The 57,671-nt window shown below is 43.9% G+C and carries 45 protein-coding genes (2 of these 45 cut by a window edge); 24 read left to right on the top strand and 21 right to left on the bottom strand.

What is annotated here, in order from left to right:
- From glgX to AC1XUD_RS03330, 10 genes are all read left to right on the top strand, one after another.
- Nucleotides 1–1,979: the 3' portion of a glycogen debranching protein GlgX gene (glgX, locus tag AC1XUD_RS03375; protein WP_483359545.1), read on the top strand. 142 nt of this gene lie to the left of the window's left edge; 1,979 of the gene's 2,121 nt are visible here — the last part of the coding sequence; its start codon lies beyond the left edge, outside the window; it ends in the stop codon at nucleotides 1,977–1,979.
- A 281-nt stretch (nucleotides 1,980–2,260) separates the two neighbouring features.
- Nucleotides 2,261–2,581 (top strand): STAS domain-containing protein, encoded by a 321-nt coding sequence (locus tag AC1XUD_RS03370; protein ID WP_483359544.1) that lies wholly within the window; start codon nucleotides 2,261–2,263, stop codon nucleotides 2,579–2,581.
- Nucleotides 2,582–2,589: 8 nt separating this feature from the next.
- Nucleotides 2,590–3,009 carry an ATP-binding protein gene (locus AC1XUD_RS03365; RefSeq protein ID WP_483359543.1) on the top strand — a complete coding sequence of 140 codons (420 nt, stop codon included), beginning with the start codon at nucleotides 2,590–2,592 and terminating at the stop codon, nucleotides 3,007–3,009.
- Between the two features lie 74 nt (nucleotides 3,010–3,083).
- A complete protein-coding gene (locus AC1XUD_RS03360) occupies nucleotides 3,084–6,236 on the top strand; it encodes an nSTAND1 domain-containing NTPase (protein ID WP_483359542.1) in 3,153 nt (1,050 codons plus the stop codon).
- Nucleotides 6,237–6,295: 59 nt separating this feature from the next.
- The gene (locus tag AC1XUD_RS03355) at nucleotides 6,296–8,878 is read left to right on the top strand and encodes a TonB-dependent receptor plug domain-containing protein (protein ID WP_483359541.1); all 2,583 of its coding nucleotides are present in this window, start codon (nucleotides 6,296–6,298) and stop codon (nucleotides 8,876–8,878) included.
- Nucleotides 8,879–8,898: 20 nt separating this feature from the next.
- The gene (locus tag AC1XUD_RS03350; protein ID WP_483359540.1) at nucleotides 8,899–9,486 is read left to right on the top strand and encodes a GNAT family N-acetyltransferase; all 588 of its coding nucleotides are present in this window, start codon (nucleotides 8,899–8,901) and stop codon (nucleotides 9,484–9,486) included.
- A gap of 6 nt (nucleotides 9,487–9,492) precedes the next feature.
- Nucleotides 9,493–12,354: a hypothetical protein gene (locus tag AC1XUD_RS03345; RefSeq protein ID WP_483359539.1), complete on the top strand. Its 2,862-nt coding sequence runs from the start codon at nucleotides 9,493–9,495 to the stop codon at nucleotides 12,352–12,354.
- Nucleotides 12,308–16,126, top strand: coding sequence for an ATP-binding protein (locus AC1XUD_RS03340; protein WP_483359538.1), 3,819 nt, complete (start codon nucleotides 12,308–12,310; stop codon nucleotides 16,124–16,126). Before AC1XUD_RS03345 ends, AC1XUD_RS03340 begins: the two co-directional genes overlap by 47 nt.
- A 62-nt stretch (nucleotides 16,127–16,188) precedes the next feature.
- Nucleotides 16,189–17,061: a sensor histidine kinase gene (locus AC1XUD_RS03335; protein ID WP_483359537.1), complete on the top strand. Its 873-nt coding sequence runs from the start codon at nucleotides 16,189–16,191 to the stop codon at nucleotides 17,059–17,061.
- A gap of 35 nt (nucleotides 17,062–17,096) precedes the next feature.
- Entirely contained in the window at nucleotides 17,097–18,275 is a 1,179-nt protein-coding gene (locus AC1XUD_RS03330; protein WP_483359536.1) for a PP2C family protein-serine/threonine phosphatase, read from the top strand.
- Between the two features lie 96 nt (nucleotides 18,276–18,371).
- On the opposite strand, the gene AC1XUD_RS03325 is transcribed toward AC1XUD_RS03330, so the two are convergent.
- From AC1XUD_RS03325 to AC1XUD_RS03310, 4 genes are all read right to left on the bottom strand, one after another.
- A complete protein-coding gene (locus AC1XUD_RS03325) occupies nucleotides 18,372–19,190 on the bottom strand; it encodes a radical SAM protein (protein ID WP_483359535.1) in 819 nt (272 codons plus the stop codon).
- Between the two features lie 17 nt (nucleotides 19,191–19,207).
- Nucleotides 19,208–19,837, bottom strand: a complete 630-nt coding sequence (locus AC1XUD_RS03320) for a toprim domain-containing protein (RefSeq protein ID WP_483359534.1) — start codon at nucleotides 19,835–19,837, stop codon at nucleotides 19,208–19,210.
- Between the two features lie 173 nt (nucleotides 19,838–20,010).
- Nucleotides 20,011–20,526: a 3'-5' exoribonuclease domain-containing protein gene (locus AC1XUD_RS03315; protein WP_483359533.1), complete on the bottom strand. Its 516-nt coding sequence runs from the start codon at nucleotides 20,524–20,526 to the stop codon at nucleotides 20,011–20,013.
- 111 nt (nucleotides 20,527–20,637) lie between these two features.
- Complete coding sequence (locus AC1XUD_RS03310) at nucleotides 20,638–22,524, bottom strand: glycosyltransferase family protein (protein ID WP_483359532.1); 1,887 nt, start codon at nucleotides 22,522–22,524, stop codon at nucleotides 20,638–20,640.
- A gap of 383 nt (nucleotides 22,525–22,907) precedes the next feature.
- On the opposite strand from AC1XUD_RS03310, the gene AC1XUD_RS03305 reads away from it, so the two are divergent.
- Together AC1XUD_RS03305 and AC1XUD_RS03300 are read left to right on the top strand one after the other, a co-directional pair.
- On the top strand, nucleotides 22,908–23,345 hold the full coding sequence (locus AC1XUD_RS03305; RefSeq protein ID WP_483359531.1) for a VOC family protein: 438 nt from the start codon (nucleotides 22,908–22,910) through the stop codon (nucleotides 23,343–23,345).
- Nucleotides 23,346–23,457: 112 nt separating this feature from the next.
- The gene (locus AC1XUD_RS03300; protein WP_483359530.1) at nucleotides 23,458–24,048 is read left to right on the top strand and encodes a hypothetical protein; all 591 of its coding nucleotides are present in this window, start codon (nucleotides 23,458–23,460) and stop codon (nucleotides 24,046–24,048) included.
- A 139-nt stretch (nucleotides 24,049–24,187) separates the two neighbouring features.
- On the opposite strand, the gene AC1XUD_RS03295 is transcribed toward AC1XUD_RS03300, so the two are convergent.
- The 4 genes from AC1XUD_RS03295 to AC1XUD_RS03280 form a co-directional block, all read right to left on the bottom strand.
- Complete coding sequence (locus tag AC1XUD_RS03295; protein ID WP_483359529.1) at nucleotides 24,188–25,516, bottom strand: acetyl-CoA hydrolase/transferase family protein; 1,329 nt, start codon at nucleotides 25,514–25,516, stop codon at nucleotides 24,188–24,190.
- Between the two features lie 194 nt (nucleotides 25,517–25,710).
- A complete protein-coding gene (locus tag AC1XUD_RS03290; protein WP_483359528.1) occupies nucleotides 25,711–28,272 on the bottom strand; it encodes a M1 family aminopeptidase in 2,562 nt (853 codons plus the stop codon).
- Between the two features lie 485 nt (nucleotides 28,273–28,757).
- Nucleotides 28,758–28,976, bottom strand: a complete 219-nt coding sequence (locus AC1XUD_RS03285) for a hypothetical protein (RefSeq protein ID WP_483359527.1) — start codon at nucleotides 28,974–28,976, stop codon at nucleotides 28,758–28,760.
- A gap of 63 nt (nucleotides 28,977–29,039) precedes the next feature.
- The gene (locus AC1XUD_RS03280) at nucleotides 29,040–31,424 is read right to left on the bottom strand and encodes an ABC transporter permease (protein ID WP_483359526.1); all 2,385 of its coding nucleotides are present in this window, start codon (nucleotides 31,422–31,424) and stop codon (nucleotides 29,040–29,042) included.
- 84 nt (nucleotides 31,425–31,508) lie between these two features.
- On the opposite strand from AC1XUD_RS03280, the gene AC1XUD_RS03275 reads away from it, so the two are divergent.
- Nucleotides 31,509–31,670 carry a hypothetical protein gene (locus AC1XUD_RS03275; RefSeq protein ID WP_483359525.1) on the top strand — a complete coding sequence of 54 codons (162 nt, stop codon included), beginning with the start codon at nucleotides 31,509–31,511 and terminating at the stop codon, nucleotides 31,668–31,670.
- Here the strand turns inward: AC1XUD_RS03275 and AC1XUD_RS03270 are convergent.
- A complete protein-coding gene (locus AC1XUD_RS03270) occupies nucleotides 31,667–32,638 on the bottom strand; it encodes a lipid A deacylase LpxR family protein (RefSeq protein WP_483359524.1) in 972 nt (323 codons plus the stop codon). The two genes, AC1XUD_RS03275 and AC1XUD_RS03270, sit on opposite strands and share 4 nt — an antisense overlap.
- 416 nt (nucleotides 32,639–33,054) lie before the next feature.
- On the opposite strand from AC1XUD_RS03270, the gene AC1XUD_RS03265 reads away from it, so the two are divergent.
- The 6 genes from AC1XUD_RS03265 (at nucleotide 33,055) to AC1XUD_RS03240 (ending at nucleotide 40,114) form a co-directional block, all read left to right on the top strand.
- The gene (locus tag AC1XUD_RS03265) at nucleotides 33,055–33,678 is read left to right on the top strand and encodes an ABC transporter permease (protein WP_483359523.1); all 624 of its coding nucleotides are present in this window, start codon (nucleotides 33,055–33,057) and stop codon (nucleotides 33,676–33,678) included.
- A 147-nt stretch (nucleotides 33,679–33,825) separates the two neighbouring features.
- The gene (locus tag AC1XUD_RS03260; RefSeq protein WP_483359522.1) at nucleotides 33,826–34,053 is read left to right on the top strand and encodes a hypothetical protein; all 228 of its coding nucleotides are present in this window, start codon (nucleotides 33,826–33,828) and stop codon (nucleotides 34,051–34,053) included.
- 3 nt (nucleotides 34,054–34,056) lie between these two features.
- On the top strand, nucleotides 34,057–35,436 hold the full coding sequence (locus AC1XUD_RS03255; protein ID WP_483359521.1) for a hypothetical protein: 1,380 nt from the start codon (nucleotides 34,057–34,059) through the stop codon (nucleotides 35,434–35,436).
- 62 nt (nucleotides 35,437–35,498) lie between these two features.
- Nucleotides 35,499–36,782: a hypothetical protein gene (locus AC1XUD_RS03250; RefSeq protein WP_483359520.1), complete on the top strand. Its 1,284-nt coding sequence runs from the start codon at nucleotides 35,499–35,501 to the stop codon at nucleotides 36,780–36,782.
- On the top strand, nucleotides 36,779–38,122 hold the full coding sequence (locus AC1XUD_RS03245; RefSeq protein WP_483359519.1) for an alpha/beta hydrolase: 1,344 nt from the start codon (nucleotides 36,779–36,781) through the stop codon (nucleotides 38,120–38,122). Before AC1XUD_RS03250 ends, AC1XUD_RS03245 begins: the two co-directional genes overlap by 4 nt.
- A 405-nt stretch (nucleotides 38,123–38,527) precedes the next feature.
- Nucleotides 38,528–40,114 carry a Na+/H+ antiporter gene (locus AC1XUD_RS03240; protein WP_483359518.1) on the top strand — a complete coding sequence of 529 codons (1,587 nt, stop codon included), beginning with the start codon at nucleotides 38,528–38,530 and terminating at the stop codon, nucleotides 40,112–40,114.
- Between the two features lie 94 nt (nucleotides 40,115–40,208).
- Here AC1XUD_RS03240 and AC1XUD_RS03235 read toward each other — a convergent pair whose 3' ends face one another.
- The 3 genes from AC1XUD_RS03235 to AC1XUD_RS03225 form a co-directional block, all read right to left on the bottom strand.
- Complete coding sequence (locus tag AC1XUD_RS03235; RefSeq protein ID WP_483359517.1) at nucleotides 40,209–42,335, bottom strand: pyrroloquinoline quinone-dependent dehydrogenase; 2,127 nt, start codon at nucleotides 42,333–42,335, stop codon at nucleotides 40,209–40,211.
- Between the two features lie 286 nt (nucleotides 42,336–42,621).
- A complete protein-coding gene (locus AC1XUD_RS03230) occupies nucleotides 42,622–43,353 on the bottom strand; it encodes a 6-phosphogluconolactonase (RefSeq protein WP_483359516.1) in 732 nt (243 codons plus the stop codon).
- Between the two features lie 261 nt (nucleotides 43,354–43,614).
- Nucleotides 43,615–44,796 (bottom strand): Gfo/Idh/MocA family protein, encoded by a 1,182-nt coding sequence (locus tag AC1XUD_RS03225; protein ID WP_483359515.1) that lies wholly within the window; start codon nucleotides 44,794–44,796, stop codon nucleotides 43,615–43,617.
- A 281-nt stretch (nucleotides 44,797–45,077) separates the two neighbouring features.
- Here AC1XUD_RS03225 and AC1XUD_RS03220 point away from each other — a divergent pair, with 281 nt between their 5' ends.
- The 4 genes from AC1XUD_RS03220 (at nucleotide 45,078) to AC1XUD_RS03205 (ending at nucleotide 48,335) form a co-directional block, all read left to right on the top strand.
- Nucleotides 45,078–45,275 (top strand): hypothetical protein, encoded by a 198-nt coding sequence (locus tag AC1XUD_RS03220; RefSeq protein WP_483359514.1) that lies wholly within the window; start codon nucleotides 45,078–45,080, stop codon nucleotides 45,273–45,275.
- A 298-nt stretch (nucleotides 45,276–45,573) separates the two neighbouring features.
- Nucleotides 45,574–46,617, top strand: coding sequence for a sensor histidine kinase (locus AC1XUD_RS03215; RefSeq protein WP_483359513.1), 1,044 nt, complete (start codon nucleotides 45,574–45,576; stop codon nucleotides 46,615–46,617).
- Nucleotides 46,617–47,342 carry a LytR/AlgR family response regulator transcription factor gene (locus AC1XUD_RS03210; RefSeq protein WP_483359512.1) on the top strand — a complete coding sequence of 242 codons (726 nt, stop codon included), beginning with the start codon at nucleotides 46,617–46,619 and terminating at the stop codon, nucleotides 47,340–47,342. Before AC1XUD_RS03215 ends, AC1XUD_RS03210 begins: the two co-directional genes overlap by 1 nt.
- Before the next feature lie 159 nt (nucleotides 47,343–47,501).
- Nucleotides 47,502–48,335: an OmpA family protein gene (locus AC1XUD_RS03205; RefSeq protein ID WP_483359511.1), complete on the top strand. Its 834-nt coding sequence runs from the start codon at nucleotides 47,502–47,504 to the stop codon at nucleotides 48,333–48,335.
- Between the two features lie 15 nt (nucleotides 48,336–48,350).
- Here AC1XUD_RS03205 and AC1XUD_RS03200 read toward each other — a convergent pair whose 3' ends face one another.
- From AC1XUD_RS03200 to AC1XUD_RS03190, 3 genes are all read right to left on the bottom strand, one after another.
- Nucleotides 48,351–48,620 carry an SRPBCC family protein gene (locus AC1XUD_RS03200; protein WP_483359510.1) on the bottom strand — a complete coding sequence of 90 codons (270 nt, stop codon included), beginning with the start codon at nucleotides 48,618–48,620 and terminating at the stop codon, nucleotides 48,351–48,353.
- On the bottom strand, nucleotides 48,583–48,807 hold the full coding sequence (locus tag AC1XUD_RS03195; RefSeq protein ID WP_483359509.1) for a hypothetical protein: 225 nt from the start codon (nucleotides 48,805–48,807) through the stop codon (nucleotides 48,583–48,585). The genes AC1XUD_RS03200 and AC1XUD_RS03195 overlap by 38 nt, the downstream gene beginning before the upstream one ends.
- A gap of 107 nt (nucleotides 48,808–48,914) precedes the next feature.
- Complete coding sequence (locus AC1XUD_RS03190) at nucleotides 48,915–49,400, bottom strand: SRPBCC family protein (RefSeq protein WP_483359508.1); 486 nt, start codon at nucleotides 49,398–49,400, stop codon at nucleotides 48,915–48,917.
- Nucleotides 49,401–49,740: 340 nt separating this feature from the next.
- Here AC1XUD_RS03190 and AC1XUD_RS03185 point away from each other — a divergent pair, with 340 nt between their 5' ends.
- Entirely contained in the window at nucleotides 49,741–50,727 is a 987-nt protein-coding gene (locus AC1XUD_RS03185) for a GlxA family transcriptional regulator (RefSeq protein ID WP_483359507.1), read from the top strand.
- 385 nt (nucleotides 50,728–51,112) lie between these two features.
- Here the strand turns inward: AC1XUD_RS03185 and AC1XUD_RS03180 are convergent, their stop codons facing one another.
- From AC1XUD_RS03180 to AC1XUD_RS03155, 6 genes are all read right to left on the bottom strand, one after another.
- Entirely contained in the window at nucleotides 51,113–51,616 is a 504-nt protein-coding gene (locus AC1XUD_RS03180) for a hypothetical protein (protein WP_483359506.1), read from the bottom strand.
- 417 nt (nucleotides 51,617–52,033) lie between these two features.
- Complete coding sequence (locus AC1XUD_RS03175; RefSeq protein WP_483359505.1) at nucleotides 52,034–52,459, bottom strand: DoxX family protein; 426 nt, start codon at nucleotides 52,457–52,459, stop codon at nucleotides 52,034–52,036.
- Nucleotides 52,460–52,518: 59 nt separating this feature from the next.
- On the bottom strand, nucleotides 52,519–53,850 hold the full coding sequence (locus tag AC1XUD_RS03170; RefSeq protein ID WP_483359504.1) for an MFS transporter: 1,332 nt from the start codon (nucleotides 53,848–53,850) through the stop codon (nucleotides 52,519–52,521).
- A gap of 142 nt (nucleotides 53,851–53,992) precedes the next feature.
- Nucleotides 53,993–55,495, bottom strand: coding sequence for a YfcC family protein (locus AC1XUD_RS03165; protein ID WP_483359503.1), 1,503 nt, complete (start codon nucleotides 55,493–55,495; stop codon nucleotides 53,993–53,995).
- A gap of 90 nt (nucleotides 55,496–55,585) precedes the next feature.
- Nucleotides 55,586–56,995 carry a tetratricopeptide repeat protein gene (locus AC1XUD_RS03160; RefSeq protein ID WP_483359502.1) on the bottom strand — a complete coding sequence of 470 codons (1,410 nt, stop codon included), beginning with the start codon at nucleotides 56,993–56,995 and terminating at the stop codon, nucleotides 55,586–55,588.
- Nucleotides 56,996–57,086: 91 nt separating this feature from the next.
- Nucleotides 57,087–57,671: the 3' portion of an alpha/beta fold hydrolase gene (locus AC1XUD_RS03155; protein ID WP_483359501.1), read on the bottom strand. It continues 282 nt past the right edge of the window; the window shows 585 of its 867 coding nt (coding positions 283–867); the start codon falls outside the window, past its right edge — the gene reads right to left on this strand; the stop codon is at nucleotides 57,087–57,089.

Raw genomic sequence — 57,671 nt, 5'->3', positions numbered from 1 at the left:
ACTGTACCCTCGTATTGTTTGAGCGGGGAGAAGCGGAACCGTTCGCTGAAATCAAATTCCCAGACGAGTTCAGGACCGGATCGGTATATGCGATGACGGTGTTTGACCTGGACTATGAAAGGCTGGAATATGGATATCGGATGGACGGACCGTTTAAACCTGAGGAAGGCCATCGTTTCGACAAAAGTATTATTCTGAGTGATCCATATGCCAAAGCAATTGGTGGAAGGGATACCTGGTTGGGCGAGCCCAAATGGGACAATATCTATCCTTATCGTTCCAGACTGGTTTTTGAAGATTTCGACTGGGAGAACGATCACCCTTTGGAAACGCCGATTGAGGATCTGATCATTTACGAAATGCACGTACGGGGTTTTACAAAACACCACACTGCCGAAGTAAAAAATCCGGGTACTTTTGCGGCCATCCGAAGTAAGATTGCATATCTGAAAGAGCTGGGTATCAATTGCGTAGAACTCATGCCGATCTACGAGTTCGATGAATGGGAAAACAGCCGCGAAAATCCGGTAACGGGTGGCTTGATCGTCAACTTCTGGGGATATAGCACGGTTAACTTCTTCTCGCCCAAAGCCGGATATGCCGCAACAGGCAAGTTTGGTATGCAGGTCGACGAGCTGAAAACGCTGGTTAAAGAACTGCACAAGAATGGTATAGAGGTCATGCTCGACGTGGTGTTTAACCATACCGCCGAAGGTGATCACCGTGGCCATACCATTTCTTTCCGGGGGATTGACAACAAAACATATTACATGCTGACGCCGGAAGGGTATTATTTTAACTTTTCGGGAACAGGAAATACGTTGAATTGCAATAATCCGGTAGTTCGGAATATGGTGCTGGACTGTCTGCGCTATTGGGCTGCCGAATACCATATTGATGGCTTCCGTTTCGACCTCGCGGCCATTTTGGGGCGTGACCAAAATGGCGCTCCATTGAGCAATCCGCCACTTCTGGAATCACTGGCATATGATCCTGTTTTGTCAAAATGCAAACTCGTGGCCGAGGCCTGGGATGCTGGCGGGCTTTATCAGGTGGGTTCTTTTCCTGCATATGGCCGCTGGGCAGAGTGGAACGGAAAATATCGCGATGCGATCCGTAAATTCCTCAAAGGCGACGAAGGATTGGTTGGCGAAATAGCACAATGTGTCCAGGGCTGGCCCGACCTTTATTATTATCGCGGCCCCACGGCAAGTATCAACTTTATAGCCTGTCATGATGGTTTTACGTTGTATGACCTTTTTGCGTACAATCAAAAACACAATGAAGCTAACGGAGAAAACAACAACGACGGTGGCAACGACAACCATTCATGGAACTGCGGGGTGGAAGGCGAAACCGACGATGCGTTTATCAATCAGCTGAGACATAAACAGATCAAAAACGCACTGGCCATTTTAATGGTAAGCCAGGGTGTGCCGATGATCCTTTCAGGCGACGAAATGGGCGTTACCAAATATGGTAACAACAACACCTATTGCCACGATAACGAACTCAACTGGACGGACTGGAGCCTTCTGGAAAAAAATGCGGATTTGTTCAATTTCGCAAAACAGATATTCCGTTTCAGAAAGGCTCACCCGGTGTTGAGAAGCAAAACGCATTTTCAGCACAGAGACTATGTAAACAGTGGCTTCCCGGATATCAGTTTCCACGGAACGCAAGCATGGAGTCCGGATTTCGCATCATCGAGTCGATGTCTGGCGTTTATGCTGGATGGCGCCCACGCCAAAACCGGGTCAATACGTGACGACATGGTTTACGTGGCCATGAACTCTCACTGGGATGCATTATATTATGAGTTACCAACCTTGCCTGTAAGTAGAAACTGGTACCTTGTTGTAAATACCGATATGCCTTCCGGACAAGACGCATACGGCGTAGGCGCAGAACCTAAACTCGAAGATCAAACCAGATTTCTGGTAGGTGGAAGAGCTACGGTGATATTGATAGGGAAGTAAGAAAGGAGGATGGAGGAAAGGGAGGATGGGTTAAAGGTGAGAAGGTTAAGGGTTGCCCGTTTGAGAACAGTTGACCGTTCTTATTGATCGATTACCATCAACCTACCAATCGCTAACCTCTCATTGAATCTCTTTTTACCATTAAGAAATTAAGGGGCTTGTTGAGAGCTACTTAACTACTCTCAACTTCTTAATGGTTCATAAAATATCTAAACCAGCGAAAGCCGAAAGCCGACCGCCGAAGTAAAAACTAATACCTAAAAACTTAAAATCCAAAGAAAATGGCTTTAACAATAGATTCCGTCGTGAATGATCCTGTGGCTAAAATTACGCTGGCTGGTGAGCTGGACTCGCTTTCTGCGCGTACATTTCAGACAGAGATAGAAAAAATTGCTACGCACAGCATTGACACCTTGGTTCTCGACATGGAGAATCTTAACTTTATGTCATCTGCAGGGTTAAGAGTACTCATCTTTTCGAAGCAGAAGATTGGCCCGCAACTTTCAATAATAATCGTTAAGCCTCAGGAGCTTATCGTCGACACACTAGAAAAAACCGGCTTGCAGCACAGCGTGACGATTGTTGATCAATATCCAGCTTAATTTTTCCAATGATGGAATCAAAAAGTTTTCCCGGAGTTGTGGATTCTCTGGATTCCCTCCGGGATTACATGGGTGAGCTGGCCGAGCAGGCAGGGTTGGTAAAAAAAGCCACTTATAGTCTTAAGCTCGCAATTGACGAAACCGCCACAAATATCATCCTTTACGGATATCAAGCAGCTGGTATTGAGGCTGACGTGGTCGTTTTGAGCGAGATTTCAGATGAATGGCTGACTGTTATTCTGGAGGACACGGCAGCCCCTTTTAATCCACTGACGAAAAAAATGCCCGATGCAGACGACCTCACCCGCCCGCTCGATGAACGCGAAATAGGCGGGTTGGGGATCTTTCTGACCATTCAAGGTGTCGATGAATTCTTGTATGAGTATCAGGATGGCAAAAACCGCAACATATTTAAAATGAAGCGATAATACCCTTAGTGGGTATTGCTTTACAATTGATGGCTAAACGGGCTCCTCAGCGGAGTCTTTTATTTTCTCATGGTATGGTCGATAAAACTGCATTTTCTAATCCCTTTCCGGGCCTGAGGAGTTATGAGTACGAAGACCATTCACTTTTTTTTGGCAGAGATGCGCACATTACGGAGCTTAAAAACAAGCTCCTGAGGGGCAAGTTTCTAGCTTTGATTGGTTCGTCGGGTAGTGGTAAATCTTCGCTTATCAAAGCGGGGCTTATACCTTCTTTGGAAAATACAGACGGTATTCATGAGCAGTGGCAAGTCATTGTTTTCAGGCCAGGCGCGAGCCCGGTCAAGAACTTTGTGGCTGCGATGAAAGCCTATATGAGGCACAAGGACCGAAGCTGGGAAACAACAGATCTGGAAGCGTTGGAATCTGAAATCCTTTTGGATTACAACTGCATATTCCCGCTGCTCGGACCTTTCAAAGACAAAAAGATCCTCTTCGTCATCGACCAGTTCGAAGAGATTTTCAGATACGAGTTGGCCGAAAATTCGCGTAGTAAATCTGCCTCCCGCAATATACCCTTTATCAATATGCTGCTCGGGCTGATTAATCAGCTGAGGATGCCGATCCACGTGGTCATCACGATGCGCTCCGACTATCTCGATCATTGTACTGAATTTAAAGGACTTACAGAGGCGATCAACCGGGGCTATTATTTGTTGCCCAAAATGAATCAGGATGAAATCCGGGAAGTGATCACCAAGCCCGTTCAAGCCCTGGGCGCTGCCATCAGTCCCGAACTGGTGAGTACGCTGCTCCGTAAAGTGGTAGATAGTCCGGATTTCCTTCCTATCCTCCAGCACGTTCTGATGCGGATGTGGGAGCGTTGGAAAAACACACGGGCCGAAAATACATTGATCGGTTTAACAGAGTTTGAAGCGATTGGTACTCTGGACAACTCCATTACTGTCCACGCTGAAGAAATTTTCACTCAGAAACTGGATGAAAAACGACGGGCTGCCTGCGAAAAACTATTCAAAACGCTCGTCGTTCTGGGTGCAAACGATACCCCCGCTTTGCATCCAACTACGCTTAAAGAAATTGTAAAAATCACTTCAATGCCCGACTACCTTCTCATCGACGTCGTGATGGTTTTTCGGGAAAATGGCGTTTCTTTTCTAACACCAAGACCGGGCGTAAAGATTGATTCCGAGTCTATTATCGATGTATCGGTTGAGAAAATATTGATACTTTGGGAACGATGCAGGAAATGGCTCGAACAGGAACTGGAGTCTGCCAAGCTATACAAACAGCTCAGTTATTCTGCTTTGCAATATCAGGAAGGGAAGACCGGTTTATGGGTCAATCCGGAGCTACAGATGGGGCTCAACTGGCGTAAGGAAAATGAACCTACGCTTGACTGGGCACAACGATATGATCCTTTTTTTGAAAGAGCGATCAATTTTCTCGATTATAGTAAAAATCAATTCGAGATTGAAGTAAGACAAAAAGAAGACCGGCAAAAACGAGAGCTTAGAAAGGCGCGGACTTTTGCTACAGTTCTGGGAGTCAGTTCATTAGTTTCACTTCTGTTTTTGATAGTGGCTTTGGTTTTGAGAACGCAGGCCAAACAGAGCGAGAAAAATGCGCAGGACAAAGCAGCACAGGCTCAGGACGAAAGACTTCGCGCAGAAGACCAGACCAAGGAGGCGATTGCTCAGCAAAAGATCGCGGAGCAACAAGGGGTAATCGCTTTACTTCAAAGGGAAATGACTGAGAAACAGCGGCTTATTGCAGAAGTTGCTGAAAAAGAAGCACTTAAACAAAAAGCAGAAGCTGATCAGGCAAAGGTGATTGCAGAAAGACAAAAATTGAAAGCCGATACAGCAACGACACTCGCCAATCAGGCGGCGGCCTCAGCTTTTGCTGCCAAAAATGACGCGATCTTTCAGAAAAATGCAGCAGAGGAGGCGAGGAGAGAGGCAGAAGTATTGCGATTGGAAGCTTTCAGGCAACAGGCAAAAGCCATTGCGAGATTTATCGCCATTCAATCCTTTCAAACACCCAATAGCAACGACCTCGCGGCCATATTGGCCATCAAGTCATATCAATTCAATATCAACAACGGTGGCGAAGCGGAAAATCCGGAAGTGTTCAATGCCCTTTCCAAAGCTGGTGGCGCCAAAGCAACACTTCAGGGACACAACGATATCGTTCGTGTTTTGTCGGAAACCAAAAGCGCGACCGACTTGATAGCGAGCGCCGGAGATGACGGCACGGTATATTTATGGAATGCGGCAAGTCCTTCGACAAAGCCAATCTCGCTTCGATATGCCCGCCAAACTTTCAAAAGTATTCGATCGCTCACTTTCTCTCCTGATGGGAAAACGCTTTTCGTTGGAACGTCTAATGGACAGATCATCCGTTGGGATCGACTGACGGAAGGCAACAGTTTGCCGTCAAAAATCCTCATCGGCCACGACGGTGCCGTAATTCGGCTTCAGGTGAGGGTTGTAAACGGCGCTCCGCAGCTTATATCAGTGAGCACAAACGGCCAGGTCAGAGTCTGGGACATTGCGGGCAACCAGTTGGCGTTGCTCGAAAACGTCAATCTTGGTATGGAAATCAGCGCGACCGCGACATCAGCAGATAATTCGTCGATCTATTTGGGGTCAGCCGAGGGAAAGGTGTTGATATTCAATACCAGTAATATGAAGGATGAACGGCGGGAAATCAATTTCGTCGGGATGAAGGGCCGTTTATTATCGATCGGTATCCCACCTGATGAGAAGAAAATATATCTCGGGACGAGCGAAGGGATACTCTATTTTACATCCCTTGATCGATCCAAAGGGGTGGCCACTGAAGGACTTACGGGCGTTCAGGGCAGCCACGGTTCAGGCATAACGAAAATAGCCTTTACGCCGGACGGGAAACGTCTGGCTACTGCATGTTATGACTGGAAAATACGGATATGGAATAGTACCGATGATTTAACAAAACAGCAACCGGTGGTGCTCAGCGATTTTGACAACTGGGTAATGGATATCCGGTTTTCGACCGACGGTAAGAAGCTGATCGGCTGTGGAGCAGACAAAACAGTACGCATATGGGATATCAATTCGGCAGCTTTATATGCCGAGCTATCCAAGAAAATAACCCGCGATCTCACTGATGACGAATGGACAAAATATGTAGGAAAAGATATACCAAGAGACAAACTGTCGAAATAGGAATGACGAAATGTGCTCGAAATAGGGTTTATTGGCAGTTTTTTTTGTTATGCATATGCATGACTGGCCTGTGCAATGGTGTACATGCCCAGGCAGATTGCGACCCGGCGGTCATTATTCCGGAGGCTGACAGAAACTATCGCATCGGAAATTTTGACAAGGTTTTCGAGATATTGAATCCGTGTCTTAAAACCAAATTCACAACCAACGCACAGGTTCAGGCCTATAAGATTATTGCGCAAACCTACCTCGCTTTGGATTCTATACCGCAGGCGACAGCTGCAGTAAGGAACTTACTGAGTGCCAACCAAAACTATGAGCCGGAATTCTCTGCGCTTCAGCAATTTAAGGAGTTGGTGGCTCAGCAACGAGACATGATGGATCGAATAGTCCAGGTCACTTCCGTGTCCAAAAAGGCGGAAAATGTCCTCCAGGTACCGGCAACAGTGAGCGTCATCACGCATGACGATATGGTGAAACGTGGTTATAACAACCTGACGCAGGTATTAAGTGACTTGCCGGGTTTCGACGTCATTCGTGGAAATGGACCGTCTTACGTTACTTTTTACCAAAGAGGATATCGCTCAACCTCCAATGACCGGACGATTTTGTTGATTGACGGCGTTGAAGAAAACGATTTAAATTCAGACAATATCCCTTTGTCGCGCCAGTATAATATGTCAGATATCGAGCGGGTCGAAGTGATATATGGCCCGGCTTCAACCATGTATGGTGCCAATGCGTTCATGGGTGTGATCAACGTCATCACTAAAAAGCACCTGGACCGCAACATGCCGGAAGGGAAAAAGGTGGTAATGTCCGTCAACGGGCAACTTCGCTATGGATCGTTGAATACCAAAATTGCCGAGGGTTCTTTCACCGCGCGGTCGCGCGATTTGGCAGTTACCATTTCGGGAAGATATTTCAAGTCTGACGAACTGAATTTTGCGAAGTACAATACCTGGAATTATGACCCGCGAACCGTAGCGGATTATCCCAACCAGCAGACGATTACAGGCGCGGCAGCCCAGCAGTACATAGACCGTACCAAGCTAACAACATTGTTTCCAAATAGTAATCTATACCAAATCCAAACCGATGCCGCGGGAAATGCCACCAATCTTTCCCTCACAGACGCGGGGAAAGCGCAGGCAGCTAAGATCGACAACCAGTATATTTTTGACGCGGTCATAGATGGAAATCCGGTTGATTTCGATGACACTTCCAGAGATAACTTGTTCAAGGCGAAGGTGGAATTCAATGATTTCACGCTTTCCATGACTTCCTGGAAAACCGACGAAGGTGCTACGCCATGGTATACTAATAAATCACGACTGGTGACAAAGGATCTTTCCAGATGGGTAGCCAATAATAAAACTTTTGCGCTTACTTATTCCAAATTTTTGAGCGACAAAGCGCAGATATTAAGCCTCACATCCTATCGGTTGCACGAGCTGAAAGGGAATACCAACCTTCCCACTTACAGGGCTTATTACAACGGAAGTTACTCCGTGATTGATCTGATGAATGAAAGAAAACCGACTTACTCCACACCTTACTGGTACAGGGTATCCAACCAGCTTCGGAGTGAGTTCCGCGTCCTGTGGACACCGATGGCCAAAATGGATATCAATAGCGGTATCGAAATCCGGAACAGTATTATTCAGGCAAACTATATCACATCTGCAATTGAAGGCGCCGACGAAACTGGCCGGCCGGACTCAACACTTGCCGGCGGAGATAATTTTCGAGTTTTTGATGCAGGTCTGTTTAGCCAGGGTACCTATAATTTCACTGACAATCTGAAGTTGTTGCTCGCAACACGGCTTGACTATAACCAGATCAGAACCAACGGCGGATACGGTTTCGTATTAAATCCGCGGGCCAGTCTGGTTTACACGGTCGGGAAACTTATTTTCAAAGGCATATATGCAGAGGCGTTCAAGGATGCATCCTTTCTTCAGAAATATGCAACGAACGCTGGCAGATTGCTCAATAATCCTACATTAAAGCCTGAGCGTGTTAAAAATCTGGAAGCTAGTGTATATGTCAGATTTTCGAAAAACGCATCTTTCGGTGTATCCGGATACCTTGCAAATTATAGTAATGCTGTAGGACTCGTCGATACAGAAACTCCCGCGGGCGTTCCAACAACACAATTTCAAGCCATTGGAAAACAAAGGATTACGGGGTTGCAGGGTGAAGGCAGATATGACTCGAAAAAATTAAATATATGGACCAATTTCACGGTTTCCAATCCTGTGGATCTCAGCAAGGTGGAGGGAGAGAAGGTTCCTGTGAGCGATATTGCGAAATGGTCTTGCAACATAGGCGGAGTTTATGAGGTAGTTAAAAATCTGTCTCTTAGTGTTACAAATAACTATATCAGCAAACGGAAATCCGGCGCAGGTACTTCAGGAAGTAACAATCCGATCACAGAATTCCCGTCGATTTATCTGCTCAATTCGGCAATTACCTACCGCATTCTTGAAAAGTTCAGTTTGCAGGTTCAGGTATCCAATATTTTGAATAAGGAGTATTTCGTACCGGGAATCAGGGCTGCAGATGGCGTTGCGTCAGCTGCAAGGTACCCTCAGGAGAGAAGGACATTCTCTTTTGGAATTCTGATTGACACAAATTAAGCTGACCCACTTCTATGATTATGACGTTATCGAAACCCGAGGATCTCAATTCTGGCACCATGGAAAGGCGTATCGTTGTTCAGGGGAAAGAGTACCAGTTTTACAAACTGCCGACTCCTGAGCGTATGGACGAAATGGGTGCGTTGCGGATCCGTGCCTGGAAGAACGAGCCAGGCATCAGCCAGTCTTTTTTCTCGAATCCTACATGGCTTGATAATGAAGACACAGTCGCACACCATTGGGTGATTACCTGTCACGATGAAATTATTGCAGCGGCACGCTTAAGCCTGCATAGCCATTACAGGTCAATTCCACACGCTGATCTTTTTGATATGGCCAAGGTACCGCAATACAATAATCCGCCTTTTGCAGCTTTCAACCGGCTGGTTGTATCGCCGGAGCATCGGAGCAAAGGTTTCTCGCATATTCTTGACGAAGCAAGGATCGATTTTGCAATAGCGTCAGGCGTAAAAACGATTATCGCACAGCCGGTTGAATCGCGTATCGGCGCGTTGGAAAGACTTGGTTTTCAATATATTGGAAAAGTACGACCACTTTTTCAAATGCCTGATCGTCAGATATATTTTATGATAAAAGAAGTAAAATAGCGGACTATGAAGCGACTGGAAAATCTTTGGAAATGGATGAATGTGAAGCAGGACGAACGCGAGCTCGTTGTCCTGTTGATCATCTATTCATTCTTCATGGGAGGCGCCATTGCCATTTTCTATACGGTAGTCGCGTCATCGTTTCTGGTAAGTTTTGATAGCTCCGCTTTGCCTAATGTGTATATCGTTGGTGGCGTGTTTCTGTATATCCTTGGGCTGCTCGTTGGCTGGTTGCAAAAGACTGTGGCTTATGACAAGCTTGCCGAGGGTATGCTCGGTTTTTTGGTTTTGTCGATATTGGCCATGCTTGTATATCATCGCTTTACGGGCAATGCCTGGGTGTTTTTTGTCCTTTTTATTTGGAATCGGGTTTTCGTTTTGGTTAATGGTGTTACCTTCTGGGCGGTGGTGGCTAAGCTGTTCAACTTGCAGCAATCCAAGCGGTTAACTGGCCTTATTAATAGTGGTGACGTGTTATCGTCGGTGATCGCCTATCTGGCGATTCCAGTAGTGGTACATATCATTGGTACGGAATATATGTTGCTGGCCTCGCTGGTTTTCCTGATGGTTTGTGGATTAGTAATCAGGATCATACACGTCAGATATCCCATTGCGGAAACGGATATATTGAGTGCCGGAAATCCATCACCACATATCGCGAATCAGGAGGTAGTTTCTCAAAGATATCATTCCAGTTACTACCGGAACATATTCCTGCTTGGTCTCATCCCAGTGTTTGCGTTGTTTTATGTTGAATACCTTTTCTTTACAGAGTCGAGGTATGTTTTTCCTGACAAAGCGCTGTTAGCCAGCTTTTTAGGTTTGTTTTTTGGTATATGTGCCATATTCGAATTGTTGATCAAAACATTCTTATATAATCGAATTATACGCAAATACGGCCTCGCTGCCGGTATATTGATTTTGCCTGTAAGTATCCTTTTTGGATTTGCAGTCGCCGTTGTATATGGATTTGCCTACGACACTTCAGCCATATTTTTTGCTTGTATTGCGTTGTGCAGATTCTTTATGAGCACGGTTAGAAAGGCCGTGGCCGATCCAGCGTATCAGGTTCTCTATCAACCGTTTCCAGCGTCTCAACGATTGCGCATCCAAGGGTTGATTGAAGGGCGTGCCAAATCATTAGGCGGGCTACTGGCCGGAGTTGTACTGGCTGGAATAACCTATTTCTTTTCAGTGGATCAGCTGTGGTTATCTGCGGTTTTTCTAATTGTAGCCATTGGCTGGACGGTGCTCGCTTTCAGCGGGAAAAATGCTTATCGACAAGCCATCGGCGACATGGTTTTCGTTGGTAAAAAGAAAATAGAGCGTCGGCGGATTACAGCACTCACGCTGATGGCGACTTCAACAAGCTATGACGAACTGACCAAAATGGCATTGTCTGATCAGTATTCTGAAAGGGCAGAAGCAGCAGTGGGCCTTGGGTCTTCCAATCGCTTCTTAGCATACAAATACCTGATTCCACTTTTACAGGATCCTATAGCAAGTGTGCGAGAAGCTGCGATCCGTTCTGCGGGTGAACTCAAAAGGGCGGAGCTATGGCCGTTTTTGTTTGAACAATTGGATTATGATCGATATTCTGTCGCCGCTTCGAAAGCGCTTGGCAAGTCGGGGCCGCCGATTATTAAGCAAATTGAAAAGCTATTCATGGGCGGTACGGAAAGTAAAAGGCGGCAACTGCGACTATTGGATATTGTGGAAGATGTGGGCGGCACAGAAGCCATTCGTTTTTTACGCCGTCATATTTCAAATCCGGCGAGGTATATCCGCGAACGGGTGGTGGTTGCTCTTAAAAATCTGAACTACCTCTGTACATTTTCTGAGCAAACGTATCTGACTCAGGATCTGGAAGATAACCTGCGAACCTATGCCTGGCTTGTAGCTGCCCAGGTGGATTTCAGTTTAGAGTATGATGACGACAGCGAGCTTATTGTCAATATCGAGCGGGAAAAAGAATGGTTGTTGAAAAAGGTATTCAATATCCTGCAGATTGTTTTTAGTCCAAAATTCAGCGCTGTTAACCTGCTTGAAAATGATGAAGAGGAGGATGTGAGGGGTTATCTGATCGAAATAACGAGTCTTTTTTTACCAGAAGAAGTGAAAAGCAAAGTGCTGCCAATTCTTGAATGTGAGACCTTGGAGCAGGTTTTGGAAAGAAATCAGGAGATATTTCCGCAGGAAAGGCTGTCGGTAGAAGAACGCCTGAAGGATATTATCAACAAAGACTTTACGAGAATTTCCAGATGGACTAAGTCGGTTGCTATTAAAGAATTGCAACACTATGATGCAGAGAGCGTGACCAGTGTATTGGTGGCGAGCGCGGTGTCATCTTCAAAAGTAATTTCAGAGACTGCTTTTTACGTACTCAGAATCGTAAATCCAGCCCGATTTGATGGTCTATATCATGTTGTGGATCAGCAGAATGACACGTTTCATAAAAAGATTATGGATCCGCTCGACTGGCTCGCCAGTGAGGACGATCTGCTATTAAGCAAGTTACGCCGTTTGAGAAAAGTGCCGGAGATGAAGGAGCTTTCAAACGAGGAGTTACAGCGATTTTTACATAATTCGTGGTATTTCAAAATTGATCAGGATGACGTCATTGACCTGCGTAAATACTGCGAAGGCGATAATGTATCGTTGCTGGTGACATATGGAAGGCTTGCTTTCTCGAGACATATCACGGTGGAAGACAGCATGATATGGAATATCACTGCAAATCAGCACCGAGGCGTTGTCGTGATTCCCCACGCGGAGAAGGACACAGAGTTTTACATTTTCGAATCCTATATTCTGGACGATCTTGAAATTAGTATCAGCGAACCGGAAAGACACAAAATCACGGAGTAAAAGCATGGATATGGTATACAGAGCGGGATATATTCAACTGATAATCAACTTCTTGCAGGTATTCCTGTTGGTGGGGCCGGTATATGCTCAAAATACCGCTTATTATAACACGGAGATGGGTCACCCGCTTTCCCGATTTTACGACCCGACTGAATATCATGGGCATGGGGAGAATTTCTCCATCGTGCAAGACAAGTCAGGGATCATGTATTTTGCCAATTTCAAAGGTATATTAGAGTTTGACGGTGTAAAATGGAGTACGATCACGACTACGAATATTCGCTACGTTTCGACCTTATTCCGTGACAGCAAGGGGCGAATTCTGGTGGGCGCAAACGGGGAATTCGGTTACCTGAATGATTCATTGGAAGCAAGAAAATTTGTAAGTATTTCCGCAGGAATTAAAGACGATTTCGGTGCCATTATTCAGATTGCCGAGCTCGGCGGTAATCTATATTTTGTTGCCAAAAACATGTACTATGTATGGGATGGGAAATCTGTCAGAAGATATCCAAATCTGACCCGGGCAGTGAGTGCTTTCCCATTAAAGGATAAGTTGTTGATTTTGAGAGAGAGCGGCCTAGTTTCTTGGGATGGAAAAGTGTTTACGCCCATTATCCGCCCCGCCGGAGTACAACCATTCAGGGATATTGTCGCAGTTGTGCCGGTTCGGGGGAATGCATATCTGTTGTTTACGAGTTCGCAGGGAGTTTACCGGCTCGACAACAATTATCTGAGCGTCGCACCGGGAAACATGACTTCTTTTATTGGCTCGCGCAGGATAACGCATGCTATCGGCCTGAGTGACGGGAACATGATAGTGAGTATGTCAAAAGGAGGAATGGTGGTCGTTAATCGTTATGGAAACGTGCTATATCCGGTGCATCCGTTGAGTGCCTATGAAGATAGTCAGGTCAGGTATTTGTTCAATGACCGCGAAAGCAATCTCTGGATGGCACTTAATGATGGAATTGCAAAAGCTGGTATTCCTTCCCCGATCACGAAGTTCGACGGCCAATCAGGATTGAAAGGCGAGGTAACGGCCATTCGCCGATTTAAGGGAAGCCTGTATGTTGGTACGCTTTACGGTTTGTATAAAATTGAAAATAATGCCATCGCGCAAATTGGTGCTTTTAAAGGTGGCTGTACATCGCTGGAAGTTTTAAATGATGGTTTGCTGATCGGAGCGAACAACGGAGTTTTCTTCTGGAATGGGACAGGAGTTCTGCAGCAGCTCATCTCCGACTTTACTCTAAGTCTGAAGGTTTCAAGGTCAAATCCGTCTCTGGTTTTTGCAGGGTTTCAGGATGGAGCGGGGATACTCACAAGGCTAGGCAATAAATGGACTTTCTCACGAATCGATACACATTCGGGAAAGGATCGCGTAGCGGTTTCGATCGTTGGATTTGAGGAGGATATCGATGGAAACCTGTGGATGGAAACGCTTTCAAACGGCGTATTTCGGGTCGATAAATCGTATGGTTCTTATCATACCTATGGCAGCAAAGAGGGGATAGGCAGCCTGTTTTATAACAGATTGAGCTATTATAATGGCAAGTTATTGCTGACTAACAAAGACGGGATACTCTTATATGATAAGGTAAAAGACAGATTTGCGCCTTATAATTTCCTGTCAAAAACAGACTCATGGTTCGATAATCTTCGTCCCGACAATCGTGGCAATATCTGGGCAACGAGAGGAGATAAGAAGATGATCACATTCTATAAAAAGGATGGTAAAAAGGAAGGATTTATTGCCGAGGAGATGCCTTTGAGACCTGTTGCTCAACTTCCATTTTCAACGATATATCCCGAAAACAATCAGATTACCTGGCTGGGCGGGGAGCAAGGTTTGTACCGTATCGACCTAAGTGTGAAAATTGACACCTCGGGTTTGTATCCTGTTTTGCTCCGGAGCATTACGGCGGGTGGAAAATCATTGCTTTCGGGCTATTCTGCTCAGTCCGATACGTTGATCAAATCATTGAAGGGTATATCACTTAGGCCGGACGAGAATACGATCTCGATGGAGTATTCACTTCCCAGTTTTTATCTGAATCAACAGATTGAATATCAGGTGCTTTTGGATAAGTATGACAAGAAATGGTCAGACTGGTCATCGGTTCCGCAGAGAGATTATAGCGGATTGCCACCGGGTAACTACCGGTTTCATGTCAGGGCACGCGATGTATATCATAATGTTTCAAAAGAAGCAAGCTTTCCGTTCACGATCCTTGCCCCATGGTATCTGAAGTGGTATCTGGTGCTGCTTTACCTGGTGTTGGCTGCCTTGATCTTATACTATATCGTACGATGGAGGTTCAAGATCATCGAACGTGAAAAACTAGTACTCGAACGATCGATTAAAGAGCGGACGGAAGAAGTGGTGAACCAAAAAGAGGAACTTGAAATGCAATCGGAAGAGCTGAGCGCAACGAACGATCAGCTGGAACGTATAGATGAGTTCGTGAAGGCGATCAATAGCGAAGTCAATACGCGCAAACTTTTCCAGTTGGTTTTGGACAGGCTTTGCCAGTTTCAGAATGTCGACAGCGCTTCGGCATTGATTTACGATCAGGCCGCATCCAATTATCAGTTCATAGCCTTGTCGGGCTCGGTAGGGTTGGGGTCGCTGGGTGACGTGCGGCTAAGTTATGCGCAGGCGGAGCAAAGGTATATCCAAAATGGAAAAGAGGTATATGAAGATATTTTTCTGAAAAACAATTTCAGATATGAGAACCTGAACAATTCGATCGATGATTTATATGCGCCTAAATCGCTGATTACTATATTGATACGGGTCGATGGTGAAATTAAAAGTTTCATTACACTCGAGAATACCGATCACGAAAACGCTTTCGGGGAGCGAGATTTTATGATTGTGAAAAACCTGAAAGAGCACCTGATCGGAGCCTATATCAAAACCAATATCCTCGAAAACCTGGAAAAAACGCTCGACAACTTAAAGACAACGCAGGAGCAACTCATTAGACAAGAGCGACTTGCGTCTGTTGGCCAGTTGACAAAAGGGATTGTTGACCGGATTTTGAACCCGCTTAACTATATCAATAACTTCTCCCAGTCATCAGTATCGCTCCTGTCAGAAATTGATGAAGTGACCCAAAAGAATCTCGATGCCTATCCTGATGAAGACGAGGACGATGTGTTGAGTGCAATGGGAATGCTGAAAAAGAATCTGGAGAAGATATACGAGCACGGCAACAGCACAACACGTATTGTGAAAGATATGCAGAAATTGCTCCGGGGAAAGGCAACGGAGTTTTTTGTGACCGAACTCAGTCCCTTTTTGGAAAGTAAGGCACAAACGGCTCTTTCAGAAGTGCTTGCGGAGTATAAAAACGGTGAAACAATTCAGATTAATTACGATCTGCGCGCCGAAGGAGTGAAGGTCAGTATCCTGCCTTTTGAGTTTGCACAGGTGATCACCAATCTGATCAGCAATGCCTGTTATGCCGTTTTTGAGAAAAATAAGATGGACAAAACTTTTAAACCGGAGGTCAGGCTGACGACGGCAGTAAGAGGAAACTATGTTAGTATCAGAATAATAGATAACGGAATGGGTATCCCTGCCAAAGAAAAAGAGCAGTTGTTTAACCCATTTTTTACAACCAAACCCACTTCAAAAGGAACAGGTCTCGGGCTTTTTATGAGCAAGGATATCATCGAATATCACAAAGGCAAAATTACCGCGATGTCAAAGGAAAAGGAATTTACAGAAATGGAAATCTTATTACCCATTGTTAATCAATAAACATGAAAACTCAATTAGCTAACAGAATTTGACTTGAGAAGGATATGGGAATAAATATGGATATGAACACACAACAAGGGAGCGCGACCGGGGTTCACGAGATCGAATTGTTGAAAAATGAGCTGGCTGCATACCAGGAAAAAGTGAGTAAACTCAACCGTTTGGCTGATATTGGCCAGCTGAGCGCAGGTATTCTGCATGAAATTAAGAACCCTGTCAGCTTCGTTAACAACTTTTCCAGGCTTTCCCAAGGACTGATCGAAGAGTTGCAGGATGTTTTTTCCAAGCCTGTGTCTGAGCTCACGGGCGACGATATGGAGGAGGGAAAGGATCTCGTTAAAATGATATCGGACAACCTCACCAAGATAAACGAAAACGGCAAAAGGATCGAACGGATCATTCAGGGAATGTTGGCCCAAACGCGTGGCGATGGAGCGTTCTTCGAGGAAACGGATCTGAATCAGATGCTTGAAGAGTTTAGTAAACTGGCTTATCAGGGTGTTCGCGGGAGTGACAGCAATTTTAATGTGACGTTAAATTACGATCTTGATCCCGAGGTTGGTGAAGTGATGATATCCAGAGGCGAGTTCGGTCGGGTGATACTTAATCTGGTCAACAATTCATGTTATGCTGTGAACGAGAAGAAAAAGCAGTTGGGAGATAGCTATGATCCTCATATTGATATAGTTAGTAGAAAAATAGGCAACGACATCGAGATCAAAATCGGCGACAATGGCATAGGCATTCCGCCCGATATCGTCAATAAATTATTTGAACCTTTCTTCACCACCAAGCCCCAGGGGAAGGGAACGGGCCTGGGACTGTCGCTGACGTATTCCAGCGTGGTGGATACGCACAAGGGTACTATCAGTGTGAGCTCTGTTTTGGGCGAAAGTGCGGAATTTGTGATCAGGATTCCGGCAGTAAAATCATAAACCAGATACTCAATATTATTAAAAACTTAACGATAATGGCAATCAGGATATTAAGTGTAGATGACGAACAGGATATGGAAATGCTGATTCTTCAGCTGTTCAGAAAGCAGATTCGTGATAAAAAATATGAATTTGTTTTTGCAAACAATGGTAATGAAGCGCTTCAGAGACTAGAAGAAACCCAAGATATTTCCCTCATTTTGTCGGATATCAACATGCCCGGAATGGATGGTCTGAGTTTTTTGGCAAAAATTAACGAAAAACAAAATCCGTTGCTGAAAGCCATCATGGTGTCGGCATACGGGGACATGGACAATATCAGAACAGCGATGAATCGTGGCGCTTTTGATTTCGTGACGAAGCCTGTTAACTTTGAAGACCTTGAAATTACGATTTCTAAAACCGTCGAGCATATCGAAATGCTGACTTCTTTGGAAAAAGGGAAAGAACAGCTCATTGCGATCCAGAATGACCTCAGTGTGGCGAAGGAAATTCAGTTGAGTATGCTTCCGAAATCTGTTCCACCGAACATTGCCCAGGCAGGAGTGGATTTGCATGCGTTCATCCAGCCAGCCAAAATGGTGGGGGGCGATTTATACGATTATTTCATGATGGATCCTGATCGGCTATACTTTATGATCGGTGACGTGTCTGATAAAGGCGTTCCGGCATCGCTCTTCATGGCTATCACGAAAGCGATATTTAAAAGCCAGTTCTCTAATCACAACAACGACAGCATATGCGAAAAAGTAAAAATCGCTAATTCGTTTTTAAGTGAAGATAACTCCTCATTTATGTTTGTGACAGCTTTTGTTTGTATCCTGAACATAAAAACCGGCATTGTAGAATACGTGGACGCCGGCCACGAACCACCACTGATTTTGAGAAAAAACGGAGAGTTGGAACTCGTGAAAAAGCAGGGCGGTATGGCGTTGTGTTTTGACAGCACCTATCAATACGAGTCCAGAACCCTGCAACTCTATCCCGGCGACCGGTTTATCCTCTATACAGATGGCGTAACCGATGCCAATAACCTGACCGGCGCTCGTTTCGGACTGAAAGGCCTTGAAGAATTTTTCACTACCGGCGACGGCATCAAAGCAGAAACGGCAAAAGATATGAACGAAGCAACGCTCAGCGAACTGGTAACCTTCATCGGTGCCGCCAGCCAGTTTGATGATATCACAATGCTTTCGTTGCGGTATCATTTTTGAGATAGAAATTTTAGGAATTTAATGGGCGTGGCTGATTTCTGATTGGCTACGCTTTTTTATGGCCATCACAACGCATATGAGAAGTACTACCAGGCGTTACACCACCACCAATTCCGGTATCCGATACATTAAAACATCCTTCGCCTCCGTTGAGCTTTCCATCACCACGCGACCATCGGGCTCGACCACGGGCACGGTCTGCACATTAAAATCAAGCAAACGGATATCAACGATACCATTGAATTCTTTTCGTTTTTGTTTTACGAGATCGCGAAGCGTTCGGCGCTCGCTGTAATTCAATTCGTAAGTTTCCCTGTTATTGTTCCCAGCTCCTCTCGGAATAAATGGTAAGAAGCTAATGCGTTTGATTTTGTTTTTGACACAGTATTGGATGATCCAATCAACAATATCCAGATGCCCGTGAATAATCGTAGTCTGTATTGAAGTGCGGATTCCGGACGTGATTAAACGCCTTATAGAGGTCGTCGTGGAATCATATACGTCGCGTCCGACAATGGCATTATGAAAATCGGCAGGTCCGTGAAGGCTTACCTTGACTTCTGTTTTGCTGTTGTAAAGTGAATTAATCAGTTTATCGGATATTGTAATTCCATTGGTGGTCATTCTTGGTTTTCCACCCTTTTTATGAACATATTCTATGAGTTGCGGAAGGTCGTGATGGATGGTCGGCTCCCCACCGCAAAAGTGGACGTTTCTGACACCTTTTTCGAATAACCAGTCGATGTATCCCTTTAAACGCCAAACGGGCGGGTGAACTCCTCCATCGGGCGGAGCAAGACAGAAACCGCAGCGTGCGTTACAAAACCGAGTTACCCTGAAGCAAACCTTCAAAGGAAGAATACTCGGATATGTGTTTGATCCCTTTGTATGCTGAATACGAGCAATTTCATTCATGCTGTCCGAATATTACTTTACCATTTTTTTTTTAACCAATCTCGAATACCATGCTGGCCTTTTTTTATCAAAGCAGTATTCCAGTCTTTACAACGCTCCGGTGGCGTGACCCGATAGCAATGCGAGCCCTTCAGAAAGTTTTTGTAAAATGTCACCTCCGATTCGCCGGGTCGATTTCCGTCAAATGCCAAAATCACGATATGGCCTTTGCAAATTTCGGGTAGAAACGGTGCCAGTCGACCGACGGTCGCTATTGCGCTATACCCGCACGTCACGAGCGATAATGCATCAAACATCCCTTCCACAAGCACAATTGGACTATCATTCCAAGCCCGACCGACGTGGAATATCCCACCGCCTGGCCCTATGGTCAACATTTTATTTTGCTTGCCTATGGTATTCAGGTATCGTCCGTGAAGAGAGCATATATGACTTTCTGCATCTACCATTGGTGCAATGACGGCGGGTCTTCCATTCCAATCAGGGTCATAACGCAAACCAGCTTCATGTGCAATATTAAGGGTAATGCCTCTTTTCTCGACATATTGTTGACCATCCGTGTCCTGCAAAAGCATACTCTTGCTCAAACGTTCCTCAGAAGTTTGATTTGCACCTGGCATTACCAAAGGATCCTTTAATCGCTTCATCGGATTTTGGGTGGCGGTGTTTTCTGTAGGGTAATGTCTTGTACCATTAGGAAGTTGAGAAACATTAAGTTGTTCATTAACTACCCTTAATTCCTGAATGGTTTCAATTTAATTTTACCACGAAGTCACGAATTGATGCAAGCCAATCGTAGATCAAGCTATTGATTATCAATTCAAAAAGTGAATTGTAGACCCTGCTTTCGGAGTGCCAGTAGTGCTTCGGCATTGCCACGTGCGTCGTCTACAGGATGGTGGGTATGCTTGGTTTTTCTTAAATGTTTGAAGTTGACATGCATGTTTTTTTGCATGCCCTTATATAAACTTCCAAGATTTTGCGAGCTGAAACCAAACGGGTTACGATCCAGAAAATGATGAAAATACCAGCACATAAACATCCAGTCAAATCCATTGTTATCACTTATAAAAATGGGCCTGTCTTTGCTATTGGCCTGAATCCAGTTTTCAAAATCAAGCAAAACAGATCTAGGATCTTCAAACGTCAGCGTCTCTTCCCTGGAATGACCTGAAACCTGAAGTGCTTCGGGAATAAATTTTTCGGAAATTGGCTTCAAACGGCCGTAGAACGTCTTATCCAGCGCTTCATCCACCAAAACAGCCCCGAAAGAAATCATGGAATAATCGCCAGGTATAGACCCATCCGTTTCCACATCAACCATGATAAGCGCCATATAAGAATCGTTATATGACGAAGCTACAAAATTAATTTTAGGATTGCTGCGTTAGATTGTACTAGTGAGTTTCCGGTAATGTCAATTATATTATAAACGATCTACAACCAACTAATATAAATGAGTATCCGGCTGTTTCCTTAACATTGCCTGGCGATAGGTGTCAATGTACCGTTTGTTCATAATATGCCCGTTGAAGTTTCCAAACAATGTATCGGCGGCGTCGCTTCTTGGAACAAACTGATTACTGGAGTATTTGTCAATGAATTCAACCAGTTTCTGCGTTAACTCGTCGGCCGCGGCTGCACTTCCGGTGTTGCGCCGTCGGATATATTGGATCTCTCTTTTCTGTGGATCGATGATGGCGTCACGTGTAAAATTTGCAAATCCGGAAGCATCGCTCATAATGACAGGCGTGCCAGCCGTTACCGTCTCCATGGCAGTATATCCCCAAGGCTGGTACAGATCCGGAAATATCCCAAGGTGACATCCCGATACAAATTCATCGAAGTCCATCCCTAACGGTGAGCGTGTACGTTCCATAAAGTCGGCATGGTAAATTATTTTGACAGGATTCTCTTCGCTGTTATTCAGTTTCTCTTTTTTAAGGAAATCCGTTATCTCGTCTTCATAGACCATTTCGTGCGTGGTGGTGCAGGGAATGAAATTTGTCTTAAAATTCATCACCGCTTGCCGCCACGTTTGCAACAAGTCTTCATCGATCAATCCATTGAGATCCGGCATTTTGCCATTTCGGTTGCTCACCACGGAACCATATAGATGCGGCCCCATACTGGCGCTGATCCTTTTACATATTTTTTGCAACTCCTGAAAACGCGCTTTGGACTCCAGAACCGCCGGTTTTACATGATGAAAATCTCTTTTTGTGATAATGAAAAGTATCACGTTGATATTGGAATTCCGCTCCTTCAATAGTCGGTTTAGTTGACTTGCTGCTTTCAGCGTAACATCAAATCCTTTGTTCCGATATTCATAACGTCCCGCAGTGAAAAAGTACAAACTACTGTCCGTGTTGATTTTATAGTTTGGATAAAAATGACCCTTTACGAATGAGTCAATTTCTGCGCGGTTCCTTTTGTGGGTGTCAAACACCTGGTGCGCCGTTAAAGGCCTGGAATTGAGAGCTCCCGGGATAATATTTTCCGGAGTTCGGTTGTAAAAAGCTTCGCACTCCCTTGCGGTCTGCGCATTGTTTGCAGTCAGGATTTGGGCGTTTTGAACCGCCAGTTTTTCAATACCAATTTGAGTTTCAATCCACAATTCTTCTCCCCGGTTTTGGATATCATAGCGCGGAAAATTGGAATAATAATTTTGATCAGAGTCCGCCATATATCGTCCCGGAATTGTCCCGTTAATGGAAAATACCGTCCCGATCCGTGAATCAGCAGCTGCAATTTCCCGCAGCCCGCTGGCCGTCATCCACTCGTGGAAATGAGCTACAATATCCTGACGATAATCAATTGCTTTGGCAAATTCCAGGATGAAAATCTTGACCAATTCACCAAAAGCAATGGCCTGGTCGCAAAAATGCGAACTCCTCAAACAGGAAATCTGATAATTTTCCCATAGCCTTGATTTGATATAATTAAGTGTATCTGGCTGAACATCAGTCTCAATCAGAATGGCCTTTGGGCGAGAGTTATCGAGAATCCATTGTCCGGCACGGACACGAAATCCCAGTTCTCTCATCCGGTCTATCACAAACGCAAGATCTGTATTTTTGCATTCTTCCAACTCACGAAAATACAGCCTCGATTTCTCCGGGATATACGGGCCAATAACGAAATAATTATCTGCCCAGCTATCCACCATATCCGGAGAGCGGTTTTTCAAAGAAGTGTAAATCCCTCCGACAGGGTTACAAACCTCCCACGAAATGTCAAACAGAATGGTGTCCGGTTTCAAGATGAACGAATAAAACGAGAGTAAAGCTAAGACTAGTATTGCTTCCAAACCGGCGGGTCTGATTCCTGCCAATTTAGATTTTAGTACAAATTAATCAAGAAAGGGCTGGTTGAATTTTCTTTCCATTCTAAACAGCAAAAAAGCACTTTGAAGTCTCCAGAATATACGTTGAATTATACTTATGATAGCGAATGAGTGACAACATAAATTCGATTAAACTTTGATAATTTATACTTTATATGCAAATTGGCTAATAGTCGCAGTTTTCCAATACAAACTAAAAGTATCATAAATTTGATACTTTTAGTTTGCGGAACAGTATTTGTAATCTACCTTATAATTTTGAAATGCAGCGTGAAACAGCTTTCACGCTGGGTAACGCAGAGTATTGTCACTTCTGCCGTCATTCCTATCTTTTCCTAACACCTAATATCTAAAAGCTAACAGCCCAAAAAATGGCACAAATAAATCCCTATCTGCACTTCCCCGGCACCTGCGAGGAGGCTTTCAATTTTTACAGATCAGTATTTGGTGGAGAGTTTCCATTTATCAGCCGATACAAGGATATGCCGGCGGCAGACGCTGAGCACGCTCCGAAACTAAACGGAGAGAAAATTATGCACATATCATTACCTATTAAGAATGGAGGAGTACTTCTGGGAAGCGATGTAGGCGGCGACTGGACTTCTGGTGAGGGATTCGTGAAAGGAGTTCAATTGTCGATCAGCACAGAGTCAGAGGAAGAAGCTAGGCGAATTTTTGCTGGCCTGTCGGAAGGAGGAAAGATTACGATGCCTTTGGATAGAATGTTTTGGGGGGCTCTGTTCGGTATGTTTATTGACAAGTTTGGAGTAGCCTGGATGGTAAATTACGATTACAATCAGCATGCATAAAAGCGTCATCGATAGCTCGATTAAAACAACCTTTCAATTTTTAAATAATCGCCAGAGAAGTAACTTTTTTGCGATTTCTCCATCTTAAAGGCATCATTTAAAAAAAAGTACTATGAAAAGTAATTTGATCTCGTTCCTCTCTCTATGTTTGATCTTGACATTCGCATCAATATCAAATGGTCAGAATTTGTCTGCCGAAAGCCTTTTAGATAATGCGGTAACACTTTCTAAAAAGGGGGATGCCAAGGCTGCTGCTGACGCTCTTACAAAAGGAACGAATGCATTAGAAAGTGAAGCGAAGAGTTCAGGGGGTGATTTGAAGTCGCAACTGCTTAAAAAAGCGGGCGATTTGAAATCTCTAATCCCAACAATTGCCGGGGGAAAGGCTCCTTCAGGGTTATTGGCCAAAGGCGTAAGCGCGGTTAAAATGCTACTGGGTGCCAACAGAATCAGCGGTTTACTTGGAAAAGGCGATAGCGGCTTGCTGGGAAAAGCATCGAGTTTGACAAATAGTCTGGGTCTCGTTAAAGCGGGCACCTCAATACTTGGTTCCGGAGAGCAAGGTAAATTAAATAGTCTGATCGGCGAAGCAACAAAGTCTGTAAGCGGACTTGACAAGTCGGGGATGGCTGGCAAGTTGGCTGCAAAAACTGCCGCACCACAGCTTAGCAGTATCGTGAAACTGATAGGTTCAAGTTTTTGATGGAACACATGCTCGGTTCCAAATAGTTTATCTGTATAAGAAGAACCTTGGTTGAATTGTTGAAAAAGGTAAAAGTCCTAAGACGGAAAGCAATCACTGCTTTCCGTCTTAGGACTTTTTTAATCAGACAACCCCGCTTTTAAGGTTGAAATATACGTTCAGAAATGGTAGTGGATCCGGGGCGGTAGTAGCTACCGAATCGATCGCAAAATGCTTTTTCAAGTTCCTCCCGATGGGCAGGATGAGCTATGCTGATTAAAGCCCTTGCACGCTCTTTAAGACTTTTTCCAAACAAGTCCACGATACCAAACTCAGTTACTACCCAGTGGATGTGGCCGCGGGTAGTGACAACGCCGGCTCCTTCTTTGAGGAATGGAACGATTCTTGACACTCCTTTGGACGTAACAGATGGCAGCGCTATAATAGGTTTGCCACCCGGCGAAAGAGAGGCTCCATGAATAAAATCCATTTGACCACCAATCCCGGAATATTGATATGTGCCGATCGAGTCGGCGCATACCTGCCCCGTCAAATCTATTTCCAGCGCGGAATTGATCGCAGCCACTTTCGGATTCTGGCGAATGATACTGGTATCATTTACATAACTGATATCCATCACCCGAACAGCGGGATTATCGTTGACAAATTGATATAGTTTGCTGGTGCCCACCATAAAAGAAGTTACAGATTTACCTCTGTTGAGCTTCTTGAGGCTATTGTCGATCACTCCACTTTCAATCAGCGGAATGACCCCGTCCGAAAGCATTTCTGTGTGAAGCCCGAGGTTTTTATGATGAGTCAGATTTTTAAGAACCTGATCCGGAATAGCCCCGATACCAACCTGGAGTGTGGCTCCATCTTCAACGAGCGACGCCACATTACGCCCGATTTCAGCTGTAGCTTCTTTAATATTCAATGAATAATCCACCTCGGGTAGGGGTGCTTCATGCCACACCATCGCGTCAATTTTGCTGATATGAACAAATCCGTCTCCCATCGTTCTCGGCATATTCGGATTGACAAGGGCGATAACATGCTTCGAGGTATCCACGGCCGCTCGGGCTATATCAACCGACGTTCCGAGAGAGCAAAACCCATGCAGGTCGGGCGGAGATACCTGAACGAGTGCGACGTCTATCGGGAGTTTTCCGCTTTTGATCAGTAAAGGAATTTGGCTCAGGAAGATAGGTATGTAATCTCCATGGTCACTATTTACAACTCCGCGTGTATTGGCAGAGACAAATAGCGAATTAAAAAAGAAACTTTGCAAATATTTGGGATTGTTAAAATCCACATCACCTAACGTAGTGATACTGACAAACTCTACGTTTTTGAGCTCCCAATGCCGTTTCTGTAAAGCATTAACGAGGTGAACCGGCGTGGCTGCGCTTCCATGAATAAAGACCCTGTTGCCAGATTTTATATGTTTAACAGCCTCGTCGGCAGTAATGTAAGTGTGAGAATGCATGGCTTTTGTTTTAATCGAGTGAAATAATGGAGCCGATTCAGTTGAAACGACGTCTTCTTAAATATCTTCCGATCACAAAATTGGACCTATTTGATCGCTGACGTTATGATAGAAAGATACTAATAAGCTGATAAAAATCAGTTTACAACATATCATTTTCGATTTTAAAAACTGCCTTTCGTTCGCTACGAATGCTATTGCCTCAGATCAACAGCGCGATTCAGCATATCAGATGAGTTTAAAATTTTGTTCCTCAGGAAATATGGATAATCCGGATGGTCGTTAAGAAACTGATTTACAACTGCCGCTGCCTGAGGAGAGGAGTAATCACCAAGTGTATTGTCTAGCCATCGCCCGGGGAAGAATATATCACCAGTCAGCTGAATTTCCTGTAGTAGGTCCAGCGACGGACGAATATATTTCAAAGATGATTTTTGTCTGGAAGTGTGATGCAGATAGCTCAATGCAGTAAGTACCCACGCCTCTTTTTCACGGTTTTTTTCATTTTTTAGTGACTCAAAAAAAGCGTCACGCTTACTTTCGTCGGGGCTTAGTGCTGGCGTAACAAATTCCAGTTTTTGCTTCCGGTCCGGATTCTTTGTTTTCAAAAGTTGTGTTGAGAGAATTGCAGATGCCTTTTCTCCTTGATATAGAGCCAGTTGGCAGGCAATAGATATATAGTCGTCTTCAGAAACAGCCAGTCCCTTGATTTGGAGTTTGCTATTCCAAAGTTGAGATAGTTTTGCCAAACCTTCTTGCGAACTGGCCAGACCGATATAGCTGTGAAAAAAAGCACTTTGAATACCCTGATTTTTGGTTGTTGTCAGATGCTTCCAAAGCTCTTGTTCAAGTTTTACCTGAAGCTGATTTCTCGATTTTTCTGTAAGAAACGACCACCATATTTTATCAAGATTGCCCAAAAGATAGTCGACGAGTAACGGGTTTTGCTCGGTTTGAAGCATTTCTAAAATGGCATCCATGTAGTCAATTGGTTTCGGGCCTTCTCCATGAACAAAGCCTTCCCAGATATTTACCAGCATGGAACCTCTGAAAACAGGATCACCGAAAGGTACCATTGTTGAGTCCGGATAGTGGTCCAGAAAGTAGGCCCGACTGGTAGTGTCCATTTTAAAATAGCCATATCCTATTCCATCCGGATTTGGAAAAATCGGTGCAGACGCTGATTTAATCAAGATATCAGGACTGACGGCCGAAGTTGCGACAGTACTGTCAGTGAATGAATTTTTTTCACTCCAGCTAAGTTCAAAAGACTGTAACCAAACACGATTGCTCACGGAATCCTGCTGTTGTCGCAAAAGGTAGTTACCGTTTGATAGAGAGCCGTTGTAGACAGGCATACCGGCGGTCTTAACCCACACATCGCTCCAACTAGATATATCCAAAGGCGTTTTCTTGTCAATAATCTGTACTAGATCGTCCCATTTTGCGTTTCCGAAAGAGTAGGTTTTAAGGTATTCAGCCAGTGATTCCTGCATTAATTTTTCACCTATTTTCATCTCAAGTTGTCGCATCACAATCGGCGCTTTCTGATATATGATCGGCCCATAAAGTGTTCCTGCGTTTTTGAGATTCGTGAGATCCTGGAGGATTGGATTGGTACCTCTGCTTCTGTCTATCGAGTAAGCGGCAGGATAATGTGCGAGTAAAAATCTGAGTTTGTGATTGATTTCCGGAAACGAAGGATGAACGATTTTAGCCGCCATGAAATTGGCGAAAACCTCTTTTAGCCACACGTCGTTAAACCAGTCCATCGTCACGAGGTCACCAAACCACATATGCGCAGTTTCATGCGCTATTACGCTGGCACGAGCCATTTTCTTGTTGACGGTGGCATTTTCATCAAGCATCAGCGCAGATTCGTTGTAAAAAATACTTCCCGGATGTTCCATACCACCATATTGAAATGATGGTATCAAAACAAAATCAAACTTACCGAAGGGATATTCGATGGCCGTATATTCTTCTAGCCACGTCCGGGACTTTGCATGCAATTTGAATATCGCATCACGGTTACGGTTTACCTTCACAGTATCCGTTTCACGGTAATACATCGTCATTTCATGGCCTTCCAGCGTTTGAGTAGCTTTTGTGAATTTCCCGGCAGCAAAAGCGAAGAGATAAGAACTTATAGGCTTAGTTTGATCGAACTCGAAAATGCTTTTCTGGTCAGAACTTGTTTTCTTGACCAGCTTTCCGTTTGAAACGGCCTCCCAACTATCGGGCGTTGTAAGCTTCAGATGATAAGATGCTTTCAAATTTGGTTGGTCAAATAAGGGAAAACAGGTCGAAGCACGATCCGGAACAAAGAGCGTATATAGGTAATCGTCGTTTCTGTTTAGCGAAAGGTCGCCTGCAACAAATGTAATTTCAATTTCATTTTCTCCAGTTTGCAGGTATTCGGGACTAATGACAATATGTTCATTTACAAATGAATAGGGAATAGGTGCACCATTTCTTTGTACCTTTTTAATATGACTGCTGTCGGTGTTAAAATCTATAACAAGCTGATTATTAGTTGATTTTAAAGTAAAGGACAATATATTTTTGCCACTAATCGCCTGATTCTTTTCTGAAGGTATATTGAGGTCTAAATGATAGCTAATGTTGGAGATATTGTTTTTACGATCCAGATTAAGCTCATAGGAAACACCTTTCTCGGGAGCTTTTTCTGATTTCTTGCAAGCATTAAGAATGGAGATTAAAAATGGGATCAAAAGAAGGATTTTGTAATTCATAAGGAGTTTAGCAATGAATTGATATTACATCGCCCCTGTTGATCAGGGTTGATATAATGCAAAGAAAGCAGGATTTGTGATGCTTTTGGATATAAAAAGGACAGTATCGGTAGATTATTCGGACTTTCGTTTATAGAAACCATCGCTGATCCGAGAAAATTCTCTTAGCTTCAGCCAAATCTCGAAATCAGATCTTTAAGCGTAATGACACCGGTTAAAACACCAGCGATGATAAGGTAGATGCGGTCGAAACTATTGTCTAACGGCAGGTTCAAGTCAAGAGCCAGGAAGATTATCTTGGCGGCTGAAAACAGGGTTCCAAATTCGAACATCACAAGAACTAATTCCTTCTCTTTGATATTGTTAAAACCATGTTTAAAAGAAGTAAAAACAGTTTAAGCAATGCCCCCAGCCAATGAAAGAATAAGCGGAGGGAGAATTCCGGAAAAGTACTGACTCATGAAAAGGTGGAAACTTACAGCGGATTAGTGCTGATGCAGAACAGTATGGTTTGATTTCTTTTTTGCTGCTCTCTTGTGGCCAACAGAAAGGTTTTGCTGCTTGTCGAAAAAAAGGCCACCAATGGCACCTCCCAAAGAGCCAAATAACGCTCCAAATGGACCAGCCAAAGCGCCAAAAAATAGCCCGCTCATGGCTCCGAATACGATTGGCGTACTTGAAAGATTGTTTTCTACTTTTTTCATAGTCTGTTGTGAAATATTTTTTGCAAAATAATCAAGAGTTTTGAGAAAAACAAACCCGAAGATTTACTCCGAGCGCAAAGATGTCACCGGATTTGCCAAAGCAGCTTTTAGTGATTGGTAAATAACAGTCAGCCAGCATATTACAAGCGTGAGTGCGCAGGCAGCAAGGAATACCCATGGCTCTATATCCGTCTTAAACGGGAAGCTTTGAAGCCAATGACGCATTGAGAAATAGGCGATCGGAATGGCGATTGGGAAAGAGAACAATACCAATCTTGTAAAGTCTTTTGACAACAATAAAACTACACTGCTCACTGAGCCACCAAGTACTTTTCGTACGCCAATTTCCTTCACACGCTGTTCTGTCGTAAACGTAGCGAGGCCGAAAAGTCCAAGACATGCAATCAGGATAGTGAGGGTTGAAAAGGCTGTAAAAATCTGTCCGCGAAGCTCGTCGGCATGATATGCCGATTGAAAGTCCTGGTCCAGAAAACGATATTCGAATAGACGATCCGGGTAAGTTTCCTGCCACTTCTTTTCTATAAATGCCAGCGTACTCGCCGTATTTTGTGTTTTGATTTTCACGTGGATAACCGGGTTGGCGCGTCGATAAATCATGATCATCGGCTCAATCGGATTGTATAGCGACTGTTGATGAAAGTCTTTCACGACGCCGACTACCTGCGCAGTTGGACGAGGTGTTTTACCGTCATTAGGACCATTATCAATTTCCACTTTTTTGCCAATCGGATCCGCCCAATTCATTCGTTTCACAGCCGCTTCATTGACCATCACGCTGCTGGAGGTATCAGATGGAAACTCGTCAGAAAAAGTCCGCCCGGCGACAATCTTCATTCCCATTGTTTTGATATAATCCTGGTCGATTACCGTAGGTTTGAAAGCCATTTCTTTCATTCCTGTTGTGGATTCCACGTTGAAAATAATCCGTCCGCCAATATTACTCACAGGTGATGACGCCGTCGCCAAGTTTTGGATATTCGGATTATCCAGCATCTCCTTTCTAAATGTATTGTACTTTTCTTTAGGCTGATCTCCTTGATAATCAATCGTTAACACCTGGTCGCGGTCGTAACCCATATCCTTGTTGCGCATATAGTTCAATTGTTGATATACAATCCAGGTGCAAATCAGCATCACCAATGAAATCGTAAACTGGGCAACAACCAGCGCCTTTCTGAAAAAGCTTCCGCCACGCGCCTTAAATGAGCCTTTAAGCACATCAGCTGGCTCAAAAGCTGACAAATAGAAGGCTGGATAACTTCCGCTGACAAGGCCTGTGAATATCACAATCGCCAAGCCAATCGCTACAAACTGAGGACTTAATAACTGCATATATCCGATCTCTTTTCCGGAAACTGTATTAAAAAACGGAAGCAGGGCAGCCACCAAGATAACGCTGGAAAGCAATGATATCATCGTAATCATTACGGACTCAGTCAGAAATTGCGCTATCAAAGCACCTTTCAGAGAGCCCATTACCTTTCTCAATCCAACTTCTTTTGCACGCTTCGCCGATTGGGCCGTCGCCAGATTCATGTAGTTTATACTCGCAATAAGCAACATGAAAAATGCAACCGCACTGAATGTATATACGTATCCTATATCTCCGTTGGTTTCGCCGTCGAAGTGCGAGTAAAGGTGAATACTCGTCAACGGTTGAAGCTGGTATGTAATATGAATGCCCATCCTTTTGAAAATGGACGACATATATTTCTCATAAAGTTGAGGAAAGCCAGCCTCGAGCTTTTTAATATCTGCATTTTTGGAAAGTAACAAATAGCTGTTGATATAAAAACCACCCCAGCCGTCAGCCTGTCGCTGATTTTGGTTCAAAGACATCAGCGCGTTAAAAGTAAAATGGGAGTTTTTGGGAACATCCTCAATTACGCCAGTCACTTTATATGAAGTCGTATCGTCGGTTCTCAGAATTTGGCCCATTGCGCTGCTTTTACCAAAATATCGATCCGCCACTTTTTTGGTCAATACCACGCTACCCGGCTGAGCAAGAGCGAGTTTTGGATCTCCTTCGAGAAATTTGTGGGTGAAAATGTCAAAAATTGTAGAGTCTGTTGCGTAAACGTCTTCTTCATAAAACTTCTGTTCACCCAACCGGAACATTACGCGCCCATTAGAGAAAAACCTTGCGTAGCTTTCGACAAAAGGATAATCCTGTTTCAGCGTTTTTACTAACGGAGGTTGAGTACTCGTCCAACGGTTGATCTTGTCGGGCTCACGTATATAGGATACTATTCTGTAAATCTGAGACGCTTTTGTATGATATCTGTCATAGCTCAGCTCATCGGTCACGTATAAAAATAGCAGCATCCCGCAGGTGACACCGATCGTGAGACCAAAGATATTGATGAGACTGTAAAACTTATCTTTGATAAGATTACGGTAAGCGAGGGTCAGATAGTTTTTGAGCATAACAGCTGGATAGTAAAGGCGGTAGCTGGCTCAATACAATTGTTGTGCCATGTTTTTAACTGGCTTATTATTAGATTTTTAAAGATGAAATTCAATGTAGATTGTCCGAAATTGAACAGTTTTTCGTACGGATTTGAACAGGATTATAAGGTTTTGTCACCTTTGGATGGGGAGCCGGTCGGAGATAGTCAGGTTTGGTCTGGAAGTGATCCGCAACGCGCAAACTTCCACCTTGATCATATTTAAAACGAATATCCAAGCTTCATGCCACCCCATTTGTGGCTGCGACCTGTTCTGAATTCCTGCGTCAGGAAAGTACGGTTATATTCAAAATATATTTTCCATATATGAGCGACCAAACCCCATTTTGTTTGAAAAGTCGCACGGTTGATATCTTTTCCTGAAATAGTGTACGGACTGCTTTTATTGAAGATACCACCCTGGAGGGCGGCGTCATAGCCCACGATACTAATGAGCGGCTGAGCATATAGATATAATTGAAAATTTTTGGATGGCTGGTTTTCAAGTGTCTTAAAAGGGGAATCAAACCGGCCGAGCGTAAAAGTAAAACCGGCCTGAACTTTGTCTGAAAGTGTTCCAATGTCAATATTTCCATTGGTATTGAGTGAGGCGATGTTGGGGATTTTGAAAATTTCCATTTCATGGTGAAGTCCATAGTTGAACACAACATCATTGTGAATCTGGTATTGCCAGCCAAGCGGAATTGCATCGCCGGTCCATTTATGAATCGTTGTCTGCATTTTGCCGGCAAAGGCGGCCGGGCCGATCATTCCTGTGCTTATTATCGAAGAAAGTCTGACCCTTTTTTGGGAGTTGACCGATATCGAAAAGGATTTTAACATCATTACACCCGCAAATGGACGGTCTCCATATAGGATCTCATCGCTTCGATAACTGGTTGGCGTGAAGCCGTAATGTTCAAAAGACAGCCCGTATTTCACGCGGCTGTCTTTTGTTTTTAGCAATAAGTTCGAAATAGGACTTTTTTTTAATTGTGGATTAACTAATTCAAGCTGATAACCTTGGGTGTAATAGTAATCCTTTTTACCAAAAAAATCATTGTCGTAATGAATCCTGAAATAGCGATCACCGTCTTGATTGCTAAACGATGCCGTATTGTCAATCCGTTGACCCTGAACTCGAAAATGCGGCCATAACGTAAAAATTAAGAGTAGTTGAATAAGGCGTTCCATGAGTTATTATATACGACTGCAAAACCCAGTTGGATGCTTCCTCCACCAATATTTTAGCCACGCTCTGTTTTTGTTAAATTTTATATATAATCATAATTAAAGTTTTTTCGATTATTATTTTTTGAGTTCAAAACCAGATCACAATGTAGTCGTCACCAATCCCGGATCATGTTATTTTTAAAAACTTCTTTCAGGTGGCTCTCCCCAATATTAGAAGGACCTATGCAGCGAGTTTTGTGAGTGTTTTTGGTCTTTTCAATAGGTATAGCCGGAGGACTTGTGTTATTTCTGCTGGTAGCATATTTGTTCAGTTTCAATAGCTTCTACACCATGGCCGACCGGACATTTTGGATCGTTACCGATAAAGTTCACAATCGGTTCTGAGCAAGAATGTGAACTTATGGGGTCAAAATCGAATGGTCGTTGGTGTAGTAAAAGATTTTCATCTGGAAGGGATGCGTCCCTTAATTCAGCCGGCAGCGATCGTCAGTATGCCATCAATTTTCACCATGCCCGCTATTAAAATTAATCCTGGACGAACGACAACTGCATTAAGAAAAGTCGAGGCGGTATGGGACGGCCATTTTAGCGATCAAGTCTATAATGCCACGTTCCTCGACGAGCTTTTGAAAGAATTTTACGTAACGGAAAATATTCTGCTCGCGTTGCTCAAAGCATTTTCGGGGATAGCCGTTTTTATTGGATGTTTGGGAATCTACGGATTAATCATGTTTTTATCAGAAACTAAGGCCAGGGAAATTGGAGTTCGGAAGGTGTTGGGAGCAACCATGAACCAACTGTTATGGATTTTGGGAAAAGAATTTGCCTTATTATTGGTCGTAGGGTTTGTTCTCGCTGCGCCAGTAGGTGGATTTTTGATGGAAAACTGGCTGAGGGGATATGCATATAAGGTCAATATTTCATGGTGGGTTTTCGCTTTGACATTCACCCTTGTTTTGGCTATTACGTTGTTAACCATATCATTTCAATCGCTTCGCGCTGTTTCGGTTAATCCCGTCAAAAGTCTGAGAAACGATTGATAACATTCTGCTTTTGACCGAATAATAACATAATCTCAACTCCATCGGGCAAACTCTTACATATTCACAAAAAAATATTCAAATTAGCCATAGTCAAGTGTTATGTGCTTGATTATCATGTGTTTTTCAACTTAAAATCACTTTGCTATGGCTCGAAAAGTAGTTACTCATTATGCCGTTTTTCACAATGTAGGCGGCACCAGTTCGGTGGTGGTATATTATGATGGCGGCGGGGCTGATTCGATTTCCGATATACCTTATTCGGAGGCGGGGTTTATCGTGGATTTGCTGCGAAACGAAAAACCGATGTCATATGACGCTGCCCTGAAACGGCTTTCGAATTATGCGAAGGAACCCGTCGGAGAAGGCGAATAGGATATGGCCCGCAAGACTGTCGAAAGCTACGCTGCTTTTGAAAATATCGGTGGCACCATTTCTATTGTGCTTTATTACCAAGATGGTGGGGCAGATACGGTTGAAAACATTCCGGTCAGTGAAGGAAAGTTTCTAATTGACTTGCTTCGGAATGAAAAACCGGTGTCGTACGATGCCGCCAGAAAACGAATATCCACTCTGCAACAGGAACCCGTTGGCGAAGGCGAGGGAGGATACTTAACACCAGTTTTTACCCTCGGAAACTGGTTGAATGCGCGAGTATATCTCAGAAATGCGATTAATTGGGAATTTCCCGGAGGAGTTTACAAGAATTATACAGAATGGACGGCTGCCCAAAAAGCCGAATTGGAAGACAACTACAAGATTGTGTTGAACAATACCTTGCTCGATCTGACGGAGGATCCGCCACTCGCTTTTGTGCCGCATGGAACCGAAAACGCAGTGACTTACCTATCTTCAACGTTGGCCTGGAAATACTATATCGGCCATGTTGCTCATTCTTTGGTCGTTGAAGCTGATGATCGTGTAAACTGGTCGCTGGCAGATCAAACCGAAGAGGAGCGCAAAATCATTCTCGACGGCAAAGCGTTTTTTCTCAGACGGGACGACAATACCTACCATATCTCGCGCGGAACGTTCGGCGGGGTCACGTATGGAAATCCGAGCAGGTTATATAAGTTTTTGATTGACAATGATTTAATAGGAAGCAGTCATTTGTCAACGATCAGTAATCTCATAGGCTGGTGTCGGCAGATGGTGCATTTTACAGGCGCTCACGAGGCAGATAATGTATATGACCAATGGCAGTATTATGGCTTGCCGCCTATCGAAAGAGTTATTAATGGAACGGTGCAAACCAGCTTACCATCCAACGGAGTCAAACATCGGACGGGTGGTTGTCACGGCACCGTCGGCTTTTTTAGAGCTTTGCTTCGGATTATCAATATTCCTGTTCGTTGGGAATCTGGTGGGGGGCATGCACTGCTCGGCTTCCCGACGATCGACAAATATCTGTCCCATGGCGATGATCCATATAACGGTTTTTTCAGAAGAAGTACTGAGATACCGAATGGCGAATTGCTGCTGAGCCAGGCGACTTTTAACCAATGGTTTGTTGAATCATCTGACCCCGGCCAAAATGTCGGTAGGGGAGTCAGGGAGCTCGCACTCCAATATTTACCGTTATATCTGCTACGAATGCATTGTACGGATTTGTCTGCTGGAAGAAACCATGCGGCCAGCGACGTTGCAGCTGCATTCGACAACAATTATTCGGTGGCGCAACTTGAAGCACAGCACCTTTGGCAAAGAATGGATGAGAAAATTGCGTCACTGGGCGGGTGTAGTGAGATTCCATATTAAGCCTCCTTCTTCAGCCTATTGTCGTAAACCCCATTCAATCATCATACAATTTCCTTTCAATCATGGACAATGTAGCATTAGATGTCGTCATCGGACTCGTGTTTATTTATCTCTTGTACAGCTTATACGCGACGGTTTTTATAGAGATCTTTACGACGCTACTCAACCTTCGAGCCAAAAATTTGTACTTCGCTATAGGGCGTATGTTGAAAGATGAGAAACAGTATCCGAATCCTGTTCACCGGTTTTTCGTGGAGCTATATGTCACGATTGTAAGGTTCTGGGGGTCAGCGATTAATCTTAAAAATCCGGAGCTGTATAACAGGGTTGTCAACCAGCCGACGATCAAGTATCAGACTAGCGGCGGCCTGGGCAATAAACCAGCGTATCTAACGGCAGAGAGTTTTTCTAAGGCGCTTATTGATTCCATTAAAGTGGATAATCCGGATGCGAGTTTGCTGGCGTGTGTCGAGCAGGGGCTGGAAAATATGAGGCAAGAATCGGAGACGACCCAGCATATCCGATCCTTGCTTGACGATGCAAATTGCGATATGGTAAAGTTTAGAATTTTGGTTGAAACCTGGTACAACGAAACCCAGGATCGGGCCGCAGGTTGGTTTAAACAGACCACCCAAGTTTTTCTATTGTTTATTGGAATGATATTGGCTTTTACGTTTAATGTGGATACGGTCGCGATTATCAAAAAGCTTTCGCGGGACAATGAAGCACGCAATAGTCTGGTTCAGATGGCAGTAGGTTTCACAGAGAGAAATGGAGCGATGATGCAGGTTGTTCAGACAACTGTATCATCGGATTCTGCGAGTGTCGCCATGTTAAATGCGCGACTGGATTCATTGACGGCCGTTCGGCATGAGTTGGAGGACGATATCAGGAATTCGCAAAGTATCATGTCTTCAAACTGGAACATCTCGGATAAGTTATATTACTCCACAAAGCCCGGGGACGGACTCCCGGTTGACTATGTCGATTTTCCGTATTCATTGGGAGGAAAAGTGAAGATATACCTCCATATTCACAAGTCTGTGGATCAGGATATTATCGGTGAAATGCTTGGAAAAGCAGTACAGATTACGAACGAAAACGGCAAAGACCATATCGCAATCAGCCCGACGAAATATAAGTTAAAGTACATTTTTAGTGGTGGGCGGTTGTGGGGCTATTTGCTTACTGTTATTGCAATTGCCATAGGGTCTCCGTTTTGGTTTGATCTGCTTAACAAGTTGGTGAAATTAAGAAACTCCAACGCTTCCGGCAGCGAATCAGGTGCCACCGGAACTTCGAACGCAAACATGACCAACCGCGGAACTTTAAACAGAGTAGGATGAAAGGTATCATAAATACAGAAGTTAACGAACGGCAGCGACCAAACGTTAATTCCCGAATCCTCCAGTTTTATGCGGTTGGCGACACCATCGATATCACCGAATCTGTTCTTGGTGATCCGTTTGATGGCGAGGATATCTGGTATAAGTTGGCGAACGGCGCTTTTGTCTGGAGCGGGGCGGTGGATCTGCAGGTGGATAGTTCAGGTTTGTCGGAGGCAGACAGAGAACAGTGGTTGGTATCATATCGCAAGGTGAAGAGTGATGGTCGGCCAGATATGTTTTCGAATACACCAGCCGATCAACTCTATTTTACACCATTGCGACTGCCAACAGATTCTTCAAGCGTGCGACTCAACGATTTGATACCCAATTTATTTGTGAATGGTGTCATGCAGTCGGTTCGAAATTTGGCCAGTCAGCGCGACCATGTGTTTGTCTATATCCATGGTTATCAGCTTCTTTCGTCGTTGAAATTGGATTTGCTGGAAAGTTTTGTCAATAATTATATGACTCATCCTGGCAACAAAATAGCGAAAGTACTATTTATGAGCTGGCCTGCGCAGGGTGGTCCGGCCCGAAAAACAGTTGATGATCGATCCATCAGGGCGGGTCAGGCATTTACTGAAAAAGGATTGTGGGAAACATTTACATTGCTATCTCAAGCTTTGGCTGCGGAGGGTAAATTTTTGAACCTCGTCGTTCATTCTTTTGGCCACCAGTTGTTGAATGGTATGTTAAATCCTGAGCCTGGTGCTGTTGTTAATTTGCCGGGTCAAATATTTGAGAATATCTTTTTGATGGCACCCGATGTTTCGCACGTTACGATCAAACGCGGGGGAGAGGATTTACACAATTATTTTAACGACGAAGGGGCGGAAGAGTTTCATTACGAATATTCCAGGCTTAAAGACATCGGGAAGAAGGTGTATATTTTCCATGATAAATATGATTACCTGCTTTACTCCAGTACCAAAAAGTTTGTCGGAAGAAGTTTACGTCCCGATTTGCCAGCAATTGACCGGTTCAATCTGACAAAAGATTATCGAAATCTGGGGAATTACGGCAGCCGACAAACTGCGTTCAGTGAGCTTGAACCCGGTTTTAATTTTGTCAGTCTGGAAGATCTGATAGCCAATAACGAGCCAAAAACTACCAACGATTACTCATTCAGGCCGATCAGGAATGGGCCTGGTCGCCTTGTTGACAAAGTCTGGAAAGATGCAGATTACGATGGAATTAATGCCGGAAGAATTATCCTGAACATGAAGCGCTTTCCCGAGCACCATCGGTATATTTTTACCTGCAAACCTGTTGTGGATGAAGTGCTTAGATTGCTTTGAGATAGTAGTCGTGAGCATTTGTTGCTTCAATTCGGAGTTGATTCCACCGAACAATATGATCGGGGGAAATGAGCGACGGTCCGCTCAAAATCCTGTCGTTGGTCTACTATTTTTTGCCAATCACAATCATTCTGTTTCATTTGATTGATGAAAAATTCAAACCGAACAAACAATGAAAAATCTGGTTTTGGCGCTGCTGCTTTTCGTGAATATATCTTTTGCACAAGATGCAAAGGTTGGTGGGCCTTCGAGCTGATCATGATTCTGGAAGTGTATTGATCAGTGGCCTGAATTGGTCGGCTTGTCTTCATGAAAGCTAAGACTTTGAAAAAAAAGTTTAATTTTCATGAAGACTTTTTTAGATTATAGCTTCAAAAAAGCCAAATAATACAGTAACTGCTATTCATGCACAGTATTCTACCCTTTCTATTAGCATTAATCGCTGCCGTCGTACTCCTGGAGATGTTGGCCACGAAGCTTAAAGTCGCTTATCCAATTCTTCTGGTGGTAGCTGGCCTGGTGGTCAGTTTTATTCCCGGATTACCATTGGTCAAAATTAATCCCGATCTCATCTTCTTTATATTGCTTCCACCGCTATTATTTGAGGCCGCCTGGTCCATTTCTTTCAAGGAAATGAAGAAATGGTGGCGTATCATCGGAAGTTTTGCTTTCCTTGTTGTGTTTTTTACAGCCCTGTCGGTAGCTATAATAACCAATCACTATATTCCCGGATTTTCTCTTGCTTTGGGCTTTCTGCTCGGTGGCATCGTTTCGCCGCCCGATGCAGTGAGCACTGGTGCTATCATGAAATTTGTAAAAATTCCAAGATCTACGTCTGCTATCCTTGAAGGAGAAAGCCTTTTGAACGACGCCTCGTCACTTATCATTTTCCGTTTTGCATTGGTCGCAGTTGGTAGCGGCCAGTTCATATGGCAAGAGGCGACGCTCACTTTTCTGTGGATGATCATTGGGGGAGTTGGTATTGGACTGTTGGTGGCTTGGTTCTTTATTAAAGCACACAAAATCCTTCCCACCGACGCATCTTCCGACATCGCTTTGACACTTATAGAACCTTATCTCATGTACTGGCTTGCAGAACAATGTCATAGTTCTGGTGTGCTGGCTGTTGTTAGTGGCGGTATACTGATGGCCAATAAGCGACTGTATTTCCTGAATAGTGCCAGCAGAATCATGGCCTACAGTGTTTGGCAAAGTTTCATATTTATTTTAAACGGACTTGTATTTCTGATTATCGGCCTGGACTTGCCTGAAATTGTAGAGGGAATACGTGCAGACGGTATTCATTTGAACACGGCAATCGGGTACGGAGTGTTGGTGACGGTCATATTGATTGTTGCCAGAATCGTGTGTTCCTACGCTGCCATGCTGGCGACGCTCATATTCCGGCCCAGCGTGGCTCCGCGAGCGAGATCCCGAAAAAGGCAATGGATGTTGCCAATGATATTGGGCTGGACAGGTATGCGGGGAGTTGTATCGCTTGCCGCAGCGTTAGCAATACCAGTAACGCTTGAAAATGGTGCTGCATTTCCCTATCGAAATCTGATTCTGTTTATCACCTTCGTGGTGATATTGCTCACACTGTTGGTGCAGGGGCTTACCCTTCCTTACCTCATAAGGCGTGGCCGAATGTTCGAAGATTTTCTGGATGATTCTGAACAAATTGCTACAAAAAAAATGAAGCAGGGTCTGCGGGAGCATATTTATCAATTTTTCAAAACGAAGCACGATCACGGAGCGCATGATCAGGAGGTAATGCAGAAATTGCTGAAGCATTGGGATGAAAAAGTGAAAGCGTCAGATGATGACTGGATGAATAAGAATACAAAACTTCTTTTCTTAGAAATGCTTGAAAGTCAGAGGCAATATCTCGCAGAGCTTAATAAAGATCCGTCAATAAGCGACGAAATTATTCGTAAACAGATATACCAGATTGATTTGGAAGAAGAGAGGTTGAATTTGCTGATGAAATGAAATGCCGAATGTGGGAAATATGATTTTTGCCGCACAGACAGCAAAAAGCATGTTGGACTCCTGTAAGAGGCTATCGTCCGCTTTACAAACTCAACTACTTCAGGGTATAAGTTGCATATCCACCGTTAAAATGATTCCATGAATTGGGGCTTACGCCTACAGTTATATATTGTTTGCCGTTGATCGCATAGGTCGAAGGAATACTATACCCGCCACCCGGCAGCTGAGTTTCCCATACCACCTTACCAGTTTTTTGGTCAAAAGCCCGGAACTTTTCGTCGCCTGTGGCTGCGATAAACACCAGCCCTCCAGCCGTGGCAATCCCGCCACCACGATTAAACAAACCGGAATTTTTGATACCGATTTTAGCCAGTTTTTCGTCCTCGCCCAGCGGTACCTGCCACAGAAGCTCCCCTTTATTCAGGTCAATTGCAGTCAAGGTACCATATGGCGGTTTGATAGCAAAATTGTCCTGGTCATCTTTGTAAAAGTTGTACCCGTTGAAACCGTAAGGCTCCTTATGGTCAGATATATTGCTCGTCGATGCGATTTTCTCTCCTTTCAAGAATGACACAATTGCATCTATCTGAGGTTGAGGTAAATGGTTAAAAGATGGCATGGGTTCAGCACCTTTTTTAATGAAAAGATCCAATTTTTCGGCAGAAAGCAACGCAGCTCTCTTCTCAATATCCGGCCCGTAATTCGTTCCCTTTTTGTCAGCCCCATGACACGCGCTACAATACATATTGAATAATTGTGCGCCGCTCAAATCGTTATTTGCTGTAAGTCCTTTGATTTCAGTCAGTTTCAAAATCCAGGGCAGGTCGGTAGAATTGACGAACATCACACCCGTATTGGGATTGAGTGACGCTCCACCCCAATTGGAACCACCATGAGCAGTTGGCAAAATAACAGATCCCGTCAAATTCGGAGGGTCATATATGCCTGTCTGGTATTTGCTGTTTTTGATTTCGTTTTTGAAATATTGATTAAGCTCAGGTGACACATCCGTGATATACTCCTCCTTAAACCCCTGTCTTGCAAAAGGTCCGGGTTTGGTCGGGAAAGGTTGAGTCGGCCATGGCTTTTCACCCGGCATCTCACTTTTGGTAGGCACCGGTATTTCCTCAATCGGAAACAAAGGCGTGCCTGTCACACGATCGAACAAAAAAACGTAGCCCAGCTTTGTGGCCAGAGCAATTGCATCGATGTTTTTTCCATTATGAGTGACCGTCACCAGGTTAGGAGGGGAGCCGTTGTCGCGATCCCACAGGTCGTGGTGTGTGGTCTGAAAATGCCAGATTCTTTTTCCGGTTTTTGCATTGAGCGCCAGTAAACAGTTGGCAAACAGGTTTGAGCCCGTCCGGTCGGCCCCGTAAAAATCGAAAGAGGGGGAAGCGGTGGGGACATATACGATACCCCTTTCCTGGTCCAGGGCCATACCCGCCCAGCAATTTGCACCGCCATTTTTAGCCCGTGCATCGGCAGGCCAGGTATCCGCCCCATATTCTCCTTTTTGAGGAATAGTATGGAATACCCATGCGAGTTTGCCAGTATTGACGTTGAAAGCCCTAATATCACCTGAAGTTGATGGCAACTCATCGGGTACTTTGCAGCCAACGATAAACAGATCATTGTATATAACACCCGGCGCGTTCATCGTCACATGAACAGCCTTATGCATATCCGGTTTCACAGAAAGGCCCGAATAGAAATCAACACGACCCTTTTCGCCAAACCTTTCGTTCAATCTGCCGTTTTTAGCCTGAATGGAATAGAGTGTTGACCCATATACAAACAGCAGAAAATCAGCATCTTTCGCCTTGTCGTGATGGAAAGTGACACCGCGCGTCCAGGTGCTCACATCTGTGCTGTCAGGTATGAATTCCCACTTTTTTTCGCCGGTTAGTGCATCCAGAGCCACAAGTTTTTCAGAAGGCATAAAGGCATACATGACGCCATTTACGACGAGCGGATTGAACAATACCGACGAACCATCCTCCTTGATATCCTCATGCTGCCATGCGAGCGTCAATTCTGATACATTCTTTGTGTTAATCTGATCCAGGGTCGAAAACTTATTGTTGGATGCATCATGACCAAATGCCGGCCACTGGTCATTTTCCGACGGTTTTTCTAAGAATGAAAACCCAACGAAAACCGTGGATATAAGTACAATGGCGCTAAGAAAGGCAATATTTATTCGTCGGAAAAAGCGCATGCCGGATCGGTTGTTTTTATTGATTTTTGTAAATATATCAACTTTGTTTGATAAGCTTTTCAGAAAACAATGGCACAAACGGACCTTCAGATTTCCATTAATATCACTATTGTTTGGTTTTCAGATTCGAACCCAGCTCCGCGTTTGTGGATGTCGCCGCCAAATAATTTGCCTGACGAAACTCAGAAACAAAGGCGATTATATAATCAAATAACCATCTCTGACTATTGCCTGACAATACCTGCTTAACTCCGCCATCCATACTGATCCCGCGGGAGTCCACCTATCATGCAGGATGAGTGAGCATAGAAGCTGCTTTTTTATCAAGCATGACCGAAGCATTGGCATGAAGTCGAATCATGGAGGCGGGTATTGATACCTGAACTTTTCCTTCCAGCGAAGTTTTGATAATATGTGCTTTTCGTTCTCCTGACGCGATCAATATCGCTCTTTTGGCGCCCTGCAAATCTTTTAAACCGAGGGTAATACCTTTCGTCAGTTTAGTTTGGGATTCAAAATACTTCTGACCGACTGAGCTCGTTATCGCATCCAAAGTAATGACATGTGCATGTAAATCAGGCGATACGCCCGGCTCGTTAAAGCCAACATGCCCGTTCATTCCAATACCGACAATGATCAGGTCCAAACCTCCCAGCGCCGCTATTGTCTGGTTCATTCCGGCGCATTCCGCAGCCAAATCATCAGAAGTTGCATCGAATAATTTACACTGATCAGGTGCCAGGTTCAACGGCGCAATGATATTTTTTTGTAAGAAGTAACTGCAGCTCCCCGGATTGTCAGGTAATATATTCACCCATTCGTCCAGCGCGATGAGCGTAAACCGGCCGGTATCTAACTTTTCAGTTACAGCAAGTGCCGTAAACAAACGATAGGCGAGCAAAGGACTTTCGCCAGAAGCGAGACAAATCACCGAATCCGGTTTTGTTTTTATTTGTTCAAAAATGATTTTAGCAACCTGAAAAGATAAGTCTGCGTGATCATCAAATATGCGTAACATGACTTTAATGAGTGAATTGGTGAATGATAAAAAAAGAATGTTGAATGAGAGAACTAGTGAATGGTGGAGTAGGTTAGTTGGTTGCTAATATTCAGGTATTTTTTGGTAAAAAACAATAACAAAATGTGTGAATAAGGTGGTGGATATTTGATTCTCTAACTTGAACCTATATTTAAAATTATGCTATTCAAGATCCTGAGCAAAAGCTAAACCGAGCAACCAAGCGTCCAAATATTCAATCATTCAACAATTCAAAATTCCCTAAAGAAGCGGCCATTTAAATGTGGATTTTAGTTGTACCCTCATACCTGTTTCCTGCGATTTTCGGGCCGCTTCTATTATTTCCAGCACATGTAGTGAATGTAGGGTCGTGATGAGGGGGTCGGTACCTTTAGCCATATTCTCAGATATGTAGCTGGCACCTTCCTGCCACACAAATCCTTCGGCGTTGGTCGCGAAACGCTGCGTTTTTTCATTGCCCTCCGTTGCCATATCCACACCGGCAGGTGCCCAGTCATATCCGATGAGCTGCATATTCCCCTTTGTTCCCCAGATGGACACCGTTGGTTTTTCTTGTCCGGTGCCCTCATGTCCATAGGGATCAAAGTAGTTAAAACCACTCTGAACGTGAGACAATGCCCCGCTCGTATGTTCCATGAGGACCATACTGTTGTCTTCCGCTTCTACTTTGATTGGATTTGGGCGGTTATCTACTTTTCGGAGAGGTGTGATGATATTGAGCATCGAGACAATTGACTTGACAGGGCCGAGCAATCCGGTCAACGTTGCCATATTGTATACTGCCAGATCGGGCATGCTCCCTCCCAATTTTTCGTAGAAAAAAGCCGACCAACTAGGACCCTGATGGCCATAGTGCGCGTGTGCAGCCGCGACTTTGCCTAGTTTTTCCTCCTGAATCGCCTTTGACATAAATGCAAACTGAGGACTCAAAATGACGGCCGGAGCGCCCCATATTCTTAGTTTTTTCTTTTGCGCTAGATTAAGTAGCGCCTCGCCTTCGGCATAGGTGTTCGCCATTGGCTTTTCACTCCAGACGTTTTTGCCGTTTTCAAGAGCTATCTTATTCAATTTGCCATGCTGCTGCATGTCGGTTAAGGTAATCATCAAATCGAAATCAGGCCCAGCAAGCATTTTTTCGATCGACGGATAGTAGTTTGGTATCGAATACTGGGTGGCGGCGGCTTTTGCTTTTTCTTCGATGATATCGCAAGCGCTTAGCAAAGTGACGTATTGCGATTTGCTCAGATGAGGAAGATATTGTGTCGATACACTTCCACAGCCGATCACGGCAACACGAATTTTCTTATCGGCAGTTGTAATTCCACCAGCCATTAAGCCAGACGGCAATAACATTGCAATAGCACTCATTATGCCCGCCTGACGAATAAACTCGGTGCGAGAGATTTCATTCTGTTTTTCCATACTTATCCTCTGTTCATTTAATTGGAACGACCAAAAATTGCACACCTGAAGGAAAACTACAAGCAGAATGGTAAAAAAGATAAAATTCTAAGAAAATATTGCAAAAATCGCGAAGTCTTGTGCTCTGGTTGACGTTGTTCGACTGCGAACTTGACGCTAAGAGCCTAGCAGTTGATAGCACCAGGTTAGCTCGAAAATCGGAGGTGGGTTCTGATTATCAACCTAATTTTCGTGTTTTGACTTCCCGGGTATCGGGTAAACTACAATTCTCTTTTATTTATATGGTCAAGGAACCTGTTTTCGGGTGTCGACGAAATACAAACCTTGCGCCATATGATCAAAGTAGGCCTTATTGCAATACAGCTACGGCGTTTCCGCTTATACAATGGACGCAGGAACAAGGCTGTCTGGTGAGCGTCGTTGTTCTCGATCAGCAGTCTGAGTTTTTCGATGATATTCAGGTTATTGCCGTCAGTTGAGGTTTTCAGTTAAGGTTTTTGAAGAGGAGCAAATAAGCTGGCAACTGGTTGACTGGCAGGCAGATATATATGGTGGCGCTAAATCCTTTATTCCGGGAATCCCGGAATTTAGACAAGCGGCACGGCCTTTCTCCCGTATAGCTTGGTATCTGAGTAAAGGGATGTTTGTCGAAAATATCTGTCGTTTGTCGAGATAAGTTATAATTGACTGGCTTGTGGTCGCTGTTAGGCGAAACAGCCCGGTTTTGATTGGCAATTTCATTAGATTTGATTTTGAAAATTGGGAAAAGCCAGGCGAATGATTCGTTTAAATTTTATCAAGCCTTTCAGAGAGGTTTGGGTTCAGAGTGCGTTTTGGATAGGCTATTTCTTATTTGAATGGCTGAATACGGGTGCTTACCTCGAAAATTTCAAGCAAAGCTTGTGCTTCATTACGCTCAATTTGCCCCTATTGATGGTTGCCGCGTACTGGCATCTGCTTGTTACGGTTCGTCAATTTCTGTTTTCCAGAAATCTTACGGGTTTTTGGTTGAGCTTGTTTGCCGGGTTGCTGATTTTTGGAATTCTTCGTAGAGCCATCAATTATAATTTCTATTACCCAAGCTACTACGTTGCCGGTCTGGAAAAACCGTTTATCTATTGGCCTAAAATACTGGCTGAAACGATGCAATTGCATCTTGTTGTCGCGCTTTTTATAGTGCTCGATCTCGTTCGGCATACGCTCCGTCAGCAGCAATTGAGTGAAACGTTCCGGCGCGAAAAGCTTTCAGCTGAATATCGATTACTGCAGTCGCAGGTTCAGCCCCATTTTTTGTTCAATACACTGAATAATCTAATATCTGTTTCGATGCATCAACCCGCCCAAATGCCGAATCTGCTTCATCGGTTGGCGGGTTTGCTGAGTTATCAGCTTCACGAAAGTCATAGTGATAAAGTGCCGTTGTCGAAAGAAATAGCGTACCTCAATGACTATATCTCGTTGGAGCAGATCCGCTATGGTGATCGTTTGGACGTTCAGGTTAACTACGGAAATCTGACATCGTCGGCGATTTTGGTTGCGCCTATGCTTTTGTTGCCCTTCGTCGAAAATGCTTTCAAACATGGGGCAGCTCAGACAGAAGGTGCGTGCTGGATTCAAATAAATCTATCTCTCACCGACAATCGAATCATCTTTTCAGTTGAAAACTCTGTTCCGGAAGAAACTCTTAAACAATTTAGTACGGGTTTGGGACTAACCAATCTGAAGAAGCGGTTGGAGATTCTCTTTTCGGAGAAATATGAATTGGTAACGTTGCGGGAGGAAGGCCAGTTTTTGGCGGTTTTGAAATTTAATATAACCTGATGGCGATACGATGCTTTGTGCTCGACGATGAACCGTTGGCCACCGATTTACTAAAAGACTATATCAGCCGGCTGCCGGACCTGGACTTGGTTGGCTTGACTAATAGTCCGACGCAAGGTTTACAGCTTTTACAGCAAACTCCTGTGGACGTGATTTTCCTGGATATCCATATGCCTCGGTTGACTGGATTTGACCTTTTGCGCCCGCTTGCATATCGTCCAAAGGTGATATTCACAACCGCATTTCGCGAACATGCTCTGGAAAGTTATGAATTCGACGTGCTTGACTTTTTAGTAAAACCCATTTCATTTGAACGTTTCCTGCAGTCTGTCGGCAAAATATATCGTTTCTCTGCAGGAACGCCAGCAACTATAAAAGAACCTGAGAATGCAAAACCTGCGAGGGACTACCAGTATTTCAAAGTAGATAAGGAAATGGTGAAGCTGTTTCTGGAGGATATATACTGGATCGAGAGCCTCAAAGATTACGTTCGGATTCATACCCGCTCAGGGCCGTTGGTATCTTATCTGAGAATCAGCTATTTGGAAGAGAAATTGCCCTCGGACCGCTTTGTTCGCATTCACAAATCTTTTATCGTTTCGCTCGACCATATGCAGGCAATCAGTGCCAGCTATATCCGAGTCAACAATGAAGAAATTCCGATCGGAAGGATGTATAAGGCGAGACTTGATAAAATACTTTTGGGTACGTCTCCGACAGAGTAGTTTAAAGGTTTTTTAGGCCGATGTCTCGGTGAGGATTCCTCTTGCCGCCCGAATAATCCGTCTATTCGCAGCGCTTTCATTCAGTCATTTTATTTTATATATTGGTAAACTTTCTATTGTATATGCAGCAATGATTCGTCGATAAAGCTTGTCAGTATTATGAGAACGGTCGTGTACGTAGTTATCTTAGTAAGCTTAATCTGCCAAAAAGGAGTGGGGCAGCTACTTTCTGGCGACAAAAAACAGAGCGATTTCGATCAAACGAAATTGATATCTGCCCAGTCACTTGCAGCGAACAAACCTTTATTCAAACCAAAAGCTGTTACCCGGACGAAAATCACTGTTCGCGTTCTGGATAGGGAAACTTTATTACCAATAAATGCAAAGATCATCGTCGTTGGCCGGGTGCCCGGAGTGGAACAGGTTCCTTCGTATGAGGATCGGGTATCTAACTTCAAAATTCCGGTAAATGATACCAGTTTAATATCGGTATATGCGGATGGTTATGAGACACTTACTGAGTCGATATTGGGGAACAGAATGAGTCCTACCGAGATATTTTATTTGAGCAGAAAAGCTCCGGATTCTCTTTCATTGACAAACGAAACGAGAAATGGCAAAATCGAAGATACGAAAGGAATTTTGAATGAGGAAATCTCATTTGTCTTGTATTTTTCTCAAAGCAGAGCCAATATATTGCCCAAGTCACAGTCGGATTTGCAACATATGGCTGAATTCCTGAAAACTCATGGAAAAATGGAGGTCGATCTGGCAGGTCACACCGACGATCTGGGTGATCCGGTCAAGAATTTTTACCTTTCCGGCTATCGGGCGGATATGGTAAAGGAGTATCTCTTGTCTTCTGACATCGGGTCGACAAGAATCCGAAGCAAAGCATATGGTAGCAATCGCCCTGTTGCGCCAAATGACTCGGAGCAAAACAGGAAATTAAACAGACGAGTAGAAGTCAGAATCAAAAAGAGCGCTGATTGAAGTGATTTGATTCTTTTATGCCTCTGTGGTAACCGGCTTCATGTAGGGTGTACCTTCCCCCGTTTGCAAATACACTTCCAGGCTATTTAGAAAATAATCCCATCCGTCCTCACAAACATTGTAACATTCCATATTATGATTCAAGCCCTTGTGTAAAAATTTAAGCTCGGTTCCGTAGGGAGTGGTAGTCAATGTCCATATCATACTTGTCCCTTCCCATTCCGCTTTATTTTTCAGAGACGACATATCAATATATGCCTTCGAGCAGGTCCATATCACGCTCATCAGGTACGGCTTCTGTAATATCAATGGTTTTTCGGGTACTGCCAAAAGCAATATTATAGCTGTCACCAGCATGTGTGATAGTACCTGCGAGGTCATTGCTCCACCAATCAACAATATGTTCAGTTATGGCAGCATATACCTCGTTGACTGGCTTATTCGTATGAATGATTTTCTGATAGTCGCTCATGAAATTTAGAATTTAAAGATGGTAACCAGTCTCAGAATCATATACTGTAATTAGTGTCGTCGTGCCTTAGTGGCATATAGATAATTTTCAAGCCCTACACCCAACAGCTATCTGCGAGCAGCTAATCCCTTTTCATCTTCGGTTTGAGGTTTGTTGGTGGCATTCGGCTGGCCTTTTCCTGTCGTGATCAGATTATATAAACTCTGCCCAATATATTGTGTCCAGGCTTTGCGACAGGTATCATAACATTCAAGTTCCGGCACCAAACCAAGGTGGGTTACATGCACCAGAGTCTTGCCATCCTTTTCCGAAATTTCAAAGATCATTTGCGTATCCTTCCATTCTGTCTCGTCTTCCGTGAATTTGAAATAGTTGTCCAGTACCTGCCAAATGACCCGTTTGTTCGGAACAAGCTCAGTAATTCGCATTTTGCATCGATGCACATCCTCGAAGTGATAATCAAAAACCGCATTGAGTTTGTCGGTTTCTCCTTCAATTTCTTCTGACCACCATCCCCGAACGTTATTAACGGCATTAAAAGCTTCTTCCGGCGACTGGTCTACCAATATGGAAGTGTTGAAGTCCTTTGACATGTTGGTTAAATTTAGGTTGTAAATTAAATGGAGTTTGAACATCAAATGTTTTAAAGCTGACGGGCAAAAACCGACCGCCAACACAACAAATTTATAGTCTTAATGTCGTATCAGAAGGGGGTATATTAGACAATTTAGTGGGTTGATTTGGACAAGATTATGTCCTATCTTTCCGTGAAACTCTGAATGGTTTGAAGCGTAACGAATGTATTTTTTTTCGAAGAAATTGTTATTGAAACCGAAGGAATCAATTGCTGATAGCATGTTATTGATGGATTGTCAACCTTCCTAATTAATCGCTAACCGTGCGATGGACGCACGTCAGTCTTAACCGCTCCCCATGAAACAGGTAATCATAATTGTACCGAAAGGAAACGTAAATCTAAGTAGCATCACAGGATCCTTTGAGATATTAAGCCGGGCGAATGCACAGTGGCAGCGAATGGGTCATGATTCTTTGATGGAAATCCGTATCGCTGGTTTTGTGACGGAATTGAAACTGGACGCCGGCTTTTTTTCAGTTCATCCGGTAAGTATTAAGGAAATAAAAAAGGCAGACTTGTTGCTGATCCCTTCAGTTTTCGTCTCTAACGATTACGATAATTTGATAGCTGAAAATAAAGAACTTGTCAATTGGATCAGGGACCAATATAAGGGAGGTGCCGAAATCGCGAGTATTTGCACTGGCGTGTTTTTGCTTGCTGCAAGTGGTCTATTAGATGGTAAAACCTGCTCGACACATTGGAGTGCGGCACCGTATTTTAAGAAAATTTTTCCGGATATCCCCCTTAATATTGACAAGCTGATCACTGTTCAGCAGGGGATATATACAAACGGCGGGGGATATTCCTTTCTGAACCTGATATTATTTTTGGTTGAAAAATATTTTGACAGACAAACGGCGATATATTGTTCCAAGATTTTCCAGATCGATATGGATAGAACATCGCAATCTCCTTTCTTTATTTTTCAGGCTCAGAAAAACCATGGAGATGAGCTGATTTCTCAGGCTCAGACCTATATTGAGGAGCATTTGAGTTCGAAAATATCGTTTGAAGACCTGGCTTCACAGCTTGCTATCAGTCGTAGAAATTTTGACAGAAGATTTGTAAAAGCGACAGGCAATACGCCCGTAGAATATCTGCAGCGCGTAAAGGTTGAAGTGGCAAAGAAGACTTTGGAAAAGGGGAGAAAGAACGTTTTTGAGGTAATGGATGAAGTCGGGTATTCTGACGACAAAGCCTTTAGAGAAGTTTTTAAAAAAATTACCGGATTGTCGCCACTTGATTACAGGGCGAAATATAATAAAGAGGCACTTTTAGCCTGATAGTGTATTCCAAAATATAAAAAAAAGTTCTTGCTGAATTTGATATTGCAGCAACTATCTGAGGGAGATTCAAGACTACCCGGCATATTTCTTTTTATTAGCAGCCAGGTCATCTGTCTGTATTGCTTTTCTTCTTCGAAAGTGAGGGGCGATTCGCTGATATTCCAACTTCCTGCCGAACCAAAATGTTTCTTAAGGTTGGCTTCATTAAAGATATTTAAATCGTTGAATTTCTGGACTAACAATGTCTCCGTCTCGGTGGGAAGGGTTGAAAACTTTGCTATCAGGTGACTGTTAATTGCTTTTGTAGGTTCATCCATCCAGTGTTTGAAGGCGATAAAGTTTGGCAGTATTCTAAAATAGTCATGTCGAAGTATGGAGACCTTCAAAGCATTGGAGCAAGCGTTTTGTTAAATCGAAAATGTTCAGTCAGGAGTTGTTTTTTCTTGTCGTTTAAGAAGCGTAGATACTCAGTTTTTAAATAAGTAATTTTTGCCTGCTCGTCGGAAAACCATGCATGAAACAATAGATCTGGCTCCTTTAAGGGATTGGCAGTGAAATCCTTCTCCAAAAATTCAAGCTGCTCTTCCCAAAAAGCAATCTCATTAATTTTTCCCAGATCTTCGTCCTTCAATCTCTGTTCAAAATTCACAATGGCTTTCTTCAGTAATTTTTCGTACTCGTTGAATTGTTCATCATTTAATATTTGCCTGAAAGTTGTTGATTCATAATCCCATTCTTCCCATTGAGAAAAGTGGTGTCTGTCGGATGGTAGATTCTTTACCTTCTCATAGCGGTAAATTTTCTCTGCCTGTTCAAAAGTCAGATCAAGATTTTGGTATTGATGCTGTATTGGCTTTATATTCCACTCGAGCTCCTCAGGCGTCATATTGATGATTTATATATTGATTTACGAATGTAAAAGGAGTCGTGCCCGCAAAAAATACCCGTGGCGTCCTCACGAATAACCACGGGTAATATCATTCTGATAAAGCAATTTTCCTTCTATAAATGCTTCCAAATCCAGGCGGTGATATTCGGCCATGAATAATTACAATCCTTTTAAAACCCAGTTACGGTCTGGATTTTATTTATAAATGTTTTAATAAAAGATGGAGATACATCGAACAAACTAATTGCCAATGAAGGTCGATTTAACGATATATTGACGCCAAGCCCATTTAAAAAAAGTTATCGGCGGACCGATGCTAAATTTGAGCCACACTTAGCATAGATCCGCCAATAATTACTTGAAGTTTTAGATAGTTCAGATATAGAGCGCGATACGATTGAAAAGCACATCTGACTAGTTCTTACCAAGTATTTTGTCTTCCGACGTCGTCCGTGTTTTCTCGGTACTTTTCAACGCCCACCATATCAATACCGGCTGAAAGAATAACCGTGCGAACCTTTTTTGGTCGGAATCAAGACCAAATGCGCTTCGTTTGTTGGTATACTGAGATATATTACCGGGAAAAACAGCAGTAAAAAAAGCAGCCGCAAGTTGTCCCACTGTTGCTCTGTACTTTTTAGGCGTAAGAATTAAAGCATTTCCCATCGCTATTTCAGCTATTCCTGATAACACAACAGTGTCGTCTTTTTTGAGGGGAACCCAGTCAGGTACTTGGGCCTGAAATTCTTTTCTCGCATATGTCAGATGGCCAATGCCAGCGAAAACCAACCCCGCTCCCAGCAGGATCCGCGCCGCGGTTTTTATATTTTCGTCTTTCATGATTTTTTAGTTTAAATAATGAATAACAAAAATTATTCCCGAGGGTATTAAAAGTCAGGCTATATGGCGAGTGCACCTTGATTTAATTCGGCTTGCTCCAACTCTTCAACCTGTATCAGATGTCTTTTCATATTCACCGTTTGAAGAATTAACAGAGCTACAACCGCGGGAATGGCGATAGCGAAAAGCGTAAAACTCCACCCAGCATAGGCACGGATCGGTCCGATTGCCGCGGAGCCTATTGTTTGAGCCAAGTTAAACGCGGCCATATAGAATGTAAACTGCATAGCGGAAATTCTTTTCCAGCAACCTTTCATCACCATGGCGAATATGGTAATAATTATAAAAGTATATAGAAATGCAAATAGCGCGATATAGCCTTCTACAAAATAGGGTATCTTCCACCAAACCTCTCCGAAGCCGATCAAACCAGTAAACAAGACCAGTAATACCAGATAAATACTCATCATTTTGCTCGTTCCAAACCGATCGACGAGATAGCCACCAACGATCATACCCAGAATCCCGCCGACAAAAGATGTGGTTGCATAAACGGAAGAGTATGCCTGGTTGGTCCAGCCAATTGCCTGAATCGTAAATATGGGTATGAGTGTCTTCATATATCCTAATGACATCATAATCAAGAAGTTGAGAGCTAGCAAGATGATGCTGTTTCGTAGTCTGAGAATGCGCAAAAGCGACTTGAAAATCTTTCTGAAGCTGTCCATTTGCAGTGTTGCGGCGTCGGGAGACACATGACCCCGAGTCCAGGGAAGAAGCTTTTCATCAGGACGTTCACGCAACAGCAAAGGCACTAGCATGATCAGTACGACGATAAGCGAGAGGGAAAAAATAGCTGTGAAGAATCCATATTGGTTAAGTAACCAGGTGCAAATAGCGAGCGATCCAGCCATACCTGCCACTTTCGCTCCCCACATCATGCCGTTGGCTTTGGCTTGTTCGTCAATAGGCACGATATCTATTGCCAGCGCGTCCGTTGAAATATCCTGAACAATGACAAAAAAGAATGAGCAAATGCCAAAAACAGTCAGCAGGAATAGATGGTCCAGCGGCTTTTCGATCAGCGACATAATGGCCAGACTGGCCGCGATCCCCATTTGTCCGAAGATGATCCATGGACGTCTGCGCCCCATCGCCAGAAAAGTAAAGCGCTCGATCATGGGAGCGGCCAGAATTTTAAACCCGAATGGCAAGAATATAATAGCTGTATAGCTGCTGACTTCCGCTGCTGTTTTGCCATTCATGGCCAACCATGCCGGAATAGCAAAAAGCATGATTCCCTCAGGAACGCCCTGCGCGACATAGAGCATGGCAAAGCTGAAATATCTCAGCAAACGACTTTCAGAAAGTGCAGGTAATGTTGTTGCCATCGGTTTTCATGTTTTGAAACGTGGAGGGATTTCTGATAAAGACCGGCATTCAGGACCACCATGACAATCCTCTTTTCGATGAACTGGTTGCTGATACGGAATGTTTCAGATACAAGAGTCTAAGTTATTGATAATCGGCAAATTATAAATATATACTTCCCACCAAATACAATGCGCATACTAAAAATAACACAATCAGCAGCGGCATGATAAAGCGGATCCAGACTTTCAGGCTTACGTTCACTAAAGCCAGTGAAGGCAATAACATGGCCGTGGGCGAAACGAAAAACATGAGATTCATGCCATATAGATATGCATTGACGATCTCACTTCCGGGAATATTGATCAACACAGCCAACGTGCCAATAATCGGCATCGTAAGTACTGCCATTCCTGATGTTGAAGTGATAAAAAGCGAGAAGAAAATAAAAAACGTGAGCAGAAGTAACAGGAATAGGGCAGGGTGCACGTGCGCAACCAGATTGCTCATGTAATATAAAATGGAATCACTGATATGCCCGTCATTCAAAACAATCGTGACGCCCCTCGCGACACCCACAATAAATGCCACCGAAAGTAAGCTTTCCGCCCCTTTTACAAATGAACTCACGAATACCCGCTCGTTGACCTTTGCGAGAAATCCGACGAGTATGGCGGCCCCAAAAAGCAAAGCAGATAGTTCGAGCGTCCACCATTGTAAAAACATGGTACCGCCGATCATCGCTAAAAACGCTGCCAGGAAGATCAGGAGAAGCAATTTGGTTTTCACTTCCAACTTTTCCGACGGATCCTGCTCTTTGATATGGATTTCATAAGGCGGCTTTACGATCCCATCTATTTGGTAAACCAAGGACGCGGAAGGATCTTTTTTTACTTTTTCAGCATATCGGAGCACATACCAGGTGAACAGAGCTGTAGTCAGTGCGAAGAGTATGAGACGTTCATAGATACCGTCTTTCCAGTTGATCCCGGCCGCATTGGAAGCAATAATGGTCGAAAATGGATTGGAAAATGCGGCTATACCGCCCACCGTATTTCCTCCAAAAATGACTGCAAACGGAACCAGCAAATCGTAACCCGCAGCCAAGAAAACCGGAACAAGGATCGGATAAAACATCAGTGCTTCTTCATCCATACCGTAGCTCGCTTTGCAGAATGAGAAGAGGAAAGTTAGCACTGCAATCAGGTATGGGCCTTTATCCCGCATGGCATGCGACAAGGAAGAGATTCCCTTTTCGATCGCTTTCGTTTCATTGAAAACAAAAACGAAACCGCCCATCACGAGGATAAACATAATGATATCAATGCTATCGTAAATCCCTTTGATGGGGGCCTGAATAATGGCGATAAAACCCTGCGGATTGCGGGCAAGTTCTCTATAGGTATTCGGGACGGAGACTGGTTTGAGTACTTCGCCGTTCAGAAATTTTCCAACCGGAATCCGCAGCCCGAGCCGGTTCAGTGTTTCCTGATTGAGTGGCAGAAGTGTATCACCGTTTGCCGTAGTCATGGAAAATGACTTTTTATCGGCCATCGAAAGTTTACTATATTGACCTGCCGGTACCAGCCAAGTGGCTGCCGCAGCCAGCACAATGACAACCATCAGGATCGTAAGCGGCTGCGGGAGGGTTTTCAAGTTAAACATTCGAAGAGTCTTACGTGGGTTATATTATTTTCGTGAGATACACTGGAATAGTTGCATTAAGCTATTGACCGTCAGGATGATGATTTTATTTTATTTAATGATCTGTTCGGCCAGTTCTAAGTAGCGTTCGTCATACAAAGCACCCGAAAGCCAATCCCTAACGATATATCTGAAAAATAGCATGGGAGGTTCATGCTTATCGATGGCAGCCTGGAAATAGCCAACAGCCAGATCCTTTTCACCGATCGAAGCCTTCACGATGCCCATATCGTAGTTGGCGACTACGCTCGTTTTGGCGAGAGAAACCATTTGGGTGAGAATATCCTCCGCACTTTCAATCTCTCCCGACAGTCCAAAAAGTACACCGCAAGCACTCAGTGTAATTCCGTTGTAATTCAACTCCAATGCTGTTTCAAGCGCTTCCTGGGCTGAAGAATAGTTTTTCAAAGTGATCATATTGAGACCCGAGATCATATGGCCGCCCCAAAAGTTAGAGTCTAATGTTACCAGTTTCTCACCTTGTTCAATGGCTTTGTCAAATTTTGCCGAAACCCAATATACGTAACCCGCGTAAAAATTGTTGATCAATGAAAACGGTTCGAGCGTCAGAGCCAGTGCAATTTCTTCTTCTGCATCGGAGTATCTACCCGTAAGTGCCATATATAGTGCATGTTGACCGTGCAGGTCGGCAGTGTTCCAGTTAAGTTCTAATGCTTTTTTGAAAGAGATCGCAGCGGCTGTGAAATCCCACTCATAAAGCATCTGCATCCGCGCCAGTGCAATGTAACTCTCTGCAATGCTGCTATCTAAAGCCAGTGAACGTTTAGTCGCTTCTTTCATCGGAGGCAGAGCTTCAGCGGCGGGCAGAAGTCTGTAAAACCACATGTTCAGATAGCAGGATGCGATTCCGGAATAGGCGATTGCATAAGCTGGGTCGATTGCTGCCGCATCCTCAAAATACCGGATCGCCTTTTGATATTCGTCATTCCGGCCAAACTTGTTATGATAAAATCTTCCTCGTAAATACAGCTGGTACGCTTCTTTATTTTGGGTATATCTTTTAAAGGTAACCAAAAGATCTTCACCGAGCAGTTCCAATTTGACAGCATTTAGAATGGCCTGAGCGATTTCATATTGTACATCAAAAATATCTTCCAGCGCCCTCTCATATTCTTCCGACCAAACTTCATGTCCTTCGTTGGCCGTCAGGAGTCTGGTGGTGATTAACAGCTTATCCTCAGTGCTTTGCAAGCTCCCTTCGAGGATATATGCAACATTGAGCTGCTCGCCGATCAGCCGCAAATCCTGATTTTTTCCTTTGAAAGAAAAAGAAGATGTACGCCCTGCTACCTGCAAATTCGGTACGCGGCTCAACACATTGATAATTTCTTCGCTAACACCATCACTGAAATATTCTTCTTCCGGGTCGCCGTTCACGTTTGAAAATGCTAAAACGGCAATTGATATCGGTCCGTTCGGACCTGGAGTTTCGTTTGTCATAACTGGTAAAAGATTCAGTTGGCTAATTTAACCGACCCACCGAACAAATGCTCATTATTTATCACTAATATTCTCCCATGCGTTAGATTCTCTACTCCAACTGCGCCATTCCTCTTTCTCTTTTATATGGTTTTTTAAAAAAGCTATCGACGACCAGATTAAAAGTTTCCTTATATTTTACAAGGGTTGAGTGTCCCGAATTTGGTAAAATCCAGAGGTATGACTTGGGCAAAGCTTCGGCAATTATTAAAGTATGTTGGGGTCTGATGACATCGTTATCTCCTCCAATCACTAGGGTAGGGCAGCTCACTTTTTTCAGGTCCGCGGTCTTAATATTGGGATTATAGATCATCAGTTCCAATAATTTACGCTGTGCTTTCACGGCGGGTTTTTGTTCTAACTTCGCCAGGCTGTCGTTCGCGGTTTTGATCCAGCCAACAAACATAGGTTCTATTGCTGATGAATCCGGCCAGATATTGGCACCGGTAATAGCCATTTTGCTGACTTTTTCAGGATGTCTGATCGCTAGCAAAAGTGCATCGATACCCCCATCGCTCCAACCGATCACGTAGGTTGAATCGATATGAAGATGGTCGAGGAAAGCGCTGAGGTCGTCAGCCATCATTTCATATGAGAGCGAGTCGGCAGTATCGATAGATTTTCCCTGTGCGCGGCT

The sequence above is a fragment of the Dyadobacter sp. HNCC25DJ184 genome (assembly GCF_056895215.1).
The sequence above is the reverse complement of the archived record's forward strand: the minus strand, read 5'-3'. Positions and strand labels throughout refer to the sequence as shown.

Coding starts and splice junctions, on each gene's coding strand:
- AC1XUD_RS03185 (WP_483359507.1), top strand. CDS start 49,741: ATGAAACAGGTAATCATAATTGTACCGAAAGGAAACGTAAATCTAAGT.
- AC1XUD_RS03270 (WP_483359524.1), bottom strand. CDS start 32,638: ATGGAACGCCTTATTCAACTACTCTTAATTTTTACGTTATGGCCGCAT.
- AC1XUD_RS03235 (WP_483359517.1), bottom strand. CDS start 42,335: ATGCGCTTTTTCCGACGAATAAATATTGCCTTTCTTAGCGCCATTGTA.
- AC1XUD_RS03370 (WP_483359544.1), top strand. CDS start 2,261: ATGGCTTTAACAATAGATTCCGTCGTGAATGATCCTGTGGCTAAAATT.
- AC1XUD_RS03265 (WP_483359523.1), top strand. CDS start 33,055: ATGGTCGTTGGTGTAGTAAAAGATTTTCATCTGGAAGGGATGCGTCCC.
- AC1XUD_RS03350 (WP_483359540.1), top strand. CDS start 8,899: ATGACGTTATCGAAACCCGAGGATCTCAATTCTGGCACCATGGAAAGG.
- AC1XUD_RS03230 (WP_483359516.1), bottom strand. CDS start 43,353: ATGTTACGCATATTTGATGATCACGCAGACTTATCTTTTCAGGTTGCT.
- AC1XUD_RS03190 (WP_483359508.1), bottom strand. CDS start 49,400: ATGTCAAAGGACTTCAACACTTCCATATTGGTAGACCAGTCGCCGGAA.
- AC1XUD_RS03275 (WP_483359525.1), top strand. CDS start 31,509: ATGAAATTCAATGTAGATTGTCCGAAATTGAACAGTTTTTCGTACGGA.
- AC1XUD_RS03200 (WP_483359510.1), bottom strand. CDS start 48,620: ATGAGCGTGATATGGACCTGCTCGAAGGCATATATTGATATGTCGTCT.
- AC1XUD_RS03290 (WP_483359528.1), bottom strand. CDS start 28,272: ATGAATTACAAAATCCTTCTTTTGATCCCATTTTTAATCTCCATTCTT.
- AC1XUD_RS03205 (WP_483359511.1), top strand. CDS start 47,502: ATGAGAACGGTCGTGTACGTAGTTATCTTAGTAAGCTTAATCTGCCAA.
- AC1XUD_RS03280 (WP_483359526.1), bottom strand. CDS start 31,424: ATGCTCAAAAACTATCTGACCCTCGCTTACCGTAATCTTATCAAAGAT.
- AC1XUD_RS03315 (WP_483359533.1), bottom strand. CDS start 20,526: ATGGCGCTTATCATGGTTGATGTGGAAACGGATGGGTCTATACCTGGC.
- AC1XUD_RS03255 (WP_483359521.1), top strand. CDS start 34,057: ATGGCCCGCAAGACTGTCGAAAGCTACGCTGCTTTTGAAAATATCGGT.
- AC1XUD_RS03330 (WP_483359536.1), top strand. CDS start 17,097: ATGGCAATCAGGATATTAAGTGTAGATGACGAACAGGATATGGAAATG.
- AC1XUD_RS03160 (WP_483359502.1), bottom strand. CDS start 56,995: ATGACAAACGAAACTCCAGGTCCGAACGGACCGATATCAATTGCCGTT.
- AC1XUD_RS03285 (WP_483359527.1), bottom strand. CDS start 28,976: ATGAAAAAAGTAGAAAACAATCTTTCAAGTACGCCAATCGTATTCGGA.
- AC1XUD_RS03170 (WP_483359504.1), bottom strand. CDS start 53,850: ATGGCAACAACATTACCTGCACTTTCTGAAAGTCGTTTGCTGAGATAT.
- AC1XUD_RS03250 (WP_483359520.1), top strand. CDS start 35,499: ATGGACAATGTAGCATTAGATGTCGTCATCGGACTCGTGTTTATTTAT.
- AC1XUD_RS03245 (WP_483359519.1), top strand. CDS start 36,779: ATGAAAGGTATCATAAATACAGAAGTTAACGAACGGCAGCGACCAAAC.
- AC1XUD_RS03320 (WP_483359534.1), bottom strand. CDS start 19,837: ATGAAGCGATTAAAGGATCCTTTGGTAATGCCAGGTGCAAATCAAACT.
- AC1XUD_RS03220 (WP_483359514.1), top strand. CDS start 45,078: ATGGTCAAGGAACCTGTTTTCGGGTGTCGACGAAATACAAACCTTGCG.
- AC1XUD_RS03215 (WP_483359513.1), top strand. CDS start 45,574: ATGATTCGTTTAAATTTTATCAAGCCTTTCAGAGAGGTTTGGGTTCAG.
- AC1XUD_RS03225 (WP_483359515.1), bottom strand. CDS start 44,796: ATGGAAAAACAGAATGAAATCTCTCGCACCGAGTTTATTCGTCAGGCG.
- AC1XUD_RS03180 (WP_483359506.1), bottom strand. CDS start 51,616: ATGACGCCTGAGGAGCTCGAGTGGAATATAAAGCCAATACAGCATCAA.
- AC1XUD_RS03260 (WP_483359522.1), top strand. CDS start 33,826: ATGGCTCGAAAAGTAGTTACTCATTATGCCGTTTTTCACAATGTAGGC.
- AC1XUD_RS03300 (WP_483359530.1), top strand. CDS start 23,458: ATGAAAAGTAATTTGATCTCGTTCCTCTCTCTATGTTTGATCTTGACA.
- AC1XUD_RS03360 (WP_483359542.1), top strand. CDS start 3,084: ATGGTCGATAAAACTGCATTTTCTAATCCCTTTCCGGGCCTGAGGAGT.
- AC1XUD_RS03335 (WP_483359537.1), top strand. CDS start 16,189: ATGAACACACAACAAGGGAGCGCGACCGGGGTTCACGAGATCGAATTG.
- AC1XUD_RS03195 (WP_483359509.1), bottom strand. CDS start 48,807: ATGAGCGACTATCAGAAAATCATTCATACGAATAAGCCAGTCAACGAG.
- AC1XUD_RS03295 (WP_483359529.1), bottom strand. CDS start 25,516: ATGCATTCTCACACTTACATTACTGCCGACGAGGCTGTTAAACATATA.
- AC1XUD_RS03365 (WP_483359543.1), top strand. CDS start 2,590: ATGATGGAATCAAAAAGTTTTCCCGGAGTTGTGGATTCTCTGGATTCC.
- AC1XUD_RS03345 (WP_483359539.1), top strand. CDS start 9,493: ATGAAGCGACTGGAAAATCTTTGGAAATGGATGAATGTGAAGCAGGAC.
- AC1XUD_RS03325 (WP_483359535.1), bottom strand. CDS start 19,190: ATGAATGAAATTGCTCGTATTCAGCATACAAAGGGATCAAACACATAT.
- AC1XUD_RS03165 (WP_483359503.1), bottom strand. CDS start 55,495: ATGTTTAACTTGAAAACCCTCCCGCAGCCGCTTACGATCCTGATGGTT.
- AC1XUD_RS03175 (WP_483359505.1), bottom strand. CDS start 52,459: ATGAAAGACGAAAATATAAAAACCGCGGCGCGGATCCTGCTGGGAGCG.
- AC1XUD_RS03210 (WP_483359512.1), top strand. CDS start 46,617: ATGGCGATACGATGCTTTGTGCTCGACGATGAACCGTTGGCCACCGAT.
- AC1XUD_RS03305 (WP_483359531.1), top strand. CDS start 22,908: ATGGCACAAATAAATCCCTATCTGCACTTCCCCGGCACCTGCGAGGAG.
- AC1XUD_RS03355 (WP_483359541.1), top strand. CDS start 6,296: ATGACTGGCCTGTGCAATGGTGTACATGCCCAGGCAGATTGCGACCCG.
- AC1XUD_RS03240 (WP_483359518.1), top strand. CDS start 38,528: ATGCACAGTATTCTACCCTTTCTATTAGCATTAATCGCTGCCGTCGTA.